The organism is Lentzea sp. NPDC006480 (genome assembly GCF_040611995.1).
Taxonomy (GTDB): Bacteria; Actinomycetota; Actinomycetes; order Mycobacteriales; family Pseudonocardiaceae; genus Lentzea.
In genome coordinates this window covers 56599-98468 of the sequence record NZ_JBEXPJ010000014.1, presented here as the reverse complement: position 1 = coordinate 98468, position 41870 = coordinate 56599, and the positions used below count along the sequence as shown (strand labels likewise).

Here is a 41870-nt window from a genome sequence, read left to right as displayed (position 1 = left end):
GAACGAGTCCGGGTCGATGGAGAAGCGGAAGCCCCGTGGCTCGCGCGGCTGGTCGAGTCTGCGCCGCGGCAGCAGTTCAGGCATGGCTCAGTCCCATCTCGCGCCTCGACGAACAGTGAGCGGTTGGATACCTGGCGCGGCTAGCGCCAGCGCATCGTCATCAGCAGGCCGATGATCATCAGCGCGAAGCCGATGGCGAAGTTCCACGCGCCCAGCTCGAGCATGAACGGGATCTTCTCGGCCGCGATGTAGTTGACGACCAGCCATGCGAGGCCCAGCACCATGAAGCCGAGCATGATGACGACGTAGACCGGGTGTGACGGTCCCGCTGCCTTGACCTTGACCGGCGTGCGGCGGTCAGTCGGTGCGGTGTAGGCCGCCTTCTTCCGGACCTTGGACTTGGGCATGCTGTCCTCGCCTGACGTGGATATCCCTCAGTGACGCAAGTTTACGTGCACTACTCGGGGAACACGTTAACGTAGCGGAGGTGGTGAGCGAACCACCTGGCAGACGCAGTTGTTTTCAGTTCACAGTCCGCGCGGAGGTACTCACGTGAACTCGGGACCGCCGCAGCCGCCTCCAAGGCGTCCTGCACCCCGTCGTGACGACCTGCAGCACGTGCGGGCCACACCCTCGCCGCGCCCGGTGCCGCCACCTGACGCGACGCAGTTCACCAGCGCTTTCTCCGGCAGCCTGCCCCCGCCGGGCGCCCCGCCGCGTCGTCCGGGACCGCCTCCGCAGGGTCCGACGCCACCTCCTTCTTCCGGAGGGATGCCGCCGGGAACTCCGCCGCGTGGGATGCCGCAGGGTCCGCCTCCCGGAACGCCTCCGCGAGGAATGCCTCCCCAGGGAATGCCGCCTCGACCGGTCCGCCCTCGCCCGGTCGATCCGCCCACCGAGGTAATCCCGCGCGTCGAAGACGACTACGACGACGAGTACTACGACGATGACGACTATTACGACGGCGAGGAACCGGCAAAGCCCGCCCCGCCGCCGGACAGCATGGCGCGCAAAACCGTGCGCGGTATCGGCGAGGCCCTCATCACGATGGGCCTGGTCGTGCTGTTGTTCGTCGTTTACGAGGTCTACGTGACGGACCTGCTCTCCGCGGAGAAGCAGGCCGACGCCACCGCCGCGCTCGACTCCGAATGGAGCTCGAACGTCGTGACGCCGCCGCCGTCCGATCCGAACCGCCAGGCCAAGACCACTCTCATCGAGGGCAAGGCGTTCGCCAAGATGTACATCCCGGTCTTCGGCAGCGACTGGAAGTTCTCGGTCGTCGAGGGCACCACCGACAAGCACCTCGAGATCGGCCCCGGCCACTACAAGGACACCGCGCAGCCGGGCGAGGCGGGCAACTTCGCCATCGCCGGCCACCGCGTCGGCAAGGGCGCGCCGTTCAACGACCTCGACCTGCTCCAGTCCTGCAACGCCATCGTCGTGCAGACGCAGACCCAGTGGTTCGTCTACCGGGTGCTCCCGATGAGCAGCGAGGTGGCCGGCTGGGCGGGCAACGCCAGGTCGAAGGAAGCCGCCTGCACCGGCGTCGCCCCGCTGTCCACCACCCTCGGGGACGCCTACGCCAAGACCGTGGGCCAGGAGATCGTGGTGCCGACCCAGGGCGAGGTCATCGCCCCGATCCCGCACCAGGTCGGGACGACGGTGCCCGCCGACAAGCAGGCCCGCCTGCTCACCCTGACGACCTGCCACCCGCGCTTCTCGGACCGGCAGCGCCTGATCGTGCACGCCATCGAGACGAAGAGCTACCCGGTGGCCGACGGCTTCATTCCGCCAGAGATGCAGGAGGGCTGATGTACAGCTGGATCTGGCGGCACCTGCCGGGCCCGCTGTATCTGCGGATCGTCGAGGCAGTCGTGCTGACCGCGGGCATCATCGCGCTGCTGATGTTCGTCGTGTTCCCGTGGGCGGAGCCGAAGCTGCCGTTCAACCACGTCACCACGCAGTGAGGTGAGCTGCGGCGAGTCCGGGCACGTCCTCGGGCTCGACGAACTTCAGCTCTGTCACGCCGTGCCAGAGGCCGAGCACGTACATCCGGTTGACGCCGATCTCGCGCCGAAGCCGTCCGCTGATCACCTCGTGCGCGACATCGCGGGCGAGTAGCCAGGCAGCGTGCCGCGCGGTCATTCGTTCCACGCCCAGCTCGGCGAGCACCTGGATGACGAGCGACTCGGCTTTGGGTTTCGCGAGATCTGCGGGCTCGCCGGCCAGCTCGGCCAACGCGGGGGTGTCCAGTCCGGCGACGAGCAGGTCGCAGGCGAGGAAGACCGCGACGTCGGGCTTCAAGTCTCCGGTGGCGAGGTCGGCGTTGAGGCGCAGCAAGCGTTCACGCAGCACGGGATCCACGGACCTAGTGTCCGCAGGCGTGCGAGCGAATAAGTGAAACCGCCATCGCGCCCACACGCGATGGCGGCTTCATCGGCAAACGGCGGTCAGCCGTTCGAGATCGCGGTCATCTCCTCGCGCGAGACGACCTTCACGCGTTCGCGGCCTTCCACGGCACCCAAGGCCATCTCGTGCAGGTCGAGCCGGTTCCAGCCCTCGTTCGTCACGAAGGGGACGCCGCGCTGTTCGAGGAACTCCACGATGGCGTCCGGAGAGGACTCGGCGCGGGGGAGGGACGCCGCGTCCTGCAGCAGGCTGGTGATGGTCTCCAGCGCGTCGCCCTTGGTGTGGCCGATGAGGCCGATCGGGCCGCGCTTGATCCAGCCGGTGACGTAGACGCCGGGGATGGGCACCTCGTCCAGGTCCAGCACGCGGCCCGCGAGGTGCGGGATGGTGCCCGAGACGTGGTCGAACGGGAGGTCGGCCAGGTGCGTCGAGAGGTAGCCGACCGCGCGGTACACGGCTTGGACGTCCCAGTCCGTGAAGACGCCGGTGCCGCGGACGTTGCCGTCACCGGTCAGCTCCTGGGTTTCGGTGCGCAGGCCCTCCACGCTCGAAGTGCCGAGCACCTCGACCGGGGCCTCCAGGAAGTGCAGGTGCAGGCGGCGCGGGCGAGAGCCCACGTCGCGGATCGCCCACTCCTGCAAGGTCTTCACGATCATGGAGACCTGCTTGTCCGACCGGATCGCGGCCAGCGAGGCCTCGTCGAACTCGATGCCCTCGGGGTGCACGATCACCTCGACGGACGGTGAGTGGTCGAGCTCGCGGAGCTCCAACGGCGTGAACTTCGCCTGGGCGGGGCCACGGCGGCCGAACACGTGCACGTCGGTGACCGGCGACGAAGCCAGCCCGGCGTGAACATTCGCCGGGATCTCGGTCACCAGCAGCTCGTCGGCCGACTTCGCGAGAATCCGCGCCACGTCCAGAGCCACGTTGCCGACGCCGAGCACCGCGACCGAGGTGGCGGTCAACGGCCAGGTGCGCGGCACGTCCGGGTGGCCGTCGTACCAGGACACGAAGTCCGCGGCGCCGTAGCTGCCCGGCAGGTCGATGCCGGGGATGTCCAGTGGACGGTCAGAAGAAGCGCCCGTCGAGAAGATCACCGCGTCGTAGCAGGAACGCAGGTCGTCGAGCTTGATGTCGACGCCGTACTCGACGTTGCCGAAGAAGCGGACGGACGGCTTGTCGAGCACCTTCTGCAGCGCGCCGACGATGCCCTTGATGCGCGGGTGGTCGGGGGCGACGCCGTAGCGGACCAGGCCGTAGGGCGCCGGCAGCTTCTCGAAGAGGTCGATCCGCACGTCGACGTCGGACTTGGTCAGGATGTCGGCCGCGTACACACCGGCCGGGCCGGCGCCGATGACCGCGACGCGCAGAGGATGACTCATGACACCTATTTTAGGGAAGCCTTACCTCATCCCAGACGAGAGCTAACTCACTCGACGCGACCGACTAGGCTCTGCACATGCGCGTGCTCGTGGTCGACAACTACGACAGCTTCGTCTACAACCTCGTCCAGTACCTCGCCCAGCTCGGTGCCGAGTGCATCGTGCGGCGCAACGACGAGGTGGACCTCGACGAGATCGCGAAGGTCGACGGCGTGCTCGTCAGCCCTGGGCCCGGTACGCCGGAGCGGGCAGGTTCGAGCATCGCCGTGATCAAGCGGTGTGCCGACACCGGTAAGCCGGTCTTCGGCGTGTGCCTCGGCCATCAGGCCATCGGTGTGGTGTGGGGCGGCACGGTCGACCGCGCGCCCGAACTGCTGCACGGCAAGACGAGCATCGTCTTCCACGAGGGCAAGGGCGTGCTCGACGGCGTGCCGCAGCCGTTCATCGCGACGCGCTACCACTCGCTCACGGTGCTGCCGGAGACGATCCCCGCGGAGTTCGAGGTCACCGGCAAGACCGAGACCGGCATCGTGATGGCCATGCGCCACAAGGAACTCCCGGTCGAGGGTGTGCAGTTCCACCCGGAGTCGGTGCTGACCGACGGCGGCCACCGGATGCTCGCCAACTGGCTCAGGGTCTGCGGCTACGAGGTTCCCGAGTCGACGGTCGCGCAGCTCGAGAACGGCATGCGCACGCTCGCCGCAGCCGCTCGCCAGTAACCAAAAGGGCGGCCTCCCAGAAGGGAAGCCGCCCTCTCGAGCTCACGGGCCTCAGCCCCCGCCGATTCCGAGCTTGCCGATCGTCACCGTCACCGCGGTGCCCTTGGTGATCGTCGAGCCCTTGGTCGGTTGCTGTGACAGCACGACGTCCCGCTGCTGCGGATCTGTGACCGTCTTCGTGTCCACGTTGAAGGCGCCGTTCCAGCCCAGGGCCTTCAGCTTGTTCTCGGCTTCCTTCTGGCTCAGGCCGGTCAGATCGGGCATCTCGATCTGGTTGCCCTTCGAGACGCGGATCGTGACCGTGGTGTCCTTGGCCGCCTTGGTGTTGCCGCTGGGGCTCTGCGAGATGACCTGGCCCTCGTCCTTGGCGCTGTCGACCTGCTCGACGTTCACCTTGAAGCCGGAACCCTGCAGCGTCTGGCGCGCGTCGTCCACGTTCGAACCCACGACGTTCGGCACGTTCTGCTTGTCCGGAGCCTTGCCGAGGGTGATGTTGATCGTGCCACCCTTCTTCAGCTTCAGGCCGGACTCCGGGTTCTGCGCCGCCACCTTGCCCTGCAGCTTGGTGTCGTCGACTTCGACGGACTCGGAGCTCTGCGCGAGCTTGAACCCCTCCTTGTCGACGATCGCCTGGGCCTCCTGAGCCGTCTTGCCCTTGAGGTCCGGCACGGCCGCCTCGCCGGGAGGCTGACCGACGAAGATCGTGACCTGCGAGCCCTTCGTCACCTGTGTGCCGTCCGGCGGGTCGGTCCTGACCACCTTGTTGATCTGATCGGCATTGCACGGGGCCGGCGTGCTGTTCGCACCGGGTTCGCAAGCGACGTCCTGCTGCAGCGGCACGAGGCCGGCCTTCGTGATCAGCTCCTTGGCTTCCAAGGGGCTACGGCCGACGAGCGATGGAACCGACGCCTTCTCGGTGTTCGGGCTGCCGGAGTTCATGATGTTGGAGGTGATCCACGCGGCAAGGCCGAGCACGGCCACGCACAGGATCACCACCAGCGCGATCATGATGGCCTTCTTGCGCTTGGCGCGCCGCTCTTCTTCCTCGTCCGCGATCGGGTCGTACTCGTCCTCTGGCTCGGACTTCAACGCCGCCGGACGGTGCCTGCCACCACCGGTCATCGTCTGCGTGCGAGGGGCGCGCGCCTGCTCGTTCATCACGGCGGTGCGGTCCTCGGCGGTCATCACGGCCGGGGCGGACGGACGCTGACCCGACAGCACGCGCACCAGGTCGGCGCGCATCTCCGCGGCGGACTGGTAGCGGTTCGCCGGGCCCTTGGACATCGCCTTCAGCACGATCGCGTCGAGCTGCGGCGACACCTTCGGGTTCAGCTGCGACGGAGCCTTCGGGTCTTCCCGCACGTGCTGGTACGCGACCGCGACGGGGGAGTCGCCGGTGAACGGCGGCTCGCCGGTCAGCAGCTCGAACAGCACACAACCCGCGGCGTAGACGTCGGAACGGGCGTCGACGGACTCACCGCGCGCCTGCTCCGGCGACAGGTACTGGGCCGTGCCGATGACCGCGGCGGTCTGGGTGACCGCGGCCTGACCATCGTGTATGGCCCTCGCGATGCCGAAGTCCATCACCTTCACGGCGCCGGACTTCGTGATCATCACGTTCGCCGGCTTCACGTCGCGGTGGACGATGCCGTGCCGGTGGCTGAAGTCGAGCGCGGCCGACACGTCGGCCATGACCTCCATCGCGCGCTTGCCCGACAGCGGGCCCTGCGTCTTCACGATGTCGCGCAGCGTCCGGCCGTCGACGAACTCCATGACGATGTACGGCAGCGGGCCGTACTCGGTCTGCGTCTCGCCCGTGTCGTACACCGCGACGATGGCCGGGTGGTTCAGTGCAGCCGAGTTCTGCGCCTCACGGCGGAACCGTTCCTGGAACTGGGCGTCGCGGGCGAGGTCAGCGCGCAGCACCTTGATCGCCACGTCTCTGCCGAGGCGGACGTCCCGCCCCTTGTGGACCTCGGACATGCCGCCGTAGCCGAGGGTCTCACCCAGTTCGTAGCGGTTTGAGAGCAGTCGCGGAGTGCTCATCGGTGCTTCGTCCCGCTCCTCGTCGACGGTGTTCCCAACTCGGTACTGGTCTTGCTCATGGCGTGCACGTCACCTTCACCTGCGAGCCGACCGCCACGTCGCCTGTCGGCGCGATGGCGGTGACTCGGCACTTCTTCAGGTCGCCCGGCGCTGTGCCCTGCGGGCTCTGCACCCTGGGCTCCAAGCCGTGGTCGATCAAGTCCTTGCTGACCTGGTCGCCGGAACGACCGATGTAGTCGTCCTCGTCGATCCGCTTCGGCGCGTTGCCCGGAATCCGGTCGGCGGTGTCGGGCTTCACCTGCCCGTTCGCCGGGGAGTTCGGGTTCGCCGAGCTCGAGGTGGTCGTCTGGCCACCTTGCCCGCTGCCGTTGTTCGGCTTCACGGTCAACTTCCACAGGACGACCACGCCGAGCACCAGCAGCACGGTCACCAGGAGAGCGACCATAACCCAGACGACGGTCCGGTTTCTTCCCGGTGGTGCCTGCATCGGTGCGAACGTCCCGGTCTGGTGCGCCGGTTGCATCGCGGGATGTGTGCCGGGACGCCCAGGTCCGGTCTGGTGGTGTTGCATCTGCGGCGGAACCGGCAGCGGCTGCGACACCTGCGGAGGTGGCGGACCCTGTGGAACCTGCTGTGGAACCTGCTGCACGGGCGGCGGCAGCATCGGGGGCGCCATCTGCTGCGGCACCTGCACCATCTGCGGCATCGTGAACCCGGACGGCGTCGGCAACGGCTGGCCCACCCGCACCGCGCTCACGGCGGCGGCGAACTCGCCACCCGTCCGGTAGCGCTGCCGCGGGTCCTTCACCAGCGTCGCCTCGATCAACGCCCGCGCACCCGGCGGCACGTCCGGCGGCAGCGGTGGCGCGATGTCGCGGATGTGCATCATCGCGACCGTCACCGCGTTGTCCGAGAGGAACGGCCGGTGTCCCGCAAGGCATTCGTAGCCACACACCGCCAACGAGTAAACGTCGCTCGCGGGTTCGGCCTCGCCTCCGAGAGCTTGCTCGGGAGCGATGTAGTGCGCGGTTCCCATGACCATGCCGGACCGCGTCACGGGTGCCGCGTCCACGGCCTTCGCGATGCCGAAGTCGGTGATCTTCACCTTTCCCGACGGCGTGACCATGATGTTGCCCGGCTTCACATCCCGGTGCACCAGGCCGCGTTCGTGGGCCGCCTGCAACGCGTTTCCGGTCTGCTCCAGCAGATCCAGCGTCACCTCGGCGGTGAGCCGGCCACGCGAGATGATCGTCGCGAGTGGCTCGCCCTCGACGAGCTCCATCACGAGGTACGCCGTGTCCTCCGGCCCGTCGGTGACGGACGCGGTCTCGCCGTAGTCGTGCACCGACGCGATGCCGGGGTGGTTGAGCGACGCCGTCATCCGCGCCTCGACGCGGAAGCGGTGCAGGAACTCGGGATCGCCGGACAGCTCCGCCTTGAGGACCTTCACGGCCACCCGGCGGTCGAGCCGCTCGTCGGCGCCTTCCCAGACCTCGCCCATGCCACCGACCGCGATCCGCCTGGTGAGGCGGTAGCGGTCGGCGAGGAGCTGGCCCTTGGTCAGCATCAGCGACCCACCAGGTACGCGTTGATCACGGCGCGCCCGATCGGAGCGGCGACCTTGCCGCCGGTGGCACCCAGACCGCGGTCGCCACCGTCCTCGACGATCACCGCGATCGCGATCTCCGGCTTCTGCGCCGGGGCGAAGGCGATGTACCAGGCGTGCGGCTTGGTCTTCAGCGGGTCGCTGCCGTGCTCGGCGGTACCGGTCTTCGAGGCAATCTGGATGTTCTGGTTGCGGCCCTCGCCACCGGTGTTGATCTCCGACTGGATCATCATGTCGCGCAACGTGGTGGCGTTGTCCTTGCTCATCGCGGTCTCGACCTCGTCGGGGTCGGTCTCGTCGATGGGCTTCAGGTCCGGGCCGAGGATCTTCGACACCAGGTACGGCTGCATCCGCTCGCCGCCGTTGGCGATCGTCGCCGCCACCACCGCGTTCTGCAGCGGCGTGATCTGCACGTCGCGCTGGCCGATGCCGGTCTGGTAGAGCGCCGCGTCGTCCGGGATCGGGCCGAGCGTCGAGGTCTCGACGGGCAGCGGCACCTTCAGGCCGGAGTCGTTGAAGCCGAACTTCTCCGCCTGCCTGCGCAGCTTGGCCGCGCCGACCTGGCCGGCCATCTCGGCGAACGCCGTGTTGCACGACTTGGCGAGCGCGGTCTCCATCGACACCGTCTGGCCGGGGCCGCACGGCTGACCGTTGAAGTTCGGCAGGTCCGTCGTGCTCTGCGGCAGCTTGATGGTGCCCGCAGCGGTGTACTGCGTGTCCTTGTTCTTGCCGTCGGCCAGCGCCGCGGCGGCGACCACGGTCTTCAACGTCGAGCCGGCCGGGTAGAGGGCCTGCGTCGCGCGGTTGATCAGCGGGTCGTTGGCATTCTTGGAGGTGAGCTGCGTCCACGCCGCCGCCTGCTCGTCCGAGTCGTGGCTCGCGAGCAGGTTCGGGTCGTAGGACGGCGTGCTCGCCATCGCGAGGATCTCGCCCGTGGCCGGCTTGATCGCGACGACCGAGCCGGTGAAGCCCTTCGCGGTCAGCTGGTCGTAGGCGACCTGCTGCACCTTCGAGTCGAGCGTGAGCTGGACGTTGCCGCCGACCGGGTCGCGGCCGGTGATCAGCGCGGAGACGCGGCGGGCGAACAGCCTGTCGTCCGAGCCGTTGAGCAGGTCGTTCTCGGCGCGCTCCATGCCGGAGGTGCCGTAGGTGACCGACAGGTACCCGGTGACCGGCGCGTACACCTTGCCGTTGTTGTAGGTGCGCAGGAACCGGAGACGGTCCGTCGTCTCCTTGACGTCCGCGATCACCGTGCCGTCCGCGACCGTGATCAGACCGCGCTTGCGGGCGTACTCGTCGAGCAGCACCCGGCGGTTGTAGGTGTTCAGACGCCACTCGTCGGCGTTGATCACCTGCACCCACGTGGCATTGCCCAGGAGCAGCACGATCATGACCATCATGGCCATGCCGACGCGGCGGAGCGGTGTGTTCATTTGGGACGCTCCACCATCACAGTGTGCTGGTCGGCGATAGCCGGTTGTTGCGGTTTCGGCTTAGGTGCCCGCTGCGGAGCCCTCGCCGCGGCAGAAATTCGCAGTAGCAACGCGACCAGGATGTAGTTCGCGAGCAACGACGAACCGCCGTAGGACAGGAACGGGGCGGTGATACCCGTCATCGGGATCAGCTTCGTGACACCGCCGACGATGATGAACACCTGGAAGCAGAGCGCGAACGCCAGACCGCCGCCGAGCAGCTTGCCGAAGCTGTCGCGCACCGAGATCGCGCCGCGCAGGCCGCGCAGCGTGAGCACCATGTAGACCAGCAGCACCGCGGCGAGTCCGACGAACCCGAGCTCCTCGCCGATCACGGCGGTGATGAAGTCGGTGTTCGCCTCGGGGATCATCTCCGGACGGCCCGCACCGAGGCCGGCACCACCGATGCCGCCGGTCGCGAGCCCGAAGAGCGACTGCGAGATCTGGTAGCCGCCGCCGACCACGTCGTAGCGGCCGATCGGGTCCTGCCAGTTCGCCACCCGCTGCTGGACGTGCGTGAAGAGCTTCCACGCGATGACCGCGCCGCCGGCGAACATGCCCAGGCCGAGCACGACCCACGCCGCGCGTTCGGTGGCGATGTAGAGCAGCACCAGCACGATGCCGAAGAACAGCAGCGAGGAGCCGAGGTCCTTCTGCAGCACCATGACCGCGACCGTGACACCCCAGGCCGCGAACAGCGGGCCGAGGTCGCGGGCACGCGGCAGGTCCATGCCGAGGAACCGCTTGCCGGCCGTCGTGAAGAGGTCGCGCTTCGACACCAGGAAGGCGGCGAAGAAGACCATCAGCAGGACCTTGGCGAACTCACCCGGCTGGATGGACAACGGGCCGATGCGCAGCCAGATCTTCGCACCGTTGATCGTCGGCGCGATGAAGCCGGGCAGCACACCGGGCAGCAGCAGGGCGACCAGTCCGATCAGGCCGAACGTGTAGCCGAACCGCGCCAGCGTGCGGTGGTCCGAGAGGAACTTCAGCGTCGCCGCGAACAGCAACAACCCGATCCCGGTCCAGATGACCTGCTTGAACGCCACCGGGTCCCAGGTCGAGCCGTCCGGGAAGGCGGTGCCTTCGAGCGCGAGGTCGATCCGGTGGATGACCACCAGGCCGAGCCCGTTGAGCAACGCGACGCACGGCAGGATCGCCGGGTCGGCGTAGGGCGCCCACCTGCGCACGGCGAGGTGAGCGGCGCCGAAGAGAGCGAGGTACGCGAGACCGAGCCAGAGGATCCTCAGGCTGAGCGACCGCTCCTGGTTGAGTTCGACGAGGATCAGCGCCAGCGTCACGATTCCGGCGGCGAACGCGAGCATCACCAGTTCGGTGCCGCGCCTCGTCGGCGCTCGCAGCCCCGGCGACGTGCTCGTCGCCACCGACGCGCCTGGTGAGCCTTCCCCGATGGGGACGGGCGAGCCCATCAACTACGGACCCTCCCGGCATTCCACGCCGACCTTCTGCCCCGTCGGGGTGGGCGTCGGCTCGGTGGCCCCGGTGTCCGGTGAACCGTTCGCCGGCGGCGTGCTCGAACTGCTGGACGTGCTCGGCGGCGGCGTCGTGGTCGTGGTGGTCGTCGCCGTCGACGAAGTGTCCTTGCAGAACGGCAGCATGTGCTCCGTGCGCAGCAACCTGACCGCGGCGCGCGCGCCGTCGATCCCGTTGTCACTCCGGATGCCCGCGGTGATGGTCTTGCGACCACCCTCCTGCAGGTCCTTCAGCGTGATCTCGGAGCAGCCCGTCGATCCGGGCGGGCACGAGCCCTCGACCTTGGACGACAGCTTGAACCCGAGCACGGTGCCGTTGAGGCCGCGGAAGATCGCGACCTGGCCGTCCTCGGTGGCGCCGACGTAGTACTGGGTGTTGAGCCACAGCTTGGCGCCGACCGCGACGACAGCCGTCAGCAGGAGCAGCACGAAGATGATCGCGAACGCCTTGATGGCGTTGCGCTTCTTGCGCTTCGGGTCCTGCGGCGGTGGTGGCGGTGCCTCCATGCGCTGCGGCATCGGCGGGCGCTGCTGCGTGAGCGCGCTCGCCCTGGACGCCGCGGAGTCCGGCGGGGTGTTGTGCTCCTCGCTGCCGTCTCCGGCCGCGCCGCCGACGATCGGGTAGTCGTCGCCGAAGTCGACGTCCTCGACGTCCGCCACGATCACCGTGACGTTGTCGGGGCCGCCTCCCTTGAGCGCGAGCTCGATCATCCGGTCCGCGCAGGCCTGCGGGTCGGGGATGCGGATCGCCTCGTCGAGCGTCTCCAGGCTCACGACGCCGGACAGACCGTCCGAGCAGAGCAGGAACCTGTCCCCGGACCGCGCTTCGCGCACGGTGAGGCTCGGCTCGAAGTCGTGGCCGGTCAGCGCGCGCAGCAGCAACGAGCGCTGCGGGTGCGTGGCGGCCTCGTCCGGCGTGATCCGGCCCTCGTCGATCAACGACTGGACGAACGTGTCGTCGTGCGTGATCTGCGCGAACGTGCCCTCTCTGAGCAAGTACGCGCGCGAGTCGCCGATGTGCACGAGCCCGAGGCGGTTGCCCGCGAACAGGATGGCCGTGAGCGTGGTGCCCATGCCCTCCAGGTCCGGGTCGCTCGTCACGAGCTCGGAGATGGCGCCGTTGCCGGCCGCGACCGCGTCGCGGAGCTTGCCGAGGAGGTCGTCGCCCGGCTCGTCGTCGTCGACGTGGGCCAGCGAGGCGATGACCACCTTGCTCGCGACTTCACCGGCGGCGTGGCCACCCATGCCGTCGGCGACTGCGAGCAGGCGGGGGCCCGCGTACACGGAGTCCTGGTTGTTGGAGCGAACCAGACCCCTGTCGCTGCGGGCCGCGTATCGAAGAACCAAGGTCATGAGCGCAGCTCGATCACCGTTTTGCCAATGCGGATCGGGGTGCCGAGAGGTACGCGCAGGGGTGCGGTGACCTTGGCTCGGTCTAGGTAGGTGCCGTTCGTGGAGCCGAGGTCTTCCACGTACCAGTCGGTTCCGCGCATGGACAGCCTCGCGTGCCTGGTCGACGCGAAGTCGTCGTCCAGCACGAGAGTGGAGTCGTCAGCGCGGCCGATCAGGATCGGCCTGCCGTCGAGCGAGATGCGGGTGCCCGTCAGCGCCCCGTGGGTGACCACGAGTTGCCGGGGCGCCTTGCTTCCCTTCGCCGACTTCTCGGACCTCCGGAATCCGGGCAGACCTGACGCCCGGAGCCCTGAGGCTGCGTAGAGATCAGAGCGGACCACACGTAGGGCGGCCAGCACAAAGAGCCAGAGGAGCACGAGAAAGCCCGCTCTGGTCAGCTGCATCACCAGCTCTTGCACCGGTTGTAACCGCTCCTGCCTTGAGTTGCTTACCGACGCCCATGTCGACCACTAGCCGGCGGTGCGGAATACCAGCGACGAGTGGCCGATGCGGACGACGTCGCCTTCCGCGAGCTGCCAAGTCTGCACTGGTGTGCCGTTCACCGTGGTGCCGTTGGTCGAACCGAGATCAGCGAGCATCGCATTCTGCCCGTCCCAGGAGATTTCCAGGTGGCGCCTGGAGACTCCCGTGTCCGGGAGGCGGAAGTCGGCTTCCTGCCCACGTCCTACGACGTTTCCACCCTGCTTCAGGTTGTACGTCCGGTTGGATCCGTCGTCGAGGTGCAGCGTCGCGTTCAGCTGACGGTTCGCGCCCTGGGTCGCCGGCGGGGCGTATCCGCCCTGGTTGTAGCCCTGGTCGTAGCCGCCCTGCTGGCCGTAGCCCTGCTGCTGGCCGTAACCCTGGTCATACCCGCCCTGCTGGCCGTAGCCCTGGTCGTAGCCGCCGCCCTGCTGCTGCCCGTACCCCTGGTCGTAGCCCTGCTGGCCGTAACCCTGCTGCTGGCCGTAGCCCTGGTCGTAGCCGCCGCCCTGCTGCTGGCCGCCGCCGTAGCCCTGGTCATAGCCCTGCTGCTGGCCGTAGCCCTGGTCGTAGCCGGGCTGGCCGGGCTGGCCGGCGCCGTAGCCGCCGCCCTGCTGGCCGTAGCCCTGGTCGTAGCCCTGTTGCTGGCCGTAGCCCTGGTCGTAACCCTGCTGGCCATAACCCTGCTGCTGGCCGTATGCCGGCTGCTGCTGGTCGTAGCCCTGCTGGCCGTAGCCGCCCTGACCATAAGGGTCCTGGCCGGGCTGGCCCTGTCCTTGTCCGTAGCCGGGTGGCTGGCTCATGGGTCGGTCTCCTGCGGTGCGAGGTTGTGCTGACCGTCGGCTGGCCGCTTTCACGTCGGGGTCGACGGACGAGCTGGTTCGGAACTGTCCGGTGTGCAGCGCCTCGGAGCGCTCCAGGGAGACTACGACGTCACCATAGGTATCCCATCCGGACTCGGCCAGGTGCTCTCGCAGGCCCTCTGCGAGTAGCTGGGTGATGCGTAGTTCATCCTGCTCATCGCCCGCAAGACGTTCGTGGTCCTGTGGTCCGAGTAGCACGGTGAAGTGGTTGGGGGCTAGCAGTCTGCCACCCGCGAGTTCGCGGATGTTGCTGTCACCCTCCCGTTGCAGCGCCTGTGCCACCTCTTGGGGCACGACGTTGCCGCCGAACACGCGCGCGAAGGTGTTGCCGACCAGACCTTCCAGCTTGCGCTCGAAACGTTGCAGGCCCACGTCAACTCCTTCCGCTCGGACGGGCTCCTGTACCGATCGTATCCGGGTACGACTCCGCCTACAGGGGGCGATTAGGAACCCGGTTTGGACGCGTGCTAGTGTTCCCAACGTCTCCAGGGGCAAGTGGCGGAATGGCAGACGCGCACGGTTCAGGTCCGTGTGTCCGAAAGGACGTGGGGGTTCAACTCCCCCCTTGCCCATCCAAAGACAGATGGAACCCCTCTCGCGGAATCCGCGAGAGGGGTTCTTTCGTTGATCGGCAGTATCGGATTCCTTGATCCAACAGGTGATGTCTGTCACTCGTTCGGGGGTCGGCATGTGGGCGATAGGGGCACCTGATTTCGGTGCACAGCTCGAACTCGTGGAGCTTCCGGAGCCTGAAGCGGGCCCGAACGAGCTCACGGTGCGGTTGTTCGCGGCGAGTGTGAACCCCTTCGACCGCAAAGTTCTGAACGGGATGCTCCGCAGTTCAGCCGAGCACGTGTTCCCGTTGGTTCCCGGAACTGATGGTGCGGGTGAGGTGGTTGGTTCCGGAGAGAGGATTTTCGGCACCTTCTTCCACCATCCCGTCGGCCGCGGAACGTACGCCGAGTACGTCACAGTTCCGGCCGGGAACGCGTTGGCGCCGTTGCCGGAAGACCTCGATCCCGCCGTTGCCGCCGCATTGCCGACCGCGGGTATGACAGCACTCCAGTTGGTCGAGTCGTTGGGTTCCGCGGAATCTGTGCTGATCATCGGACCGAACGGTGGCGTCGGGTCGTTCGCCGTCCAGATCGCGCGTGCGGCCGGCAAGCGGGTCATCCCGATCAGTCGTGGTGACTCCCTCGTCGAAGCCGACGCGTTGATCGACCTCGTGAGCACCGACCGTTCGTCGTTCGAGGCGAACGCGCGCTACGCGCCGTTGGCCTTCAACACCAACTACGTCTCCAGTGACAAAGCGCAGAACTTCGGCATGAAGGGGTCGCGCGAAACGCTTGTGCGGCTCGCGTCGATGGTGCAGGCGGGAGACCTTTCGGTGCCGATCGCCCGCCGCGTGCCGTTGCGCGAAGCTGTTGATGTTTTCGCAGGTCACGGGCCCGGCAAGACCGTGATCATCATGTAGGTGGTCGTTCTGGCGCGGTGAACGGTCGACGGACGGTGACCGGCGCCGCTCACCGCCGTTTTGCCCTCACGCGTGACGCACCCACTCTGAGCAGCTCTTTTGGTGCGTCCATCCGGATTAACGTCACCCAGACGGCAGCACCGTAGGACCGAACTCCCCGCGCCGCTCTTCGACCGGTCACCGACCGGTCGGCGCCGTCGATCGCAGGGGGTGCGCTGACCTGGGAGCGGGCCGTGCGCTTCCTGCTAATCCTTATGCAGAGCACGAGTCGAAACGCGGCGGATCGCCCGCCGCGGGTGACGAGGAGGCACTGGCGTGAGCAGCACCCCAGCAAGGATCGCGGCCCTCGACAGCTCGAACGGTTTGTCGACGACCGCGCTCCCGGTTCCGGAACTGCCCGCGTCCGTCGAGGAGTTGGCAGCCGCCGCGGCGATCCGCCTCGGCTGGCACGGCGTGGTTCTCCCCGAAATGGTTCTGATGGGCCGCAAGGTCGTCGTCGTGGCCGAACTGCTCGCCGACGCCCACGCCGAGCGCGTGTGCGTGGGTGCGGGCCCCGAGGCCGACAAGACCACCGTCTCCACGTGGGTGTGGCCGGAGATGGAAGGCCGCGTTCCGCCGGCCGCCGTCCGCATTGTCGGCGTCCTGGCCGTCGCCCGCCACTGGCGCACCGGTCTGGCCTCCGCGGTTCCCTTCTCCCGCTACGGCAACGCCGCCGTCGTCCTGCCGGAGTCGGTCGCCTTCTCGCACGACTACCTGTCGAACTGCCTGCCGCGCGTCCGCCGCTACGGCGTCTCGGTCCTGCTGGCCGACGACGACAAGGACCTCTCGGTCGACGTGTCCGGCCGCCAGGAGAACGTGCCCGCCGAGGACACCGCCATCACCCGCTGGGTCAACGAGCTGGTCTACGAGCAGGTGCTGGCCACCGCTTCCTGATTTACGGTCGGGCCATGCGAGTAGTCATAGCCGGCGGACACGGAAAGATCGCGCTGCTTCTCGAGCAGCTGCTGGCCACCCGTGGAGACGCCGCCACCGCGCTGGTCCGAAACCCCGATCACTTCACCGATGTGCAGGAAGCCGGAGCTGTTCCGGTGTTGTGCGACCTGGAGTCCGCTGAAGTGGGCTCGGTCGCGGAGTACCTGAACGGTGCCGATGCGGCGGTGTTCGCGGCTGGTGCAGGGCCTGGGTCCGGACCAGCCCGCAAGAACACCGTGGACTACGGATCTGCTGCCCTGTTCGCCTCCGCCGCTGTGGAAGCGGGAGTGAGGCGGTTCCTCCAGGTGTCGACCGTGGGGATCGAGGATGCCGACTCGCCTTCCGTGGACCCGGAGTTCGCGGTCTACCTGAAGGCGAAGGCGCTGGCCGAGGAAGATCTCAAGTCTCGTGATCTCGATTGGACGATCTTGCGGCCGGGTCCGCTCGTCAACGACGCACCCACCGGGTTGGTGACCATCGCTCCGCCTCGGTTGCCGCGTGCGTCGGTCACCCGTGCGGACGTCGCTGCGGTGCTGGCGGAGCTGTTGAACGCGCCGGGGACGATCGGCAAGACGCTGGAGCTGACGAACGGCGAGACGCCGATCGCCGAGGCTGTTCGCGCGATCCTCTAGCCGAGCACGCGGTCCAGGTAGGCGTTCGTGAACGTCCTGCCTGGGTCGACCTCGTCCCGCACCCGCAGGAAGTCGTCGAAGTGCGGGTACAGCGGGCGGAGTTCGGCCGCGGTCAGGTTGTGCATCTTGCCCCAGTGCGGGCGGCCGCCGACGCTCGCGGCGATGCTGGCGTAAGCGTCGAAGAAAGCCTCGTACTGCATGCCGAGTGCCTGGTGCATCGAGATGTAGGCGGTGTCGCGGCCGCTCGCCGTGGAGAGCCAGATGTCGTCGGCCTGAGCCACGCGGACCTCGCACGGGACGATCAGGTGGTCGCGTTCGCCCAGTTTGCCGGCGACCTTGCGGAGTTCGCCGATGACGTCCAGCAGGGTCTCGCGCGGGATGGAGAACTCGGTCTCCACGAACTTCACGCGGCGAGGCGTCACGAAGACGTTGTGCGAGTAGTCGGAGTAGGAACGCTCGGAGATCAGCGAGCCGCAGAGTTCGTTGAGGCGCTTGGTGTGCCGCGGGAACGTCTTGGCCACCTTGCACACCGCGCCGAACGCGGCGTTCTCCATGACCTCGTACTCCCAGGCCTGCCGGAACTTCGACAACGGCCGCGCGGGCTCGGGGATTCGGTTGTTGCGCTTGAGGATCACGCGGTCGGAGTGGGTGAACCAGTGGAACTCGACGTGGTCCTCGACGGCGCAGAGGTCGTCGAACTGTTCGAGCACGGCGTCCAGGCGGCCTGGGGCTTCGGAAGCTTGCAGGACGAACGACGGGACGCACTGCAGGGTGACGGTGCTGATGATGCCGAGCGCGCCGAGGCCGACTCTGGCCGCGTTGAAGAGGTCTGGCCGTTCGGAGCGGGAGCAACTCACCACGGAACCGTCGGCCAGAACCAGTTCGAGCTCTGAGACAGCGGTCGCGAGGACGCCCAGTTTGGCGCCGGTGCCGTGAGTCGAGGTGGAGATCGCGCCCGCGACGGTCTGGGCGTCGATGTCGCCCAGGTTCGGCATGGCCAGGCCGAGACGGTGCAGGTCGGCGTTGAAGGCGCGCAGTGGGGTGCCGGAGCGTACGGTCACGAGGCCGGATTCCGTGTCCGCGCGCACGATTCCCGTCCAACGGTCCAGGTCCAGCGCCACTTCTGGCGCGACCGCGATGTCGTTGAACGAGTGACCGCTGCCCCGCGCGCGGACACGGCTTCCTGAGGTGACCGCTGCTGCGATCTCGTCGGTGGAGGACGGGTGGGCGACGCGCGTCGGCGTGCACGAAGCCGTTCTAGCCCAGTTCGTCCACACACGGACCTCCACGAGAGAGTGTGACCTGCGAGTAACGTAAGTGAAAGCTCTTCACGTTTCAAGGGTTTACGACGTACCGTCAGTGCATGCGCAGAAACCGACTCGATGCCGCGACGAAGGACCTGGATCCTCCGTTCGCGATCGTCGACCTGGATGCCTTCGACCACAACGCGGCGGACCTCGCCCGTCGCGCTGCCGGTCATCCGATCCGGGTGGCGAGCAAGTCGATTCGGGTGCGCGACCTGGTGAGCCGGGCGCTCGAACGGCCCGGCTACCACGGGGTCATGTGTTACTCGCTGGCCGAGGCGTTGTGGTTGTCGGAGCAGAACGTCAGCGAAGACCTGCTGGTGGCGTACCCGACGGCGGACCGCGCCTCGCTGCAGAAGCTCGCGGCCAACGAGACCGCACGTCAGCGGGTCACGATCATGGTCGACTCGACCGAGCACCTGGACTTCGTGGACGCGGCGATCGGGCCGCACTCGGACATCCGGGTGTGCCTGGAGCTGGACGTGTCGTGGCGGCCGTTGCCCGGTGTCCACATCGGGCCGCGCCGGTCGTCGATCCACACGCCGGCCCAGGCGAAGGCGCTCGCCGCGAAGATCGCGCAACGGCGTGGCTTCAAGCTCGTCGGCGTCATGGCGTACGAGGGGCAGATCGCCGGACTGGGTGACAACCCGCCTGGTCAGCCGCTGCGTGCGCTCGGGATCCGGTTCATCCAGGCGCGGTCCGGGCCGGAGCTGATTCACCGCCGGACCGCCGTGGTGGGTGCGGTGCGGCAGGTCGCCGACCTGGAGTTCGTCAACGGCGGCGGCACGGGCAGTCTGGAGCTGACCGGATCGGACCCGTCGGTCACCGAGCTCGCGGCGGGCAGTGGGCTCTTCGGGCCGACGTTGTTCGACGGGTACCAGGCGTTCAAGCCGCAACCCGCCGCGCTGTTCGCCCTCTCCGTGGTGCGCAAGCCGAACAAGCACACCGCCACGTTGTTCGCGGGCGGGTACATCGCGTCCGGCACGCCGACCCCGGACCGGCAGCCGTCGCCGTACCTGCCGGAAGGGCTGAAGACGCTCGGCCTCGAAGGTGCCGGCGAGGTGCAGACACCGGTCACCGGCAAGGCGGCCGAGCACCTGAGGATCGGTGACCGCGTCTGGATGCGGCACGCCAAGGCCGGCGAGCTGTTCGAGCGGTTCGACGAGGTGCACCTGGTGCACGGTGACCGCATCGAGCGGACCGTGCCCACGTACCGCGGCGAGCGCAGGAACTTCGGTTAGGCGGGAAGGCGCGACGAAAGGTAGCCCCTGACCAGCGCCTTCGCCTCGATCAGGATCGCCTGGTCGCCCGTCGTGCTGTTGCGGAACGCCATCTTCAGCACGGCGTCGGCGGCCTCGACGGCGATCGCGATCGGCAGCCCGACCTCGCCCATCGGAATGCCGAACTTGCCCGAGATCAGCTCGGAGATCTTGTCGGAGATGACCGCGTTGTTGTCGCGGCGGTCGTCCAGCAGCCGCATGTCCACGACGTCACCGAAGTGCAGCTTCCCGAACGCGGGGATCTCGCGGTGCATCGTCACGTAGACGTCGAACACCGTGTCCACGGCGTCCCACCAGTGCTCGAGCGTCGCCTGTTCGAGCCGTTCGGTGATGCCCTGGGAGAACCTGTCGACGTTGCGCAGGGTCAGCGCCTGCACGACGGCTCTCTTGTCCGGGAAGAACTGGTACAGCGAACCGACCGCGACACCCGCTCTCTCCGCGATCAACGTGGTGGTGACGCCGTCGTAGCCCACCTCGTCGATGAGGGTCGCGCAGGCCTCGAGCATTCGCTCTACTCTCTTGGCGCTGCGCTGCTGGACGGGCTGACGGCGGAGCGGGGTGGTGCTCGTCACGGCGACTCCCAGTAGTTCGGGTGCTTCCATCTTGCCTGTTGTACGGCCTTTTCACTTCCCTGAACCTGTCAACACGCCTACGATCCGAACAAGTTTCACATTTGGAGGATCGATGAGCGACTTCCTCTGGGGAGTGTCGACGTCCGCGTTCCAGATCGAGGGCGCGTTCAAGGCAGGCGGCCGGGGTCCCTCCGTGTGGGACGACTTCGCTCCGGTACACGACAACGACAACGCCAGCGTTGCTTGCGATCATTACCACCGGTGGCGCGAGGACGTTGCGCTCATGACACAGCTCGGCGTGAACGCGTATCGGTTCTCGATCGCGTGGCCGCGCATCCAGCCCACCGGCACGGGCCCGGTCAACTCCGAAGGCCTCGACTTCTACGACCGTCTGGTCGACGCGCTCGTCGACGTCGGAATCGCCCCCGTGGTCACGTTGTACCACTGGGACACGCCGCTGGCGCTCGAAGCGGAGGGCGGCTGGCTGAACCGGGACATCGCCGACCGGTTCGCCGACTACACCGCGCTGGTCGCGGAACGCCTCGCCGACCGGGTGAAGCTGTGGATCCCGATCAACGAGCCCGCGATGGTGACGTTGCAGGGCTATGCGATCGGTGAGCACGCCCCTGGCAAGACGTTGCTCTTCGACGCGTTGCCGACCGCCCACCACCTGAACCTCGCTCACGGGCGTTCGGTCGAGGTGCTCCGGTCGTTCAACGCTCAGGCCGTTGGTACGGCGAACAACCACACTCCCGCGTGGCCGGCTACTCCGAACGACGTAGCAGCTGCCGAGGCCTACAGCGAAATCCACAACTGGATCTACGCGGACCCCGTGCTGTCGGGCCGATATCCCGACGCAGTCGCCGAACTTCTGCCTATCGCCGATGGTGACCTGGCCACGATCCACCAGCCGCTCGACTTCTACGGCGTCAACTACTACAACCCGACGCGGCTGAAGAACCCGTCCGAGGGCAACCCGCTGCCGTTCGAACTGGTGGAGATCGACGAGTACGAGCGGACCGGTTTCGGCTGGCCGATCGTGCCGTCGGGGCTGACCGAGATCATCACGTCGTTGCGCGAACGGCACCCGAACCTGCCGCCGGTGTACGTGACCGAGAGCGGTTGCAGCTTCCCGGACGAGATCCAGGACACCGCGCGGGTCTCCTACCTCGACGGACACCTCAAGGCCGCGCAGGCAGCGGACGTCTCCGGCTACTTCGTGTGGTCGCTGATGGACAACTTCGAGTGGGAAGCCGGCTACTCACAGCGGTTCGGCCTGGTGCACGTCGACTACGAGACGCAGCGACGCACGCCGCGCGACTCGTTCCACTGGTACAGAAAGGTGATCAGTGGTGAGTGAGGCGCTCGCTGAACCGGTGGTGCGCGTCCGCCGCGGGTGGATGGCGTGGTTGTTCTTCGCGAACCTTGGGCTGTGGCTGGCGGTCTACGCGCCGATCCAGGTGCTGTTGCCGCAGCAGGCCGAGCTGCTGAACAAGGCGAACAAGGAGCTCGTGTTCGGCATCGTCACCGGCTTCGGCGGCCTGGTGTCGCTGGTCGTGGTGCCGTTGATCGGGTTCCTGTCCGACCGCACGACCTCGCGGTTCGGCCGCCGCCACCCGTGGACGCTGGGCGGTGCGATCTTCGGCGCCGTCGGCCTGGCCGTTCTCGCCAACGCGCCGTCGGTCGTCGTGATGACCATCGGCTGGTGCCTGGTGCAGGCGGGGATCGGTGGCATGCTCGCCGCGCTGACCTCGGCCGTTCCGGACCGGGTGCCCGTGGCGCAACGAGCCCAGGTCGGCGGACTCATCGGCATCAGCCAGATGCTCGGCACCGTGCTGGGCGCGGTGGTGGTGACGTTGCTGGTCACCGGACTGCCGGCGGGCTACCTGGCGTGCGCGGTCATCGTGCTGGCGGGTGCCATCTTCTTCGTGTTCCGCACACCAGACACGCAGCTCAGCGTGAAGCCGGTCAAGCCGACGTTCTGGATCTCGCCGCGTGAGCACCCCGACTTCGCGTGGGCCTTCGGCGGGCACCTGATGATCAACCTCGGCAACGCGTTCGGGACGCTCTACCTGCTCTACTTCCTCGGCGACATGGTCCACCACCCGTCGCCGGAGGACGGTCTGCTGGTGCTGATGGCGCTCTACGGGGTGGCGCTCGCCGCAGGAGCGGTGCTGTTCGGCGCACGAAGTGATCGTTCCGGGCGCCGGAAGCCGTATGTCTACGGCGCTTCGGCCGTGATGGCGCTGGCGGCGTTGATCCTGGTCATCTGGCCGACCTGGACCGCGGTGCTGATCGCCTCCCCGTTGCTCGGCGTCGGGTTCGGCACGTACTGGGCGGTCGCGATCGCGTTGCTCACCCAGGTGCTGCCGGCCGCGTCCGATCGCGCCAAGGATCTGGGCGTGCTGAACGTGGCCAACGCGTTGCCGCAGGTCATCGCCCCCTTGCTGACGGCGTTGATCTTGGCCAACCTGGGTGGCTACCGCGGCCTGTTCGCGGTGTCGGCGCTGGCGACGACGCTGGCGGCGGTGTTGATGAGTCGAGTGCGATCGGTGGTCTGATGCGTCTGTCCGGCAAGAGGGTTCTGGTCACGGGAGCGTCCCAGGGGATCGGGGCGGAGGCCGCCTTCCGGTTCGCCGGTCGCGGCGCGCACGTCGACCTTGTGGCCCGCAGCGCCGAACTGCTTGATCTACAGGTCAAGCGGATCACCGAGTTCGGCGGCTCGGCGACCGCTCACGTGGCGGATTTGTCGGACGCCGCGGAGATCCGCGCGCTCGCCGAGGCGGTCGAAACGCCTGATGTGCTGGTGAACAACGCAGGTGTGGGCCGCTGGCTGTTCCTCGACGACACCTCGGCCGACGAACTGCAGACGATGACCTCGGTGCCCTACCTGGCGGCGTTGTTGCTGACCAGGGAGTACCTGGGCGCGATGCGTGCCAGGCGGTCCGGCTGGATCGTCAACGTGAACTCGCCGGTGTCGCGGCTGCCGATTCCCGGCTGCGTCGGCTACCAGTCGGCGCGCTGGGCGTTGCGCGGCCTGACCGCTTCTCTGCGTCTTGACCTGCGCGGAACCGGAGTCGGGATCAGCGAAGTGGTGCCGGGCAAGGTCTCCAGCGAGTACTTCAACAACAACCCGGGCGCCGAGGAACGCATCCCGGCCGTCGCTCGGCTGATCCCCACCGTCACCCCGGAACGCTGCGCCAAGGCGATCGTCGACGCGGTGGAGGAGGAACGCGCCGAGCACCTCTTCCCGTGGCAGCTCAAGGCGTTCGAGCTCTCCGGCCGGCTCTTCCCAGGCCTGACCTCGTACCTCACCTGGAAAACCGGCACCCACCGCTAACGCCTGCTTTGAAGCGGAACGCGGGGGCCCCGCGTTCCCCTGAAGGAAACGCGGGGCCCCCGCGTTCCTTCCGGAAACGTGAAAACGGCCCTTGCCTGCGCGGGAGGTGCAGACAAGGGCCGTGGTTGGTGACCGCGGGCCGACGACGGTCGGGGAGGGTAGGTGCACGTCACCGGCCCGCGGGAATCTGTGGAGTTGTGGAAAAGCTGACCGGGGTCCGCGATGTAGCGGTCGGGGGTTCGCACATCGCGGACCACCGGTCAGTAGGCCGTTTGCAGACCTGGTCGTGTCGGGGGGACGCCAGGTCGGTCGCAAAGGCCCGTTAGTGGGCTCGAGCCACCGCGCGGCGGGTCCTGGTGACAGGAGGAGTCACCGGAGCCTCGCGCAGGTGGCGAGCCGGGCGCGGGGCGAGTCCGCCCGCAACCAGGTGTTCGTACGCGGCGCGCCACACCGAGCAAGGTGACTTCTGCTGGCGCCAACGGCCGGAGCACTCGGGGCAGTTGCCCTTCTCGTCCGGCTCGTGCGCTGCCAGCAGAGCACGCCATCCCTCGGTCAGCCGAGGGAGCTCGGATCGAGCCACCGACAGGAGGGACGGGGCGTCAGCGCGGCTCGCCAGCTCCGTGAGCAGGTCGAGACGTTCCCACACAGCGTTGCGAAGAACCTGTCCGAGGATCGCGTCCACAACTTCACCGTCACCTTTCCGCCTGGTCGGCGGCTTCGCGTAGCGCGGCCCTGAGCTGTACGAGCTGGTCGTGGGACAAGACTGCCGTCTCCCCGGGAGGTCCGACCAGAACCACTTGGCCCTGAACGACCTTCACGGTGAGCTGGCGGTCCCGGTCGACCACGTCGCCGCAGCTGATCTGCCACGTCCGACGTTGCCCGGTCGTGCCGCGCCATGTGGATTCGGTGTCACCCGTCTCCACAATGGAGGTGGAGCCAGGGGAGGAGCTGTCCACGATTGGTCGTTCCTCTCCGTGCTCACTCGCTTACCGGAATCTAGATTGCGATGATTCATGCCGGAACGGGACGTCACAGCGCTGACCGGTGGAAGTCTTACGGTGAGCGGTAAGCGGTATTCGGTAGAGCCGATCAGCTCCGCCGAAGAGGACTTCTCGACTCGGGGACCTGCCCCTAGTCTGCCGATGACGCCCAACGGACTGTGAGGGTGCGCGATGAACACCATGAGTTCCCAGGGCTCTCCGATTCCCGCCGAGGTGTGGGACCAGCAGGAGATGCGGGACGCACTGGCCCGACGAGAGATCAGCTCGGTCTACCGGCTGCTCCGACGGCACGGCGTGTCCCAGCGCCAGATCGCGGCGCTCACTGGGCAGTCGCAGTCCGAAGTCTCGGAGATCCTCAAGGGACGCCAGGTGATGGCTTATGACGTCCTTACCCGGATCGCCGTTGGCTTGGGTGTCCCACGTGGATACATGGGTCTCGCCTATGACGAGACAACGGCAGTGAGGGTGGCCGCAACCGCGGACTCACCCCATCCTGAGGAGGACGAGTCGGTGAAGCGTCGGAAGTTCCTCGCGCACGCCGCCGCCGTGACAGTGGGCGCGGCCGTGTTCGGAGCGGACTCCGGGTCGTGGGTTTCACACCCCACACAGACTCCGGCTCCGGGACGCATCGGCATGACCGATGTGCGCCAGGTCGAAGCGGCGACGCGGGCTCTGCGTGCCCTGGACTACCAGTACGGCGGCGGTTCCTGCCGCGACGCGGTGGTCGCCCAGCTGTCCTGGGGACAGCAGATGCTCGGTGCCAGCTCCACGGACGTGGTCCGGCAGCGCCTCTACGTCGCGCTGGCCGACCTGCACAACCTCGCTGGCTGGACGTCGTTCGACACGGGCCTGATGGACTCGGCCCGCAACCACTTCGGTCAGGCGCTCGACCTCGCCAAGCAGGGCGAGAACGAGGCGCTGATGGCGAACATCCTGTACCGCATGGGTCGCGTCTACTTGCACCAGAACGCCCCGGACGACGCGCTGAAGGTGTTCCAGCTGGGTCAGCTGGCCGCGCAGAACTCGGGTTCCGAGCTGGCGGTGGGCATCCTGTGCGCGAACGAGGCCTGGGCCTACGCGAAGATGGGCTCTGACGAGCAGGCGCTCAAGCTGCTCGGTCGGGCGCGCGACGAGTTCTCCCGCGCGAACGTCACCGAAGCCCCCGCCTGGGCCAAGTTCTTCAACGAGATCGACCTCTCGTCCATGATCGGCACGGTGCACACGGAGCTGGCGCAGACGGTGGACGCCAAGTACACGAGGACCGCCATCCCGGCGCTGTCCAAGGCGATCAACAACTTCGGTGACGAGTACGCGCGCAGCCGCTCGTTCAACCTCACCTCGATGGCGATCAACCACCTGCTCGAAGGCGACATCGACCACGGCGCCAAGATCGGTCGCCAGGCCGTCGACCTGTCGGAAAGCCTCAAGTCGGTGCGCACGAAGCAGCGCATGGAGCCGCTTCGCCAGGAGGCCGAGAAGCGCCGCAACAACCCCGAGGCCCGCGAGCTCGCGGACCGCGTCGCCCGCTTCACCGGCACCGAGTCGGCCGCCTGATCCCATCTCGTTTGGACCGCATAGCACCACTTTTGGATGGCGTGGGACACGAACCGGTAACGCCAGGGCCTTCGCACACGAATGCAGCATCGACGGGCGAGAAATCCACGCCTAAGGTGCGGCAGGTCGGGGCGAAGGACGAGGTGCGGCGCGTGAGCCTTACTCGGAGGTGGCGTTCCAGGAGAGCGCTGCGGTCCGCGCAGTTGCTCGACGAGGTGGTGGACACCCAGCTACCGCTTCTGGCGGGGTTCGACGAGGAGCGTCGGCGCAGGTCAGCCGACTACCTCGCGGAGCTGGTCGCCCTCGCTCAGGACTACCGCTACTACGCGCAGGGCTGGATCGACAGCCGTGAGCTCGACCGCCGCGGTCAGCGGACGATGAACCGGCTGGCGCGCATGCGTGAAGAATCTTCGGCTCGACTGATCACCGATTAGTCCATTCGCGCGCAGCTCGCCGCGCCGATCGGACCACTCGCCGAGTGCGGTCCTGATCATGCGGATGTTTCACGTTGAACAATCACCAGGGCACCGGTCCGCTGTGATCGAACAGGCCCCCGGTCGGCCCGTCGTCGGGCAGGGTGGCCAGCCTGATCGCGATCCTGGCTCCTTCGGCGGGCGTGTCGGTCCCCTGGAAGCCGTTGAGATCGGTCGCCACATATCCGGGGCACGCACCGTTGACCTTGATGTTCTCCAGCTCCTTGGCGTACTGGACGGTGATCGCGTTCAGGTAGGTCTTCGACGGCGAGTAGGTCCCGCTGACCCCGCCGAGGCCGCGACCCGGTGTGCTCTGCAAGGTCAGTGACGCGACGTGGCTCGACATGTTCACGATTCGCGGCCTTGATGAACGGCTCAGCAGCGGCAACAGCGCGTTGGTGACGCGGACGACGCCGATCACGTTGGTGTCCACGACCGCCCTGATGCTCTCCGGCGTGGCGGTCGACGGCTGGTCCGGCCACCCTCCGGCGATCGCGGCGTTGTTGACGAGCACGTCGAGCCGGCCGAACCGCTCCTCGAACAGCGCTGCCGCTTCAGTGACGCTCTCGTCGTCGGTCACGTCCAACGGCACGAAGAACGCGTCAGCGCCCTCTGCGCACAGCTTCGCCGCTGCTTCCTCACCGCGCTGACGGTCCCGCGCGCCGACTCCGACGCTCATCCCCAAGGCACCCAGCCCTGCCGCGATCTCGTACCCGATGCCCTTGTTCGCGCCGGTGACCAGCGCAATCGTCTGTTCGCTCATGCATTTGATCGTGGTCTGCGGCGTCGCCAGAACCAACATCACTTCGGTCTGGCAGCGATACCCGGTTGATATCGATACGGTTGACGGCGTGGAGACGCGAGAGTTGCGGTACTTCGTCGCGGTGGCCGAGGAGCTCCACTTCGGCCGGGCCGCCGACCGGCTCGGTATCGCCCAGCCACCGTTGTCGCGGACGATCGCCCAGCTCGAACAACGACTCGGTGTCGCGTTGCTGACCCGCACCAGCCGGAAGGTCTCGCTGACCGAGGCGGGCGCGGTGCTGCTGGCCGAGGGACGGGCGATCCTCGGTGCGATCGCCGCCGCCGAGAGGCGCACCCGCACCGTCGACCGGCCGTCGCTGGTGCTGGCCGCGAAAGCCGGTGGCTCCAGTGAACTGCTCGCGAAGCTCCTCGACGCCTATGCCGCCGAGCCCGGCGCGATCGCCGTCGAACTGCTGTTGTGCGAGGCCCACACCCGGCAACCGCTGTTCGACGGCCGGGCCGACGTGGCGATCCTGCACGAGCCGTACGACTCGACCGCCGGTCTCGATGCCGAGGCCCTGTACAGCGAGAGTCAGTACGCCGTCCTGCCCAACTCGCATCCACTGGCCGGTGCGGCGCAGTTGCGGATGGCCGACGTCATCGATCTGCCGGAGCTCGCGCGCTGGCCGGAGCCCGACGGCACATATCTTCCCGGCCCCGGCGTGGAGGTGCACAACCTGACCCAGCTCTTCCAGATGATCGCGCTCGGCCGTGCCGTCGCGGTCATGCCGGAGATCGTCCGCACGGGCCTGCTCGAAGGCCTGGTCGCGGTGCCGGTGGTCGACGCGCCGAAGGTGACGACGGTGATCGCCTGGCCGCCGCACAGCAGGTCGCGTGCCGTCGCCGACCTGGTGCGGGTGGCGATGGGGTTCAGCTGACGGGTGCGCGGCTGAGGATCACGGCGAGGCCGAACGCCACGCCCATGATCGTCACTTCCAGAATCGCCCACTGCACGATCGCGGTGACCTTGTGCTGGGAGATCTTCGGCAGCAACCGCCATCGGATGTGCGCGCCGAGCAGTGCGATCGCGCCGGCGCACAGCGACTTGCCCAGCAACAGCAACCCGTAGCCGGTCGTGACCAGCGACTGCGGGAACGGCACGACCGGATTGAGGATCAGCTCCAGCAGTCCGTTGAACAGGCCGGTCACCGCGACGACGATCAGGCTGATGGTCGCGACCGTGGAGAACTTCGGCAGCGCGACCGCCAGCAGCCCCTTGCGGTAGGCGACCAAGGCCATCAACGCGCCGAGCCCGCCCGCCCAGGCCGCGGCGCCCAGCACGTGCAGCTCCATGGAGACCATCGAGTAGTCGTGGTACTTCCAGTTGGAGGCGTGCCCGGTCACCGGGATCGGCAGCAGCCCGAACATCGAGATGAGAATCCGCAGCTCAGCGGGTACGGACTCGCCGCTGCGCACGGCCATCACGCCGATGATCAGGTAGATGAACGCGCAGGCCGCGCTGAACAGCAGTCCCTTGCCCGCGCCGACGTTCGCGATGTAGTCGATCGCGTTGCCGATGCTGACGTTGCTGCCCGGTCGCAGCTCGGCGGCCTGCAGCACGATCGCCAGCAACGCCGTGATCACCCAGACGGCGGCGGCGATGACCGCGGCCGGCCGGGCGAGCTTCATGACCGGTTCGGTGTGCGTGGGCCGGTCGAAGCCGAGCAGCTTCGGCAGGATCGACAGCCCGACGACGATCGTCGCCGAGACGTCGAGCAGCACCCGCGTGACCGGCAGGCCGTACCGGACCGCCGCCCCGGCGTCCACGACCCCGGCGACCACGACAGGTGGTGCGAGCGCGAGGCCGAGCGCGATGCCCGCGAGAGCGCCGAAGATCAGCCCGGCGAGCACGCGGTAGTGGGAGGGGGCGGCGGTCCGGACGTCGCTCATGCCTTCGTGCCTCCGCCGCGCAGGGCGAAGAACACGCCACCGCCGAGCAGCACCACGGCGCCGACGATCCACACCCAGATGGGCAGACCGTCGCTCGAACCGCTGTCGGCCGTGTCGCTGGCCGCGACCTGGCGAGGCGTGCCGGTGCCGTCCTTGGTGAGCGTGAACGTCAGCTCACCGGAGACGGGGTGGCCGTCCGCGGACAGGATGCGATAGCCGATCTTGTACTGCCCGGCCTTGCCGAGCGCGTTGATCTTCTGACTGACCGCGGTGTCCTTGATCGTCGGGTCGCCCTCGACCTCGTAGTGGCCACCGCTGGAGTCGATCACCGAGATCGCGTTGATGCCCTGACCGCCCTGCACGTCCTGGTCGAACGTCAGCGTGACCGTGGACGGGCCGACCTCCAGCGAGGTCTTGTCCTTCGGGTCGCTGCTGATCAACGCGTTGTGCGCCGCCGCGGGGGCGGCCGTGGCGAGCACGGCCGCACCAGCGAACAGGAACGCGACTAGAGCGCGCTTCATGCCTTGCGCCTCGACCGCAGGATCGCGCCGACACCGAAGCCCAGGCCGAGCGCGCCGACGGCCAGACCGGCGCCACCGAGGTAGCGGGCGGTCTTGTCGGAACCGGAGACCGACGCCTCGTGCGTGTCGGTGTGGCTGTCAGCGGCCGGGGTCGTGCCGTGGCCGCCGTGTTCGTCAGCGCCGGCGGCCTTCGGGGCGAGCTTCAGCGCGGGCGCCGGGTGCTCCGGCTCCTTGCCGTCGGCGCCGGTGGCCTGCGACCAGTCGACGACCTCGCCGTTCTCGTAGGTCTGCTTGGTCGGCAGTTCGAGCTTGTCCTTGCCCTCCGGCAGGGTCCCGAGCGCGACGAAGAACTCCTGGTACTCGTTGATCCCGATCTTCACGCCGGGGTCGGCGGTCCAGGTGATCGTCTTGAACGCCTCGGTGACCTCCTTGCCCGCGATGGTCACCGGCTTGTCGAGCTTGGCCTTGACCGCCTCGGCCTTCCAGCCGGTCAGCGGCTTGGTGCGCACCGACGTGAGCGGGGTGTCCGTCGGCAGCGTCACCTCGATCTTGGTGGTGCCGGCGTTGTCCCGCTCGTTCGGGACGCGGAACGCGAACGTGGCGCGGCCGCCCTGGGTGAAGTCGGACGGCTGGGCGCTGACGTGCGCCGATGCGATGGTCGGGGTGCCGAGAACGGCGAGTCCGGCAACGCCGAGGACGGCGAGCGCGCGCACGCCAAATCGATTTGTCGACATGAAGTTGTGGCTCCTGATTGCCAAGGGGTCTGTTGGGGGATACGGATGATCAGGAGCCACAGGGCGGGCCGCGCCGCCGATTTGCCCGCGAGATGTCCAGGTAGTGCGCGTTCTGGACGTACGGCGTGCTGGTGAACGACCGCGCCGGCGCGGTGACCGGCAGCGGCGTGAGCCTGCGGGGGATCAGGCGCGTGACTGCGGCGAACAGCCTGAACAGGGCGTTCTCCGCGTGGAACAGGAGGATGCCGGTCAGCGTCGCGGCCACGAGGTGCGCCACGAACATCTTCCCGGTGAGCGTGTTGGTGTGTTCGTGGTTCACCCACGACAGCAGCAGGTGCTGAGCGAGCTGGGCGGTGCCGAGACCGGCGATGACCGAGAGCTTCCCGGTCCGCTTGTCCGCGAGCGACGTCGCCGCGAACGCGATCAGCACCACGAGTGGCAACGCGTGGATGAACTCCGACAGCTCTCCGCCGCCCAGTCCGTGCGCGGCGATCGTGAGCGAAGCAGAGGTCAGCGCAAGCGCGGCACCACGCAGGGTGCGCAACTCACTCGACCGTGTGCTCACGTCGGTGAGGGTAATCGGAGGAGTTTGCCCCGGTCTATGAGCGGGTAACTAGGGCCGCATGACCGTTCAATGCGACAAGCCGGGCCGTACCGACCGGGTTGTGTTCGGCGTTGCCGCAGGTCTCACGCTTGCGTTCGTGACCTGGGGAATCGTAGGTACAGACTCGTTGGCCGCTGCCTCGAAGACAGCGCTGTCCTGGATCATCCAGAATCTGGGATGGGCCTTTGTGATCACGGCCTCGGGGTTCGTGGTGTTCGCGCTGTGGCTCGCGTTCAGCCGCTACGGCAAGATCCCGCTCGGCCGCGACGACGAGAAACCCGAGTTCAAGACCGTCTCGTGGGTGGCGATGATGTTCAGCGCCGGCATGGGCATCGGGTTGATGTTCTACGGCGTCAACGAGCCGCTGACCCACTTCGTGAAGCCGCCGCCCGGGACTGACGGCGATCCTTTGGAAACCGCGATGGCCACGACGCTCTTCCACTGGACGCTGCATCCGTGGGCGATTTACGCCATCGTCGGCATCGCGATCGCCTACAGCAGCTTCCGGCGTGGGCGATCTTCGCTGATCAGCTCTGCTTTCGCGCCGCTGCTGGGACGTCGGGCGGCTAGTGGCTGGGGCCGCGCGATCGACGTGATGGCGATCTTCGCGACGCTGTTCGGGTCGGCCGCTTCACTCGGGCTCGGTGCGCTGCAGATCGGGTCCGGGCTGGAGGCCGCCGGGTGGGCCGGTGACGTTGGCAAGGGTGTGCTGGTCGCGATCATCGCGGTGCTGACCGTGGCTTTCGTCGCGTCCGCCGTGTCCGGTGTCGCCAAGGGGATCCAGTGGCTGTCGAACATCAACATGGTGCTGGCCGTGGTGCTGGCGCTGTTCTTGTTCGTGGTCGGGCCGACCGTGTTCATCCTGAACCTGCTGCCCACGGCGATCGGGGACTACTTCCGCGAGCTGGCTTCGATGGCCGGGCGGACCGCTGCCTCTGGTGGGGACGCCACCGAGACCTGGTTGTCCGGGTGGACGATCTTCTACTGGGCGTGGTGGATCTCGTGGACGCCGTTCGTCGGGATGTTCATCGCGCGGATCTCGCGAGGGCGGACGATCAAGCAGTTCGTGGCCGGGGTGATCCTGGTGCCGTCCGCGGTGTCGCTGGTGTGGTTCGCGATCCTGGGCGGGACGGCGATCTTCGAGCAGCGGTCCGGTGTTGATCTCGCTGGACAGTCCACCCCGGAGTCGCAGCTGTTCTCGCTGCTGAACCAGTTCCCGTTGGCCGCGATGGCCGGGGTCGTGGTGATGCTGCTGGTGGCGATCTTCTTCGTGTCCGGGGCGGATGCCGCCTCGATCGTGATGGGAACGCTCTCGCAGGAGGGGTCCATCCAGCCCCGGAAACCCGTGGTGGTGTTCTGGGGTGTGCTGACCGGTGCGGTCGCCGCGGTCATGCTGCTGGTCGGTGGGTCGAACGCGCTGACAGGGCTGCAGAACCTCACGATCATCGCGGCGTTGCCGTTCATGGTCGTGATGGTCGGGCTGTGCGTCTCTCTCGCCCGTGATCTCCGCTCGGATCCGATGATCAAGCGTGAGGAGCGCGTGGCCGAGGTGATGGAAGAGGTTGCCGACAGTTATCCACAGATCGCCGAACGGCAGCTTGACGTGCCCGTATCCCGATAAAATGGAGCCGGGGCCGGTCCCCCAGGGAGGGCGGGGGTCTGCCCTAGCGCACGTTCAAACGCCTGAGGAGTTCCTGCTCCAGCACGTCCAGATCAGTTCCGACGGCCCGGTGCGCAGCTTTGCGCCGGGCCGTCGGCATGCGTTCGGAAGCGCGCACGGCGGCCAGCAGCTGAGTCAGGCGGGCTTCGGTTTTCGAAACCCAGGCTTCGTCGGAAACGCGCAAAGGCTCCATCGAGTCGGAGAAGCCGACGATTCGGGCGTGCAGGCGGGCGCCGTGGCCGGAGTACTTGCCGATGTCCGCGACGTCGATGCCGAGGCGGCGCGCGCGGTAGCGGTCGTACTGCTCGCTCAGCACGCCGGCACCTCTGGCGATCACCGGGGCGAGCACCGGAATGAGGGCCGGGGCAATCACCTTTGCCACTCCGACCAGGTTCTTGGCCCTCTTGGGCGTGATCAGATGGCCGGTTTTGCGCGCCATTCGGGTACACCTCCTCCGTCACGTGAAACTTACTGCCCAGGTTGCTGACACATCAGATGGACGCGCGACATACGCTGCATCCTGTGACTTCCCAGGTGCAGCTAGACGCCGGCGTGGTCACTCGTTGTCGGCGGCGGGTGCACCTCGAAAACGATCCGGAGATGCGCGGCGCTCCCAAGGCGGCGCTGGATCCGGCTTCGGAACAACGGAAAGCGGACGCGACGAACCATCGCCGGGCGGTGGCGGACGCGCTCGGGCGGATTGCCGGTTCGAACTTCTTCGAGGTGCCGAACGGGCCTGAGGTGCGCAGTGCCGACCGGGAACGGGTCACGCTCGCGGCCATGGAGATGGGTGCCCAGTACATCTGGGGGGCCGCGTTGCCACGTGATCCCCGTGGTGGCCGCCGTGGCGGGATCGACCTGCTGGTCAAGGACACCACCGGATACGTGCCGGTGCTCGTGGTGCGGCACAAGATCACCGATCCGGGCCAGGGCGCTCGCACCAGCCCGTTGACCATGCCGTTGCCCGGTGGGAGCCGGACGGATCCGCATCGGAAGGTGCGGCCGCAGCCTCGGGACCAGCTCAGGCTGGCCCATGCGCAACGGCAGCTGCAGGCCGCCGGGTACGCGGCGCACGGGCGGGCCACCGGCGGCGTGATCGGCATGGACGCCGACGTGGTGCTGTGGCACGACCTGGAAGCGCCCACGTGGCCGGGTGGCCGCAACGCGCTGGCCGAGTACGACGCCAGGTTCTCGGATCGGCTCGCGGTCGCGCTGGCGGCGGCGAACCAGCGGGACCCGCTGGCCCGGCCGTCGCGGATCGTGGACTGCAAGACGTGTCCGTGGTGGCCCACTTGCGACAACGATCTCAAGCAGGGGCGGGACGTCAGCCTCGTCGTGCGCGGCGAGGACGCGGTGGCGCTGCGGAAGGCCGGGTTGTCCACTGTGGACCAGCTGGCCGAGCTGGATCCGCAGGGCGAAGGGCCGATCCAGCTCGTCGGCATGCCGTTCGGCGACGCGGTGGTGCTGGCGCGGGCGTGGCTGCGGGACCTGACGCTGGTGCGCCGGGTGCCCGAGATGAGGGTGCCGCGCGCGGACGTCGAGGTCGACGTCGACATGGAGAGCTTCGGCGATCTCGGCGCCTACATGTGGGGCTGCCTGCTGTCCGGAAAGGACATCGACGAGGAGCACGGGTACCGCGCCTTCGTCACGTGGGATGCCTTGCCGTGCGACGACGAGGCGCGTTCGTTCGCCGAGTTCTGGACCTGGTTGACCGGGATCCGGTTGCGCGCCAAGGCACGCGGGCTGTCGTTCAAGGCCTACTGCTACAACGAGCTGGCCGAGAACCGCTGGCTGCTGGGCTCGGCGGAACGGTTCGCCGGCAAGCCCGGCATCCCGACGGTGGCGCAGATCAAGGAGTTCATCAACTCGGACTCCTGGGTCGACCTGTTCGGGATCGTCCGTGAGCAGTTCCTGTGCGCGCACGGCAAGGGCCTGAAGATCATCGCACCGGCCGCGGGGTTCACCTGGCGCGATCCGGAGGCCGGCGGCGAGAACTCGATGCGCTGGTACCGGTCGGCCGTGGGGCTCAACGGCGACGAGCTCGACGTCGAGCAGCGGCAGAGGCTGCTGGAGTACAACGAGGACGACGTCCGGGCCACCCACCGCCTGCGCGAGTGGATGACCTCGGACGCCATGTCCAAGCTGCCTTTTGCAGGCGACCTCTAGCGGGGCGCCATGCGGAGAGCGCCGTCCATCCGGATGACCTCGCCGTTCAGGTAGTCGTGCTCGACCAGCGAGACCGCGAGCTGCGCGTACTCGGTGGGCTGGGCCAGGCGCTTCGGGAACGGGATGCCGGCGGCGAGGCCCGCGCGGAACTCGTCCGAGACGGTGGCGAGCATCGGGGTGTCGACGATGCCGGGGGCGATGGTCAGCACGCGGATGCCGACGTTCGAGAGGTCGCGGGCGGCCGGGAGGGTCATGCCGACGACGCCGCCCTTGGAGGAGGCGTAGGCGACCTGGCCGATCTGGCCGTCGAACGCCGCGATCGAGGCGGTGTTGATGATGACGCCGCGGGCGCCGTGCTCCAGCTCCTCGGTCTTGCCCATGGCGGCGGCGGCCAGGCGCAGGACGTTGAAGGTGCCGATCAGGTTGACCTCGATGACCTTGCGGTAGAGGTCGAGGTCGTGCGGGCCGGTCTTGCCGACGGTGCGGGTCGACGGGCCGATGCCCGCGCAGTTCACCGTGATGCGCAGCGGGGCGCCGGAGCCGGCCGCGGTGTCGACGGCGGCCTGGACCTCTTCACCGGAGGTCACGTCGGCCGACAGGTAGGTGACGTTCTCGATCGTGTCGGCCTTCTCGATGGCGCTGGGCAGGTCGAGCGCGAACACCTGCGCTCCACGCGCCGCCAGCGCACGTGCGGTCGCGCCGCCGAGGCCGGACGCGCCACCGGTGACGATGGCCGCGGTACCCGAGATCTCCATGCCTTCATCCTCCTCGAAGCGAACTGCTCGCGAGGAGGTTAACGGTCGTTACCTGAACATCAACGGTCGGACCAGTGGAGCAGTGCCACCAGAGGCACCGCCGCCAGCAGCGCGAGGCCGATGAAGATCGTCGCGATCGTCAGAATTCCCATGCCTTGAACTGTGCCGTTCGACCGTGTTCGAAACATCGGCCGCGCCGGTAGACCTCTGGTAGGAGATCTGTCACGGTCAGCTACGACGAAAGTCGTACGGCGTTCAACTGGGCATGTCAGGGTCACTCTTATGTTTGCGCGCCGTATCGCCGTAGTGGGCACCGGTTACGTCGGGTTGACGACGGGCGCCTGCCTCGCGTCTCTGGGACACCGCGTGGTCTGCGCGGACGTCGACGCCTTGAAGGTGGCGCGGCTGCGGGCCGGGCAGGTCGACATCCTCGAACCAGGGCTCGCCGAGCTCGTCGTCGAAGGCCAGGCGGCCGGGCGGCTGGAGTTCGTGGTCGGGGCCGCGCCCGCGGTGCTCGAGGCCGATGTCGTGTTCCTGTGTCTGCCGACGCCGATGGGCGCGGGCGGCGCGGCCGATCTGAGCGCCGTCGAGTCGGTGGCCGCGGAGATCTCCGAGGTGCTGCCGTACGGGACGGTCATCGTCACCAAGTCGACCGTGCCAGTCGGGACGTCGGCACGCGTGCGCGCGCTGCTCGGCCGTGAGGACATCGCGGTCGTGTCGAACCCGGAGTTCCTGCGCGAGGGCACGGCTGTGCGCGACTTCCTGCACCCGGACCGGATTGTGGTCGGCTCGGACTCGCCGTCCGCCGCCGAACGGGTCGCAGCGCTGTTCGCCAAGCTCGGTGCGCCGACCGTGCTGATGGACGCCGCGAGCGCCGAGATGGTCAAGTACGCCGCGAACTGCTTCCTCGCGATGAAGCTCTCATACGTCAACGCGGTCGCTGAGCTGTGCGAACTGCTGGGTGCGGACATCGAGTCGGTGTCCGAGGGCATGGGTTACGACAAGCGGATCGGGCAGTCGTTCCTGAAGCCCGGGCCGGGCTGGGGCGGCTCGTGCCTGCCGAAGGACACGCACGCGATGGTGCAGATCGCCGAGGCGGTCGGGGTCGACTTCGGACTGGTCCGCTCGACGATCGAGGCCAACGTCCGTGCGCAGATGCGGGTCGTGGACAAGGTTCGCGTCGCATGCGGCGGCTCGTTGGCCGGAGTGCGGATCGGCGTGCTCGGGCTCGCGTTCAAGGCGGGGACGAACGACCTGCGCGACTCGCCGGCGTTGGCCGTCGCCGAGCAGCTGGTGCTCGAAGGTGCCGAGCTGACCGCGTTCGACCCCGAGGTGACAGGGCCGCTCGCCGGAATGCTGCTGGTCGACGACCCTTACCAGGCGGTCAAGGGAGCCGAGGCCGTCGTGCTGCTGACGGACTGGCCGGTGTTCCGCACGCTCGACTGGGTGCGCGTCGCCGAGCTGATGGACGGCCACACCGTCGTCGACTCTCGCAACCACCTGGACGCCGACGCATTGGAGCGCGCCGGACTGCTCCATTCGGGTGTGGGGCGTGCGTCACTCGGAGTCACGCAATTTAGTTAGCGTCGCATACCTTTGTAGGCGTGTTCACCACGCGCCCTGAACTCGTCGGCACCTTCGGCATGGTCGCATCGACCCACTGGCTGGCCTCCTCGGCGGCCATGGCTGTACTTGAGGACGGCGGCAACGCGTTCGACGCGGCCGTGACCGCCGGGTTCGTGTTGCAGGTGGTGGAACCGCACCTCAACGGCCCCGGTGGCGAAGTTCCGATCATCTTCGCGGCCGCTGGTGCGGCGCCGCGGGTGCTGTGCGGACAGGGCGTGGCTCCGGCCGGCGCGTCGATCGACCACTACACGTCACTCGGCCTGGAACTGGTTCCCGGCAGCGGGTTGCTGGCCGCGACCGTGCCCGGCGCCTGGGACGGGTGGCTCACTCTTCTGCGTGACTACGGCACCAAGTCGTTGCGCGATGTGCTGGACAAGGCGATCGGCTACGCGCGGGACGGCTTCCCGCTCGTCGAACGCGCGGTGCACACCATCTCGTTGGTCTCGGACCTCTTCCGCGACCACTGGCCGACGTCCGCTGCTCAGTGGATGCCCAGCGGTGCGCTGCCGGTGCCCGGTGGCCGCTTCCGCAACCCGAAGCTCGCTGACACGTGGGAATGGCTGCTCGCGGCTGCCGAGGCCGCCGGCGCTGATCGTGAGGCGCAGATCGAGGCCGCGCGCAGGGCCTGGTCGCAGGGGTTCGTGGCCGCGCAGGTCGACGAGTTCTGCCGCTCCGAGTTCCGCGACGACTCCGGCCGTGATCATGCCGGTGTGCTGACCGGTGCGGACATGGCGTCGTGGGAGGCGTCGTACGAGGACGCGGTGCTGACCGACTTCGGCTCGTGGACGCTGGTGAAGGCCGGGGCGTGGACGCAGGGACCCGTGCTGGCGCAACAGCTCCGGCTGCTGGAGGGTTACGAGCTGTCCTATGTGGATGGAAAGCCCAGCGCGGAGACCATCCACCTGGCCGTCGAGGCCGCCAAGCTCGCCTTCGCCGACCGCGAGGCTTGGTACGGCGACGTTCCGGACGTGCCCCTGGAGACGTTGCTGTCGCGTTCTTACGCTGCAGAGCGCCGTGCGCTGATCGGCGACGACGCTTCCTTCGAGCTGCGCCCCGGTTCGCCCGACGGCCGGGAACCGTTGCTGCCCAAGCACATCGTCGGCGGACCGTCGGTGCTCGTGTCCGACCCGACCGGCGCGATCGGCGAACCGACCGTGGCCCGTTCCGGTGTGACGCGCGGCGACACCGTGCACGTCGATGTCGTGGACCGCTGGGGCAACATGGTGTCCGCGACCCCGTCCGGCGGCTGGCTGCAGTCGTCGCCGACGATCCCGTCGCTCGGCTTCTGCCTGGGCAGCCGCGCCCAGATGTTCTGGCTGGACAAGGGTTTGCCGAACTCGCTGGCTCCCGGCAAGCGCCCGCGGATCACCTTGTCACCGTCGATGGCGCTGCGGGACGGCGTTCCAGCGCTGGCGTTCGGCACGCCCGGCGGCGACCAGCAGGACCAGTGGCAGCTCGGCTTCTGGCTCGCGCACCTGGCAGGCTTGAACCTGCAGGAGGCGATCGACTCGCCGATGTGGCACTCGAACGCGTTCCCGAGCTCGTTCTACCCGCGTGCCTGGACACCCGGCGAGCTCGTGATCGAGTCCCGAGTCGGCGCCGACACCCTGGAAGCGTTGCGTGCGAAGGGCCACCAGGTAGTGGACGCCGGTGAGTGGACCCTCGGCCGGATGTCGGCCGTGGCGAGGGACTCCTCGGACGGACTCCTGCGCGCCGGTGCGAATCCACGGGGCGCGCAGGGTTACGCGGTGGGTCGTTAGCCGCCGATGATCTGAGAGCCGTCGTGGATCATCTCCACGTTGCCGCCCATGTTGTGCAGCGTGGAGATGCCCGCGCTCTGGCCGAGCTCGCTGACCTTGCCGACGGCGTCGACGTTCGGCAGCTGCGGCAGCTCCGGCGCGGCCTGTGCGGTGCCGGCCAGGGCGGCGATGGCACCGGCGGCGATGCCGGCGGACGCGACGATCTTCTTGATGCTCAAGGCGTTTCGCTCCGTAAATGGCGTGAAAAAAGTGGAACGGCGCCCGATTCGAGGGGGAGGGAATCGGGCGCCGCCCCGGCCAGGAAGTACTGGTTGGATCAGATGTCGACGTGCGCGAGGCCGTTCCACGGACCCTGGGGCTCGTTGAGGCCGAGCAGCGTCGCGGCGGGAACACCGTTGCCGCCGGCGTCGACGTTCTCCACGATCGCGGTGACGTCCGCGTCCTGCGCGTTGACGGCCTGGATCTTGCCGGCCACGTCCGAGGTGTCGACCTTCGCGAGGTCGCCGACCGACGCGACGTCACCCAGCTGACCACCCAGGTCGGGCTGCGTGTGCGCGGTGGCGTCGACGGTGTCAGCGTGTGCGATGCCACCCAGGCCGAGCATTACGGCGGTGCTGCCGAGGGCAACGGCGGCCCCCGCGACGGTCTTCCTGAGGTTCATGGGCGCGAACGTTTCGTGTTCGACCCCTCTACATCAAGCTGCGTAACTCAGGCGAGGGAACTTCTTCATCCGTTGGAGGGACGCCACTCCATTCCAACCGTGCAGACGCGGACTTCCTCCCGCCACACCGTGATCGCGAACGTGCCCGCTTTCGTTTCGGTCCGCGAGAGGAAGTCGTACGCGCACTCGAGGGTGTAGCGCCGCTGCCACTCCTCGCCTTTTCTTATGTACCAACCGTGGTCGACGACCTCCTCGACCTGCTCGAGGTCCAGCGCACCGCTGGGCAGCCGTCGGTGGTACTCGATGCGATGGAAGTGGTCCATGCAAAGGACGTTCCTCACCAGCCCCGAGAGGTGAGAATCTCAAAGTGCGGATCTTGCCCGTACCGTTTGGACCGTGGCCGAACCCACGTACCGAATGCAGCGCCTGGGACAGGCGTTGCAGTTGCTGCGTGAGCGCGCAGGCATGAGCCAGCACCAGGTGGCGCAGCGGCTGCACTACAACGTCCCGAAGATCAGCCGCATCGAGAACGGCCAGTTGCCCGACATCCACGCGTTGCGCGCGATGCTCGACCTCTACGGCGTGATTGGCGATGAAGAAGCCCCGTACATCGAGATGTGGGAGCTGGCCAGGGAGAAAGGCTGGTGGCGTGCCTACGCTCTTGACGGGTACGGCTACCTCGGCCTTGAGCACGACGCCGCACGTGTCAGGGAGTTCCAGTTCGGTTACATCCCAGGACAGCTGCAGACCGTGCGATACATGCGGGCGTTGTTCACAGGCTCAGCGAGGCAGCGATCCAAGAAGCGGATCGAGGACGACGTTGCCATCCGCGTTCGCCGGCAACAGCGCTTGGTCGCCGACAACCCGCTTGAGTACCACGCCATCATCTATGAAGCCGCCCTGCGGCAAGCTGATCGAGAGCAGCTTCTGCATCTCGTCGAGGTGGGCCGCCTGCCGAACGTGACCATCCAAGTCCTGCTGGAATCAGCAGGACTTCACGAGGGGCAGAGCGGACCGTTCACGCTGCTGGACATGCCGTTCGCCGGTGATCCACAGGTTCTCTACATCGAGTACATGGGTGGCTCGATCCACATCGAAGACTCACGGCAAGTGAAGGCCGCTACGCTCGTCTTCAAGCACCTCTCGAAGCTGGCGCTGTCCCATGACGAGTCCGCCACATGGATCGAGAGGTTGGCTGCCGAGAGGTAGGGAATCGTGTGGCGCAAGAGCAGTCGTAGTAGCGGTGGCCAGGATGCGAACTGTGTCGAGATTGCGCTGAACGGCTCAAAGGCGCTCGTTCGAGACACCAAAAACCGGACAGGATTTGTCATCCAGTCCGGTAATTGGCAAGCGTTCATCGGCGCCGTAAAGCGCGGAGACTTCGAAACTGACTAACGGGTCAGGCGATCGCGCCCGGTGGCAGCTTCAACTTGAACGGCAGCGTGGTGACGACGGCCAGATCGGAAGCGGTCGCCTTCATCAGCGTCGGCGCGTTGCGCGCACCCGGCTCCGGCAGGTCCAGCAACCTGTCCACGGCCTCGATCAGCGGACCTTCGTAGATCCACACGGCCTGGGCCGGGCGGGCCGAGTCGCGCACCGCGGGCAGACGTCCCGCGCGCGCCTCCGTCTCCGACCAGAAGAGGATCGAGTCGATGAAGCCTCTGCGCTGCTTGAACGCCATGATGCGGTCGAGCTGCCCGGCGTCGTCCCTCAAGTGGAGGAACTGAAAACCGCTCTCGCGCAGCTCGATGACCTTGTTCAGTGCGTGGTCCATGGCGCACCTACCCCTGTGAGGTCCCCTTCGGGCGACCGTTCAGTCATACGACCCGAAAGGATCGTACGGTAAGTCAACGTTCGTCCGTAAGACGTACTCCGAACGAGTATCTCAATTGGTGGACGTTTGTGGCTTAGGGTAATCACTGGCGTCCTTGTTGGGGGAAACGGCCAGGAGGGCCATTACGGTTCGCGTCAGGAACGCCAAACCGCCCAATGTGACTAATGTCACTGTGATCCACATGTGCCGCCTCCGAGTGGTGACCTACACCCGTAGTAGACGTCTAGCACTCGGCGGCGGTTGCAAGTCGCACCGACTCGCGTTCTTAACAGAGATCCCGAAGTTCATCGCCTGCGCACGCGGCGAGCGATGTTGCCGAAAGCACGCACCGGGGCGCTGAACTTCCACGACGTTGACGAGCGGAGCTCGTTGAGGGCGTGGTGGGCGTTGTGGG

At 67.7% G+C, this 41870-nt stretch carries 45 protein-coding genes and 1 tRNA gene (1 of these 46 running past the window's edge); 20 read left to right on the top strand and 26 right to left on the bottom strand.

Annotation, left to right across the window (positions count from 1 at the left end; genetic code table 11):
- Positions 1-140: 140 nt before the first annotated feature.
- The gene (gene crgA, locus ABZX92_RS08740) at positions 141-407 is read right to left on the bottom strand and encodes a cell division protein CrgA (protein WP_045313022.1); all 267 of its coding nucleotides are present in this window, start codon (positions 405-407) and stop codon (positions 141-143) included.
- 445 nt (positions 408-852) lie between these two features.
- Here crgA and ABZX92_RS08735 point away from each other — a divergent pair, with 445 nt between their 5' ends.
- Together ABZX92_RS08735 and ABZX92_RS08730 are read left to right on the top strand one after the other, a co-directional pair.
- Positions 853-1812 (top strand): class E sortase, encoded by a 960-nt coding sequence (locus ABZX92_RS08735; protein WP_355555508.1) that lies wholly within the window; start codon positions 853-855, stop codon positions 1810-1812.
- Positions 1812-1967, top strand: coding sequence for a hypothetical protein (locus ABZX92_RS08730; protein ID WP_355555506.1), 156 nt, complete (start codon positions 1812-1814; stop codon positions 1965-1967). Before ABZX92_RS08735 ends, ABZX92_RS08730 begins: the two co-directional genes overlap by 1 nt.
- Here the strand turns inward: ABZX92_RS08730 and ABZX92_RS08725 are convergent.
- Complete coding sequence (locus tag ABZX92_RS08725) at positions 1954-2364, bottom strand: hypothetical protein (RefSeq protein WP_355555504.1); 411 nt, start codon at positions 2362-2364, stop codon at positions 1954-1956. The two genes, ABZX92_RS08730 and ABZX92_RS08725, sit on opposite strands and share 14 nt — an antisense overlap.
- A gap of 86 nt (positions 2365-2450) precedes the next feature.
- On the bottom strand, positions 2451-3764 hold the full coding sequence (locus ABZX92_RS08720; protein ID WP_355555518.1) for an FAD-dependent oxidoreductase: 1314 nt from the start codon (positions 3762-3764) through the stop codon (positions 2451-2453).
- 104 nt (positions 3765-3868) lie between these two features.
- Between ABZX92_RS08720 and ABZX92_RS08715 the strand changes: the two genes are divergently transcribed.
- Positions 3869-4510, top strand: a complete 642-nt coding sequence (locus tag ABZX92_RS08715; protein WP_355555502.1) for an aminodeoxychorismate/anthranilate synthase component II — start codon at positions 3869-3871, stop codon at positions 4508-4510.
- 51 nt (positions 4511-4561) lie between these two features.
- Here ABZX92_RS08715 and pknB read toward each other — a convergent pair whose 3' ends face one another.
- Genes pknB through ABZX92_RS08680 form a run of 7 tightly spaced genes read right to left on the bottom strand, consistent with a single transcriptional unit; the run spans position 4562 to position 14234 of the window.
- Complete coding sequence (pknB, locus tag ABZX92_RS08710) at positions 4562-6556, bottom strand: Stk1 family PASTA domain-containing Ser/Thr kinase (RefSeq protein WP_355555500.1); 1995 nt, start codon at positions 6554-6556, stop codon at positions 4562-4564.
- A gap of 55 nt (positions 6557-6611) precedes the next feature.
- On the bottom strand, positions 6612-8123 hold the full coding sequence (locus ABZX92_RS08705; RefSeq protein WP_355555498.1) for a serine/threonine-protein kinase: 1512 nt from the start codon (positions 8121-8123) through the stop codon (positions 6612-6614).
- Positions 8123-9595, bottom strand: coding sequence for a penicillin-binding protein 2 (locus ABZX92_RS08700; RefSeq protein ID WP_355555496.1), 1473 nt, complete (start codon positions 9593-9595; stop codon positions 8123-8125). Before ABZX92_RS08700 ends, ABZX92_RS08705 begins: the two co-directional genes overlap by 1 nt.
- Positions 9592-11064: an FtsW/RodA/SpoVE family cell cycle protein gene (locus ABZX92_RS08695; protein ID WP_355555494.1), complete on the bottom strand. Its 1473-nt coding sequence runs from the start codon at positions 11062-11064 to the stop codon at positions 9592-9594. Before ABZX92_RS08695 ends, ABZX92_RS08700 begins: the two co-directional genes overlap by 4 nt.
- A 3-nt stretch (positions 11065-11067) precedes the next feature.
- The gene (locus ABZX92_RS08690) at positions 11068-12480 is read right to left on the bottom strand and encodes a PP2C family serine/threonine-protein phosphatase (protein ID WP_355555492.1); all 1413 of its coding nucleotides are present in this window, start codon (positions 12478-12480) and stop codon (positions 11068-11070) included.
- Complete coding sequence (locus ABZX92_RS08685; RefSeq protein ID WP_045313035.1) at positions 12477-12938, bottom strand: FHA domain-containing protein; 462 nt, start codon at positions 12936-12938, stop codon at positions 12477-12479. Before ABZX92_RS08685 ends, ABZX92_RS08690 begins: the two co-directional genes overlap by 4 nt.
- A 51-nt stretch (positions 12939-12989) precedes the next feature.
- Positions 12990-14234 carry a DUF3662 and FHA domain-containing protein gene (locus ABZX92_RS08680; protein WP_355555490.1) on the bottom strand — a complete coding sequence of 415 codons (1245 nt, stop codon included), beginning with the start codon at positions 14232-14234 and terminating at the stop codon, positions 12990-12992.
- A gap of 117 nt (positions 14235-14351) precedes the next feature.
- Between ABZX92_RS08680 and ABZX92_RS08675 the strand changes: the two genes are divergently transcribed.
- From ABZX92_RS08675 to ABZX92_RS08660, 4 genes are all read left to right on the top strand, one after another.
- Positions 14352-14434 (top strand) — tRNA-Leu (locus ABZX92_RS08675).
- Positions 14435-14595: 161 nt separating this feature from the next.
- Positions 14596-15336 (top strand): NADP-dependent oxidoreductase, encoded by a 741-nt coding sequence (locus tag ABZX92_RS08670; RefSeq protein ID WP_355555488.1) that lies wholly within the window; start codon positions 14596-14598, stop codon positions 15334-15336.
- A gap of 315 nt (positions 15337-15651) precedes the next feature.
- Complete coding sequence (locus ABZX92_RS08665; RefSeq protein WP_355555486.1) at positions 15652-16269, top strand: hypothetical protein; 618 nt, start codon at positions 15652-15654, stop codon at positions 16267-16269.
- A gap of 14 nt (positions 16270-16283) precedes the next feature.
- Complete coding sequence (locus ABZX92_RS08660; RefSeq protein WP_355555485.1) at positions 16284-16940, top strand: NAD(P)H-binding protein; 657 nt, start codon at positions 16284-16286, stop codon at positions 16938-16940.
- Here ABZX92_RS08660 and ABZX92_RS08655 read toward each other — a convergent pair.
- The gene (locus ABZX92_RS08655) at positions 16937-18229 is read right to left on the bottom strand and encodes a D-arabinono-1,4-lactone oxidase (RefSeq protein ID WP_355555483.1); all 1293 of its coding nucleotides are present in this window, start codon (positions 18227-18229) and stop codon (positions 16937-16939) included. The genes ABZX92_RS08660 and ABZX92_RS08655 overlap by 4 nt on opposite strands.
- A gap of 74 nt (positions 18230-18303) precedes the next feature.
- On the opposite strand from ABZX92_RS08655, the gene ABZX92_RS08650 reads away from it, so the two are divergent.
- Positions 18304-19485, top strand: a complete 1182-nt coding sequence (locus ABZX92_RS08650; protein ID WP_355555481.1) for an amino acid deaminase/aldolase — start codon at positions 18304-18306, stop codon at positions 19483-19485.
- Here ABZX92_RS08650 and ABZX92_RS08645 read toward each other — a convergent pair.
- Positions 19482-20096, bottom strand: a complete 615-nt coding sequence (locus ABZX92_RS08645; protein ID WP_355555479.1) for a TetR/AcrR family transcriptional regulator — start codon at positions 20094-20096, stop codon at positions 19482-19484. The genes ABZX92_RS08650 and ABZX92_RS08645 overlap by 4 nt on opposite strands.
- 112 nt (positions 20097-20208) lie before the next feature.
- Between ABZX92_RS08645 and ABZX92_RS08640 the strand changes: the two genes are divergently transcribed.
- Genes ABZX92_RS08640 through ABZX92_RS08630 form a run of 3 tightly spaced genes read left to right on the top strand, consistent with a single transcriptional unit; the run spans position 20209 to position 23436 of the window.
- Entirely contained in the window at positions 20209-21456 is a 1248-nt protein-coding gene (locus ABZX92_RS08640; protein WP_355555477.1) for a GH1 family beta-glucosidase, read from the top strand.
- Between the two features lie 40 nt (positions 21457-21496).
- Entirely contained in the window at positions 21497-22657 is a 1161-nt protein-coding gene (locus ABZX92_RS08635; RefSeq protein WP_355555516.1) for an MFS transporter, read from the top strand.
- Positions 22657-23436, top strand: a complete 780-nt coding sequence (locus ABZX92_RS08630; RefSeq protein ID WP_355555475.1) for an SDR family NAD(P)-dependent oxidoreductase — start codon at positions 22657-22659, stop codon at positions 23434-23436. Before ABZX92_RS08635 ends, ABZX92_RS08630 begins: the two co-directional genes overlap by 1 nt.
- 322 nt (positions 23437-23758) lie before the next feature.
- Here ABZX92_RS08630 and ABZX92_RS08625 read toward each other — a convergent pair whose 3' ends face one another.
- Both ABZX92_RS08625 and ABZX92_RS08620 read right to left on the bottom strand, forming a co-directional pair.
- The gene (locus ABZX92_RS08625) at positions 23759-24118 is read right to left on the bottom strand and encodes a hypothetical protein (RefSeq protein ID WP_035909125.1); all 360 of its coding nucleotides are present in this window, start codon (positions 24116-24118) and stop codon (positions 23759-23761) included.
- 10 nt (positions 24119-24128) lie between these two features.
- Positions 24129-24362: a hypothetical protein gene (locus ABZX92_RS08620; protein WP_045313063.1), complete on the bottom strand. Its 234-nt coding sequence runs from the start codon at positions 24360-24362 to the stop codon at positions 24129-24131.
- A 246-nt stretch (positions 24363-24608) separates the two neighbouring features.
- On the opposite strand from ABZX92_RS08620, the gene ABZX92_RS08615 reads away from it, so the two are divergent.
- Both ABZX92_RS08615 and ABZX92_RS08610 read left to right on the top strand, forming a co-directional pair.
- Positions 24609-25991 carry a helix-turn-helix transcriptional regulator gene (locus ABZX92_RS08615; protein ID WP_355555473.1) on the top strand — a complete coding sequence of 461 codons (1383 nt, stop codon included), beginning with the start codon at positions 24609-24611 and terminating at the stop codon, positions 25989-25991.
- 152 nt (positions 25992-26143) lie between these two features.
- On the top strand, positions 26144-26425 hold the full coding sequence (locus ABZX92_RS08610) for a hypothetical protein (protein ID WP_355555471.1): 282 nt from the start codon (positions 26144-26146) through the stop codon (positions 26423-26425).
- Positions 26426-26507: 82 nt separating this feature from the next.
- Here ABZX92_RS08610 and ABZX92_RS08605 read toward each other — a convergent pair whose 3' ends face one another.
- Positions 26508-27227 (bottom strand): SDR family oxidoreductase, encoded by a 720-nt coding sequence (locus ABZX92_RS08605; protein WP_355555469.1) that lies wholly within the window; start codon positions 27225-27227, stop codon positions 26508-26510.
- 88 nt (positions 27228-27315) lie between these two features.
- Between ABZX92_RS08605 and ABZX92_RS08600 the strand changes: the two genes are divergently transcribed.
- Complete coding sequence (locus ABZX92_RS08600; RefSeq protein WP_355555467.1) at positions 27316-28143, top strand: LysR family transcriptional regulator; 828 nt, start codon at positions 27316-27318, stop codon at positions 28141-28143.
- Here ABZX92_RS08600 and ABZX92_RS08595 read toward each other — a convergent pair.
- From ABZX92_RS08595 to ABZX92_RS08580, 4 genes are all read right to left on the bottom strand, one after another.
- Positions 28136-29155 carry a CopD family protein gene (locus ABZX92_RS08595; RefSeq protein WP_355555465.1) on the bottom strand — a complete coding sequence of 340 codons (1020 nt, stop codon included), beginning with the start codon at positions 29153-29155 and terminating at the stop codon, positions 28136-28138. The two genes, ABZX92_RS08600 and ABZX92_RS08595, sit on opposite strands and share 8 nt — an antisense overlap.
- Positions 29152-29676: a copper resistance CopC family protein gene (locus ABZX92_RS08590; RefSeq protein WP_355555463.1), complete on the bottom strand. Its 525-nt coding sequence runs from the start codon at positions 29674-29676 to the stop codon at positions 29152-29154. The genes ABZX92_RS08595 and ABZX92_RS08590 overlap by 4 nt, the downstream gene beginning before the upstream one ends.
- Positions 29673-30389 carry a YcnI family protein gene (locus tag ABZX92_RS08585; RefSeq protein WP_355555461.1) on the bottom strand — a complete coding sequence of 239 codons (717 nt, stop codon included), beginning with the start codon at positions 30387-30389 and terminating at the stop codon, positions 29673-29675. The genes ABZX92_RS08590 and ABZX92_RS08585 overlap by 4 nt, the downstream gene beginning before the upstream one ends.
- Before the next feature lie 70 nt (positions 30390-30459).
- Positions 30460-30975, bottom strand: a complete 516-nt coding sequence (locus tag ABZX92_RS08580; RefSeq protein WP_355555459.1) for a hypothetical protein — start codon at positions 30973-30975, stop codon at positions 30460-30462.
- Positions 30976-31033: 58 nt separating this feature from the next.
- On the opposite strand from ABZX92_RS08580, the gene ABZX92_RS08575 reads away from it, so the two are divergent.
- On the top strand, positions 31034-32635 hold the full coding sequence (locus ABZX92_RS08575) for a BCCT family transporter (RefSeq protein ID WP_355555457.1): 1602 nt from the start codon (positions 31034-31036) through the stop codon (positions 32633-32635).
- A 43-nt stretch (positions 32636-32678) separates the two neighbouring features.
- Here the strand turns inward: ABZX92_RS08575 and ABZX92_RS08570 are convergent, their stop codons facing one another.
- Entirely contained in the window at positions 32679-33113 is a 435-nt protein-coding gene (locus ABZX92_RS08570; protein ID WP_355555456.1) for a DUF6474 family protein, read from the bottom strand.
- Between the two features lie 83 nt (positions 33114-33196).
- Here ABZX92_RS08570 and ABZX92_RS08565 point away from each other — a divergent pair, with 83 nt between their 5' ends.
- Positions 33197-34840 (top strand): TM0106 family RecB-like putative nuclease, encoded by a 1644-nt coding sequence (locus ABZX92_RS08565; RefSeq protein ID WP_355555454.1) that lies wholly within the window; start codon positions 33197-33199, stop codon positions 34838-34840.
- Here the strand turns inward: ABZX92_RS08565 and ABZX92_RS08560 are convergent.
- A complete protein-coding gene (locus ABZX92_RS08560; RefSeq protein ID WP_355555452.1) occupies positions 34837-35595 on the bottom strand; it encodes an SDR family NAD(P)-dependent oxidoreductase in 759 nt (252 codons plus the stop codon). The genes ABZX92_RS08565 and ABZX92_RS08560 overlap by 4 nt on opposite strands.
- A gap of 282 nt (positions 35596-35877) precedes the next feature.
- Between ABZX92_RS08560 and ABZX92_RS08555 the strand changes: the two genes are divergently transcribed.
- On the top strand, positions 35878-37179 hold the full coding sequence (locus tag ABZX92_RS08555) for a UDP-glucose/GDP-mannose dehydrogenase family protein (RefSeq protein WP_355555450.1): 1302 nt from the start codon (positions 35878-35880) through the stop codon (positions 37177-37179).
- A gap of 20 nt (positions 37180-37199) precedes the next feature.
- Positions 37200-38981 carry a gamma-glutamyltransferase family protein gene (locus ABZX92_RS08550; RefSeq protein ID WP_355555448.1) on the top strand — a complete coding sequence of 594 codons (1782 nt, stop codon included), beginning with the start codon at positions 37200-37202 and terminating at the stop codon, positions 38979-38981.
- On the opposite strand, the gene ABZX92_RS08545 is transcribed toward ABZX92_RS08550, so the two are convergent.
- The 3 genes from ABZX92_RS08545 to ABZX92_RS08535 form a co-directional block, all read right to left on the bottom strand.
- Positions 38978-39199, bottom strand: a complete 222-nt coding sequence (locus ABZX92_RS08545; RefSeq protein ID WP_355555446.1) for a hypothetical protein — start codon at positions 39197-39199, stop codon at positions 38978-38980. The genes ABZX92_RS08550 and ABZX92_RS08545 overlap by 4 nt on opposite strands.
- Before the next feature lie 98 nt (positions 39200-39297).
- Positions 39298-39642 (bottom strand): hypothetical protein, encoded by a 345-nt coding sequence (locus ABZX92_RS08540; protein ID WP_355555444.1) that lies wholly within the window; start codon positions 39640-39642, stop codon positions 39298-39300.
- Between the two features lie 65 nt (positions 39643-39707).
- On the bottom strand, positions 39708-39965 hold the full coding sequence (locus tag ABZX92_RS08535; protein WP_355555442.1) for a hypothetical protein: 258 nt from the start codon (positions 39963-39965) through the stop codon (positions 39708-39710).
- Between the two features lie 73 nt (positions 39966-40038).
- Here ABZX92_RS08535 and ABZX92_RS08530 point away from each other — a divergent pair, with 73 nt between their 5' ends.
- Positions 40039-40851, top strand: a complete 813-nt coding sequence (locus ABZX92_RS08530) for a helix-turn-helix transcriptional regulator (RefSeq protein WP_355555441.1) — start codon at positions 40039-40041, stop codon at positions 40849-40851.
- A gap of 6 nt (positions 40852-40857) precedes the next feature.
- On the top strand, positions 40858-41037 hold the full coding sequence (locus tag ABZX92_RS08525) for a DUF397 domain-containing protein (protein ID WP_355555439.1): 180 nt from the start codon (positions 40858-40860) through the stop codon (positions 41035-41037).
- A gap of 4 nt (positions 41038-41041) precedes the next feature.
- Here ABZX92_RS08525 and ABZX92_RS08520 read toward each other — a convergent pair whose 3' ends face one another.
- Positions 41042-41416, bottom strand: coding sequence for a hypothetical protein (locus ABZX92_RS08520; protein WP_089907541.1), 375 nt, complete (start codon positions 41414-41416; stop codon positions 41042-41044).
- Between the two features lie 344 nt (positions 41417-41760).
- Positions 41761-41870, bottom strand: partial view of a methyltransferase domain-containing protein gene (locus ABZX92_RS08515; protein WP_355555438.1) — the end only. Its footprint extends 1570 nt past the window's final position; 110 of the gene's 1680 nt are visible here — the last part of the coding sequence; the start codon falls outside the window, past its right edge; its stop codon occupies positions 41761-41763.

What these genes read in the sequence shown, in the direction of transcription:
- pknB (WP_355555500.1), bottom strand. Translation starts at nt 6,556, where the DNA reads ATGAGCACTCCGCGACTGCTCTCAAACCGCTACGAACTGGGTGAGACC.
- ABZX92_RS08615 (WP_355555473.1), top strand. Translation starts at nt 24,609, where the DNA reads ATGAACACCATGAGTTCCCAGGGCTCTCCGATTCCCGCCGAGGTGTGG.
- ABZX92_RS08660 (WP_355555485.1), top strand. Translation starts at nt 16,284, where the DNA reads ATGCGAGTAGTCATAGCCGGCGGACACGGAAAGATCGCGCTGCTTCTC.
- ABZX92_RS08560 (WP_355555452.1), bottom strand. Translation starts at nt 35,595, where the DNA reads ATGGAGATCTCGGGTACCGCGGCCATCGTCACCGGTGGCGCGTCCGGC.
- ABZX92_RS08540 (WP_355555444.1), bottom strand. Translation starts at nt 39,642, where the DNA reads ATGAACCTCAGGAAGACCGTCGCGGGGGCCGCCGTTGCCCTCGGCAGC.
- ABZX92_RS08650 (WP_355555481.1), top strand. Translation starts at nt 18,304, where the DNA reads ATGCGCAGAAACCGACTCGATGCCGCGACGAAGGACCTGGATCCTCCG.
- ABZX92_RS08555 (WP_355555450.1), top strand. Translation starts at nt 35,878, where the DNA reads ATGTTTGCGCGCCGTATCGCCGTAGTGGGCACCGGTTACGTCGGGTTG.
- ABZX92_RS08535 (WP_355555442.1), bottom strand. Translation starts at nt 39,965, where the DNA reads ATGGACCACTTCCATCGCATCGAGTACCACCGACGGCTGCCCAGCGGT.
- ABZX92_RS08520 (WP_089907541.1), bottom strand. Translation starts at nt 41,416, where the DNA reads ATGGACCACGCACTGAACAAGGTCATCGAGCTGCGCGAGAGCGGTTTT.
- ABZX92_RS08735 (WP_355555508.1), top strand. Translation starts at nt 853, where the DNA reads ATGCCGCCTCGACCGGTCCGCCCTCGCCCGGTCGATCCGCCCACCGAG.
- ABZX92_RS08590 (WP_355555463.1), bottom strand. Translation starts at nt 29,676, where the DNA reads ATGAAGCGCGCTCTAGTCGCGTTCCTGTTCGCTGGTGCGGCCGTGCTC.
- ABZX92_RS08695 (WP_355555494.1), bottom strand. Translation starts at nt 11,064, where the DNA reads ATGGGCTCGCCCGTCCCCATCGGGGAAGGCTCACCAGGCGCGTCGGTG.
- ABZX92_RS08705 (WP_355555498.1), bottom strand. Translation starts at nt 8,123, where the DNA reads ATGCTGACCAAGGGCCAGCTCCTCGCCGACCGCTACCGCCTCACCAGG.
- ABZX92_RS08570 (WP_355555456.1), bottom strand. Translation starts at nt 33,113, where the DNA reads ATGGCGCGCAAAACCGGCCATCTGATCACGCCCAAGAGGGCCAAGAAC.
- ABZX92_RS08635 (WP_355555516.1), top strand. Translation starts at nt 21,497, where the DNA reads ATGGCGTGGTTGTTCTTCGCGAACCTTGGGCTGTGGCTGGCGGTCTAC.
- ABZX92_RS08730 (WP_355555506.1), top strand. Translation starts at nt 1,812, where the DNA reads ATGTACAGCTGGATCTGGCGGCACCTGCCGGGCCCGCTGTATCTGCGG.
- ABZX92_RS08605 (WP_355555469.1), bottom strand. Translation starts at nt 27,227, where the DNA reads ATGAGCGAACAGACGATTGCGCTGGTCACCGGCGCGAACAAGGGCATC.
- ABZX92_RS08715 (WP_355555502.1), top strand. Translation starts at nt 3,869, where the DNA reads ATGCGCGTGCTCGTGGTCGACAACTACGACAGCTTCGTCTACAACCTC.
- ABZX92_RS08630 (WP_355555475.1), top strand. Translation starts at nt 22,657, where the DNA reads ATGCGTCTGTCCGGCAAGAGGGTTCTGGTCACGGGAGCGTCCCAGGGG.
- ABZX92_RS08690 (WP_355555492.1), bottom strand. Translation starts at nt 12,480, where the DNA reads ATGACCTTGGTTCTTCGATACGCGGCCCGCAGCGACAGGGGTCTGGTT.
- ABZX92_RS08700 (WP_355555496.1), bottom strand. Translation starts at nt 9,595, where the DNA reads ATGAACACACCGCTCCGCCGCGTCGGCATGGCCATGATGGTCATGATC.
- crgA (WP_045313022.1), bottom strand. Translation starts at nt 407, where the DNA reads ATGCCCAAGTCCAAGGTCCGGAAGAAGGCGGCCTACACCGCACCGACT.
- ABZX92_RS08595 (WP_355555465.1), bottom strand. Translation starts at nt 29,155, where the DNA reads ATGAGCGACGTCCGGACCGCCGCCCCCTCCCACTACCGCGTGCTCGCC.
- ABZX92_RS08640 (WP_355555477.1), top strand. Translation starts at nt 20,209, where the DNA reads ATGAGCGACTTCCTCTGGGGAGTGTCGACGTCCGCGTTCCAGATCGAG.
- ABZX92_RS08575 (WP_355555457.1), top strand. Translation starts at nt 31,034, where the DNA reads ATGACCGTTCAATGCGACAAGCCGGGCCGTACCGACCGGGTTGTGTTC.